Genomic DNA, 57,671 nt, shown 5'->3' with positions numbered 1-57,671 from the left:
GTGCTCAAAGGCGCTGGCGTACTTGAATTTGAAGATGGTCGCGAAGTGCATCTTAATGATGGCGACTATCTGAATATCCCAAAGAGGGTGAAACATAAGGTTAAGTGGACAGATCCCGACACTCCAACCTTGTGGCTTGCAGTCTTCTATCCCTGAGCATTTAGTCATAAAGCTCACAATCAATGAGTTATCCGATTTACATCTATCAGGTTGAATTGCGTCTGTACCCGCGCTGAGTTTTGTTGCAGGTTTGGGGAATCCTTTTTCATCACCAAATAGATTTGGGAGATGTATATGGCCAGACTCAATTCAACCCGCCTGTTTTTGCTGTTCGCCTTTTGCTTGCTCTCTTTTGAGCTGGCAAGCCAGACCAATCAAACACCCAATAGTGCTGAGCCAATGCAGGCGCAGGCAGAGTCACCCTTGGTTGCTGAAATCGACCAGATGTTGCAGAACAATGCGGATCTGGCTTCGAGTATGAACAGTGCCACGGGTGAAGACAGAGATGCCTTGCAAACTCAATTGTTTGTAAAAAACCAGGAACTGAGAAAGCTGTTGGCCAGAGCCATCAATAATGAGGCTATGGACAGCCAAAGGTTGTTGCAGCTGGTTCGGCAGCAGGAGGTCTACTCCAAACAGGCTTACAGCTTTATCAATAAAAGGCTGACTCAGCTTAATGACCAGATCAACAAGGCCAGTGACGACAGTAAGCTGTCTTTGATCAACCAATATGGAGAGTTACAGAGCTACCTCAACTCAGTACTGCAATCCAGCTGGGAAAACATCGAGTGGATGCGCAAGCTGGGGCAGGGGGAAACCGATGCTCAGGCAAGGCTGACCGAGCAGATCAGCCAGCGGCTCAGGTTGTTGTCAGCCTCCATCGACTATATCCAACAGCAGCTCAGCGTTATTGGCCGCCAACTGTCTGTGAGTCTGGAGTCAGATAAGTCCGGACTGCAGCTCAGCCAATTGGTGACCCAGCAAAAGCTGGATATTGTGGTTCAGAGCATGATCAACACTTATACCCTGGCCGATAAACTTGGGTTACCCACCGCCGAGTATAAGCGCCAGGTATTCAGTGCAACCGGCAATATCACCCGGGATATTTTGGATTGGGATGTGCTGCTGTCGATCATCAAACACTGGTCCTATTCGGTGTGGGACTGGACCCTGGATAATGCCCCTCAGGTGATATTTCAGCTGGTCATTCTGGCGCTGATCCTGTTTGCCGCTAAATTCGCAGCCAACCTCACTCAGTCTGTTGTCCGTAAAACTGTGGCCGCCAGGAACTTCAAACTGTCGCAGTTGATGCAGGACTTCTTTATCTCCATGGCAGGCAAGGTGGTTTGGGTGATAGGTATTCTGGTGGGCCTGTCTCAGATCGGCCTGGATCTGGCCCCGGTACTGACCGGTTTCGGTATTGCCGGGGTAATTATTGGCTTTGCGCTGCAGGATACGCTGTCGAACTTTGCCGCCGGTATGATGTTGCTGATCTATCGACCTTTTGATGTCGGCGACTTTGTTTATGCCGGTGGCGTTGATGGCAAGGTTAGTCATATGAGCCTGGTCAACACCACCATTCGCACCTTTGACAACCAGATAATCATAGTGCCCAACAGCAAGATTTGGGGCGATGTGATTAAGAATGTAACCCATGAACGTATCCGCAGAGTGGATATGGTGTTTGGGATTGGCTATCAGGATGATTTAACCAAGGCCGAAGCAGTGTTGGGGGACATTATCAGTAATCACCCGGCAGTACTGCGCAGCCCTGAGCCTATGATCAAAGTGCATGTACTGAATACCTCATCGGTGGACTTTATCGTCAGACCCTGGGTTAAAACAGACGATTACTGGGATGTTTACTGGGACGTGACCCGTGAGGTGAAGCTGAGGTTTGACCGTGAAGGTATTACCATCCCATTCCCACAGCAGGATGTTCATTTATATCGGCCACAGTCCAGCCAGGCCTGAGGTCTTAGATATTAAGCTTAGTGTCATATTCTGTTCAGCAAAATAGCTATGGTGTTGTTTTAAAGCAAGAATAGCTCACTGCAGTCAGGATATGCTCTTTAGCCACTGATATTCGGTGCTGTTAAATAGCGATCGAATGTGTGAGTTTAAGCTTTAATTTCAATGATTCATCAATATTCAGGGAGTGATGGTGCATGGCAGAGCAGATAGCCGGCATGTTGGGATTAGTGGGAGTCTTGTCGCTCCTGTGTCAGTGGCTGGGGTGGCGCATGCGTCTGCCCGCGATTTTACCTTTGCTGCTGTGTGGCCTGTTACTCGGTCCCGGACTGGGCATTATTCAACCTGAAGCCTTACTGGGTGATCTGCTGTTCCCCATGATCTCTCTTGGGGTCGCCATTATCCTGTTTGAAGGGGCATTGACACTTAATTTCAAGGAGATCCGGGATCACGGAAAGATGGTGATTAATCTGGTCTCCATTGGTGCCCTGGTCACATGGACCATTATCTCAGTAGCCTGCCACTATCTGATGGGCTTTGCCTGGGAGCTGGCGATTCTGTTCGGTGCGCTGGTGGTGGTTACCGGACCTACCGTGATTGTTCCCATGCTCCGTAGTGTTCGCCCCAGTGCCAAACTGGGCAGCATATTGAGATGGGAAGGCATAGTTATCGACCCCATTGGTGCTTTGCTGGCGGTACTGGTTTATGAATACGTGGTGGCCACCAATGACCCTGCAACCCATGTACTGCAGGCCTTTGGCCTGACCCTGCTGGTGGGGTTGGGGCTGGGCGCGGCGACAGGTTGGCTACTTGGCCTGATACTTAAGCGTCGCTGGATCCCCCATTATCTGCGCAATACTGCCGTGCTCACCATCATGTTGGGGGTATTTGTACTTTCCAATGCCATTGAGGAAGAGTCTGGCCTGCTGACGGTGACTGTGATGGGCATTTTGATGGCTAACATCAAAGACCTGGATATCAGTGACATTATCGAGTTCAAGGAAACCCTGACGGTTCTGATGATCTCTGCGCTGTTTATTCTTCTGGCGGCGCGTCTGGACTCAGAAGCCGTTATGGCACTGGGGTGGGGCAGTTTGGCCTTGCTTGCCGTGGTACTGTTTATCGCCCGTCCTGTCAGTATCTGGCTTTGTGGTATTGGAACCAGTCTGAGCAGTGCAGAGAAATGGTTCCTCAGCTGGATGGCTCCCCGGGGTATTGTGGCAGCTGCTGTGTCCTCGCTGTTTGCCATTAAACTGCAGGAGAAAGGCTTCGCGGGAGCAGAGCTGATTGTCCCTTTGGTATTTGTAGTGATTATCGGCACAGTGGTGATTCAAAGTCTTACTGCGTCAGCCTGGGCAAAGTGGCTGGGCGTGCGAATGGACGCACCACAGGGCGTATTGATATTCGGGGCATCTGTATTTAGTCGTAATCTTGCAAAAATTTTGATGGATAATGGCTATAAGGTGCTGCTTGCCGATACCAACTGGGACAATATTCGTCTGGCAAGGATGGATAATATCCCTGTTTACTTTGGTAATCCGGCATCTGAACATGCAGAAAACGCACTGGACCTTACCGGTATCGGGCGTGCGCTGGTGATATCTCCCTATCGAAAGCTCAATCCACTGGTGAACTTCTACTACCAGGATGTGTTCGGCGAGTCCAAGGTATTTGGGTTGAATAATTTTGAATCTAATAGTGCCAGATTGCAGATGTCCGAGTCATACCGCAAGCGTTTGTGCTTGTTTGCTGATGGTGTTTCCTATGCAAAAATTGCCAGTCAAATGTCCCGTGGCGGCATGGTTAAGAGCACACTGCTGACCGAGAACTATACCCTGGCCGATTTGATGACCCGGGTTGGTGAGGGTTTTATTCCTCTGGCATGGAGTAAAGATGGCCGACTGCACATAATGACGTCGGAAACTCAATTGGCTGACTCAGGCTATGAGTTGATCTATCTGTCGTCTCCAGTGCCAGAGAGCGATGCTTCCGGGGATGATGATAAAGATTGAGACAAAAGGCCGCTTGAAGCGGCCTTTTTATTACCATCTCAAAACCACCGCATATAGCCAGTTACTGACCCCGGCCATTAAACATCACCGACAGCGTGGCAAAGATAATATAGAGGTCCATCTTTACCCAGGCCTTCAGTGATGACATTGACAGGCAGTACGCGTGGTCATAGCCCACCTTGCTTCTAACATCATTAATGCAGGTATCGTAACCCTGTTTGACCTGCGCCAGTCCGGTGATGCCCGGCATCAGTCCATAGGTTCTGTCTGCAAAGAAGGGGATGGCATCTTCCAGTGACTGGTAAAACCCCGGGCGTTCAGGTCTGGGCCCTATCATGGACATATCGCCCATAAGGACATTGATAAACTGAGGGATCTCATCCAGCCGGGTTTTACGCAGGAAGCGGCCGACCCGGGTAATTCTTGGGTCCTGCTTTGACGCCCATACCGCACCTGTCACACTCTCGGCATTGCACACCATGGTGCGAAACTTAATCATATTGAACATGAGTGTTCTGTCGGGCAGTGAGCGACCTATTCGCATCTGTTTAAAGAATACCGGTCCCGGACTGTCCAGCTTGATCGCCAGTGCGATAATCGGAAAAAGGGGCAGGGTGATCAGCATGCCTATGCTCGCCATCAATATATCTGAGCCCCGCTTTAACATTGCCGTTAAGGGATGAATATGTGTCATGAGTTTTTCCCCGCTTTGTCAGATCCTGTTACCCGGGTCCAGCGACCCTTCTCCAATCCCAGCAGATAACGCATTCCGCCGGTCATAATGGCCATGTGGCCAGAAATTAAGTAGCACACCAGTTGTATCAGCTTGTTTTGCTGACTGGCTGGCCAGATAAATCCCACCGTGGCCAGTCCCCATACCAGAAGTTGCAGTCCGGCCAGCAGGGCAAACAGCCAGTAGTTGGCTGCCAGATACAATGAACCAGCCAGTGCAATCAGCATCAGAGGACCGCAGGCTACGCGCAGTGCTTTACCCGACCAAAACATCAGACTCAGGTTGCCCTGAACCGGATTCAGCAAGTGTTTCAGTCTGAACACCTGCTGCAGATTACCAGCGCCGATGCGAACCCGGCGTTTGAAGTTCTGGTCATCATTGGTGGCTTCCATCTCCACGGCATGTATCCGGTTTTCCTGCACGCCCAGATACCCCCTGGCGACTATGGACATAGGCAAAATAAAGTCATCGTTAATGGTGTCGCCGGGAAGCGGCTGAAACAGGGATTTACGAAACAGGTACAGGGCGCCGTGTGTTCCCTGGGGAGCGCCCAGTGCTGCCTCCATCACTTTGACCTTGTTCTGATACTGCCAGTACTTCTGCTCACCTTCATTGCCCGGCTGAAGCATCAGATAGTGACTGTTGACGACGCCAATACGGTCATTATTAAAATGGGCGGCAGCCAGCGTAAGCGTATCAATGGAGAGCAGGGCTGAGGTGTCACTCAGGGCGATAATCTGTCCCTCAGCCAGATGAATCAGTTCGTTAATCACGGCCACCTTGCCACGATTCTCTGTGAACTCGTGCAGATGACATTGCAGGTCGGCGCACAATACTTCGTTAAGAGTCTGTTGGGCAATGGCAGCACTTTGATCACTGCAGCCATCAAATCCAATGTGGACAGTTAACTTGTCTGCCGGGTAGTCCAGGCTGGCCAGATTGCGGATCTTGTCGGCTATCCAGGCTTCCTCGTTATAAGCCGGTACCACTATGCTGATATGGGGCAGTTGATCTGGTGCGCAGGGTTCGCCGGTATTATCTGCTTTCGCCAGTTTCTTCAGCAGCAATGGGTACACCAGATGGTGGTAGACCACCAGTGCGCCGCTGAGCAAAGTGACCAGAACAATGATGTTGTTCATTTTGAATCCTCCACCAGGGCAGCCTGTCCATGCAGTTCCAAATGGCAGAGATCGTCATAGGCCTTGGCCATAGTGCGCACATCAAAATGTCGGGTAATAAATTGGCGTGGGTTGGCCTCCAGTCGGGAATTCAACATATCAGCGATGGCGTTGGCGGCGTCTTTGGCATGGTGATTTTCAAGCAGGCGACCACTGATAGGGCAAAGGGTATCTTTGCAGCAGCCAACATCTGTGACTATGGCGGGTATGTTGCAGGCCTGAGCTTCAAGAGGTGCCAGTGGAAAGCCTTCGAACAAAGAGGGCAGACAGAAGAGATCCAGCGCCTGGTAAAACACCGGCATATCATCAGTATGTCCCAGAAAGTGCACCCTGTGACCCAGTCCTTCAACCAGAGTCCGGTACTGAAGTTGTGGCATGCAGCTGCCATCGCCTGCCAGTACCAGATGAATGTCTTCGTCCAGATAGCCAATGGCGCCAATCAGCATCTCATGATTTTTTACCGCTTCCATTCGACCACTGCAGCCAACCAGTCTGACATTTTGAGGCAGGGACAGCTTTTGTCGTGCTTCAGCCTTTGAACCGGGACAGAATCTGTTGGTGTCTATACCGTTGTGAATGGTTTTGACCTGCTCCAATCCAAGATTCAGCTGCAGGCTCTGCGCGACTGCCGAGCCATCAGCGACAACGATTGGGCGAGCCAGTTTTAACGCCAGCTTTTGTAGCATGCGGCGCTTACGTGCGGCCAGATGCCAGGCATCGTGTTCAGTATGGATAATGGCTTTAACCCCGGCCAGACGGGCGGCGAAGCCGGCATAGAGAAGTGGCCCAACATGATGGGTGTGAACAACATCCGGCTGCTCACGTTCGAAAAACTGCTTGAGCTTGATCAGGAGGCCAAGAGATAAACCTTCTTGCTTATTGAGGAAAATCAGTCTGTCTTCAACGGCCTTAAGTTTAGGCCAGTGGCGCAGGGCTGACTCCTTGTCTCCTTCCAGGCTGATGACCCAGGTATTGTCGTTAAACAGGGAGAATTGTTGGATATCCAACACCATATTCTCCAGTCCACCCGGGCGTAAATGCTGAACGACCTGAAAAACTTTGTGCATGTTCTGCTCCGACCTAATCATGTTCTGCTTAGGTCAGAGCAGATCTTGTGCCAATGCTGTAAGTTTATGATTAAACGTTGATTACCTGTTTTTCTTGCGCTTATTGGGGTGTCATATTTGCAATTTGCGATGCTGTTTTAGCTTCGCTTTTAATACTCAGTGCAATAATGCGATCGCGCCATTTATTTAAGGTTGATACAGGTACCCGGGACATCTCTTCCCAGTTGTCGGGCACCTGTTTTCTCAGTTGGCGCAACAGTTTCCCTGCCTGCCTGTCACTTTTTGCGCGCTGTTCAAGCCAGGTCAGCCACTGCAGATCATTGATACCGTCGGTCAGCTCAAACAGCCCCTGATCGACATCGTGCTGCAGTGGGCACGGACTGACACTGGGATATAGAAACTGGATATCTGATTCGCGACCATCGGTTGGATTAAAGGGATCTGCCGTTGGCATACGGGCGTGCCATAACATCAGGCCTTCGGCGCCGATTTGCCAGAGATAAAAACCGGCTGCGTGGCGCCTGGGGCTGAGGTTATACAACCAGACTTCATTGGATGAGGGAATGCTGGCCAGTTGGTCTTTGTCTATTCCAAAGCCGTCATTGAGCAGCAGCAGATCAAACTTGTTCAGCCATTTCCTGTCACCACTGTTGTTCAGGTGACCGGCCAGCCTGGACTGAGGCGAGAATGCTTTTACATATCTGAAGCTGGCTTCGAGGTCATTGATGCTGTCTGCATTTGAGGGCTCATCTGCGCTGACCCAAACCGGCTCAGGCAGTTGCTTTGACGAGAGTTGCCTGCTCAGGTTGGCGATGACTGTGGCTGCCTGATCCACGCCCATGGCGGCGATTAAGCGTTTGAGAGGGGTATAGGCCAGCACCGGGGCATCGAAGCCATTCCGGCGGAGTGTGGTAATGGCATCAACCATGGCCGCGATCCCCTGAGGATCTGAAGGTGTAGGCAAGGGGGGAGCAACGGATGTTAATCCCTGACCGCGCAGAAACTTAAGGTCACACTCCAGTGCTGCCTGGCTCAGCGCCTGGGTTTGTTTAAACCAGCCGTACTGCACCTGATGCTCAAGGTAGACGCCTATGGTTTGGGTAACACCAGGAAGAGGCGAGTCCATCACATCCACCTGCAGAGGAAGTTCAACTCTGCCCTTGTTGGAAACCACTTCAATGTTACCTGTGTAAGTCCCTCCCGGTGCTGACTGCGGGACCTTGACTCTGAGATGAATTTTTCTGCCTCCCGGATGCGTTTTTGAAGGGGGCAGTCCGGACTTCAGGTAAGTGTCACTGGCCCGCAGCAGGGTAGACTTGAGGGCACTGCGTTGCCAGCGCCAGTGTCCATATCTGAGCTGTACCGGCAGGGCACGGTTACCCGAGGTGGGAGTGGTGATTTGCAGATCAAGCAGTGACAGCTCGGGCGGGAGCCTGAAGCTGGCATTAAACCAGCTGCCGGGAGCCGCTTTTTGTGGTGGTTTTTCAAGCCATTCAATGCCATTCAGCTTATTGCTGGCACGGGGCTTTTTCACTTTAAAGCTCTCTGACAGGGGCCAGTTATTACGCCACCAAAACTCCCGTCCTTGTTCAACCTGAACCAGAACGGGCAGGTCACTGGCATCCTGAACCCGGGTTGTCATCAATATCTGCCTGTCTTTCGCAGGCTCTGCCAGGATGGCGCTGACATAACCCGCATGGGGCATATTGCCCGAGATACTGATATCTATGCCCTGACCCTGGCTGTACACCAGAAAGGTCACCTTGCTGTTGGGGCCATCGGCATATCTGATGTAGCCAGAATCTGCAGGATTAGCTTCGGGCCACTGGCGTCCAAGATAGACCTGTTCGACCCAATCATCGGCAGACAAATTGAGTGAGCTTACCAGAGTATCGTTGACAGTGATTTGCCTTTGATACACAGGGGGAAGGTATTCCCACTCGCCGGGATCTCTGAGCCAAAGTGTTATAGCCCAGGGGCCCGCTGCCAAAGGCAGTTTGATTCCTTCCAGCCCCTGAATACCATCAGTGGTCAGGCCCTCACTGGCCTGCATTTTGCCGCCTCGGTCAATGGCTCTCATATGCTTGCCCCTGAGCATGGTATTGAAGGGGGGCAGGGGTTGAAACCCGGGCCAGAGAGCACTGCCTTTGGGGCCGAGATCCCAGCCAACTGAGCCGTCGGGCAGAGGCGGGTGTTGAACCAATTTGGCACCTGTGAGCCTGACGGTGTCAGGATCAGCTGCAAATACAATAATCTGCTTGAGCTGATGGATTATCAGCGGGCGTTTTCCCGGCGTTTCGAGTCCGCCCAGCAGTTGATTGAGGGTAAACTTGCCCGGAGGAACCACCCGCTCGAGGTTAACTCTGTCGTGGTAAGGCGCTTTCTCTTTGTCGTCCAACCGTAAAACCACAATCGAAGGCTCAGAGGATTGATTGATGCCGGTGATCATCAGGTCAACGGCTCCGGTCAGCTTCTCTGCATCCTTTGGGGTAAAGGTCATGGCGACTTTCCCTGGGCTCACGGAAGGCGACCGCGAAAGGGGAATTTGCTGGGCCGCAAAACTGGTGGAACACAGGCAGGTCAATAACAGCAGAATAGTATTAAGTGGCAACGGATTCATTGGGCGTTTCTCCCACAGGATCAGCGACAAATGTATGTTTTCCCTGGCGAGGGACAACTTTGGGGATTCGGCAAAGCACGACGGCACCAGTTATGTCTTCAACTTCCTGCTTGAGTCGTATGCTGGTATCCGTGATCTCATTGAAAGTCCCTATGCTGGCCCCAATCAGTAATCCACCAAACAGGCCGCCAAAAATGAACAGCAGGATATGGGGGTTGGATGGGTGAGTAGGGACAAAAGGCTGGTCAATGATCCTGATACGCTTATCCTGCTCAAAGGTTCCCAATGAGCTGGTGAGTCGGGCCATTTCATATCTTTGCATCAGATCATCGTACATCTGGCGTTTTATCAGCAGATCCCGTTCCAGCTTGGCCAGTTCCTGCTGCCGATCACCAAAACCTTTGGTGTCCTGTTCCAACTCAGCAATCATATTCTCCAGGCTACTGACTTCCTCTTTTAACCCATTGACGTTGGAGCGCTCAGTCTGGAGGTGTTCCAGCTGAGAGATCAGCAGAGGTTGTTGGCGGCTGTCGGTACCGGACATGGCTGCCACGCTGGCGATATCCCAGAGTTGATCTGTATCCAGGCCCTGTTGATTTCGTTCCAGCAGGGCTTTGCGTTCCTGCTCAAGCTCAGACAGGTTGCGCATCACAGCCTGCACTTTGCTGTGACTATTGGTATAACGGGCCTGCAGCAATGTCAGCTCGCTTCTCAATGAAATAATCTGCTCTTCCAATCGGCCGATAACCGGGTTGGTGCGCGATAGCTGTTGATCCAGGCTGCCCAGGCTTTTTTCAGCACCGGCGAGTTCGGCCTGACGCTCAGCCAGGGCCTGTTTAAGCTTCGCCAGTCGGGTCAGCTTATCCAGCTGCAACTCTGGCAGATCGGTTGCGTACTTACCCCGGAAATCCGCCAGGCGTTGCTCCGCTTCCTCAAGCTCCTTTCTGCGAGACTCAAGATTACCGGAAAGAAACTGACTGGAGTCCTTCATTGAGGAGCGCTCTGGCGCCAGCAACTGTTCGATAAAATGCACACTGACACTTTCCAGGGTTTGCTGCATACGTGTTGGATTGCCTGAGACATACTGGATTCTGATTAGATCCTTTCCAGCCATGGCTACGCTCAATCCGTCTGAGAGTTGATTGATAACAGTATTGGCTTGCGCTTCGCTTGAGTTTTCGTCTACCAACCCCAGATCTTTGGATACCAGCGCGAGAATATGGCGACTGTGGAGCAGGGTTTTAATGCTGTCCATACGCTCTTTGAGCATGGCTGATACAGCCAGATCTTCGAGGAATGGATTCATCTTGGATGTTTCCTGCAAAAGCATACTGGTATGAGAGGTGTAAACTCTGGGGCTGACGACGCCTATGAGCAGCCCAATCACAGGAAAAACCAGCGCCGGGATAATTATGATGTACCTCTGCCTCCATGCGGCACACAGCAACACCATTACGCGATAAGCCAATCCTTTCATAATCGCTCCATCATCACTTTCAGTTGGGCGGCTCTGGCATCCCAGCTGTGATTGTTCAGATCCGGTTTTGGCCGCTGCTCAGGGTGACGCAGCAGTTGCAGTGTGCGGATCATCTCTCCCGTGTCCCTGACCAGATGCAGCTGTGCTGACATCGCCTGGGCGGCGGGAAAGCAGGTGCTGAGTACAGGCTTGCCTGCGGCGAGATACTCCAGCAATTTTAACGGGTTACATGCCCTTATCTGAGGGGTGTCCCTGAACGGCAGTAAGGATACCTGCCAGTGCTGACTGTATCTGGACAACTCAGCATGGGGCCTGGGGCCAAGCAGATGAACGTTGGGCAGGCTGCGGATAGCCCCTATGTCGCACTCCTGTTTGCCGATAAACACAAAGTGCCAATCCGGCATATGGGAAGCGACCCGATATAGAAGATCATAGTCCAACCAGCTGGAGAGGCTGCCATAAAAGCCTGCCACCGGTTTACCATCATGGGGAAGGTCATCGGCTCTGGGGGCTGGAGAGGTAAACAAAGACAGGTCGACACCGTGTGGCAGCAACTGGGTCTTGTAGGACGGAAACCGGGAAGCCAGCGTTGGACTGGCGGCAAGAATAAGGTCAGCTTGCTCAATCAATCTGGCTTCATGGCGAGCCACTGTTTGATGGTCTACTCCGGCCAGCGCCGAGAAGTCATCGCCGCAATAGTAGATAAGATGCTCAGGCTCAAGTGTGCCGCAGAAATCAACCGCAGTGGGCAAAGAGGTCCAGACGACAGGCTTGTCGATACCCAGGCGGTTAAACACAGGTTGCAACTGCAGCTTCAGCAGCCAACAGGCCAACTTTCTGGTGACAGGGTGTTCCGGTGCCGGGATAGTTATCGGCTTGAGGATCAGCGGACTTGAACCCTCTTCAGAAGCCATGGGTTTTGGCGAGGATTTAAAGAGGCTTAACAGCTTTATACAGGCTCTTTTGAGATCCCGCCAACATACTCTGGGCTGGCGCAAGCCGATGGAGTTAATCCAGATAACCCGGTAGTTGGGCATCAGTCGTTTTATCAGGTGTTGGGTACTGGAGGGCAGGCCCCCCCAGTCTTCACCGAATACAATAAGGTCCCGTTTCATGACTGCGACTCCGTATCCGGGGTGATACTCCGTACCACTTTGGCTGGGACGCCGGCAGCGATGACACCAGCGGGCAGGCTGTGGCATACCACGCTGCCTGCCGCGACTATGGTGCCTGCACCTATCTCAACGCCCGGCATAACACTGACGCCGGTGGCCAGCCATACATCTTTGTGAAGAATGATATCGCCGACCTGGTGTTCCAGCTCAGGCAGATGTCTGGCCCTGTCTTCTGCATCCAGCGGGTGGCCGGGGTAGCCGCAAATAAAGGCGCGACCTGCAATCCTGACATTGTCTTCCAGCACGACTTTGGAGCCGACCGCTATGGTGGTTTGCCAGCCAATATCGATATTGCTGCCGACAATAAGTTGCGGAGCCTGTGGGCTACACACCCGACCACTGAAAGTGGTGGCTCCGCTTACCCGGCAATCATCGCCAAGACTGATCTCCACCGGGCCGGATACAAAAGGCATTCCGCCATATAAATTGAGTCTCTTACCACATTGCTGCAGACGACCTTTAAATGCAGGGGTCCAGATAAATATCCGGGTGAAGGTGCTGAGCAAGCGTTGCACACCAGTGACCAGTGCATATAACGGACGATTAATCGCACCTATGTTGGGAAGTTCTGCTGCCGTTACTGTTTTCAGGCCGCGATACAGGCGTTTGACTGCAGGGTGCTCACTGGTTTTCAGCCAGTGTTTGGTTTGTGCAAGTGAAGCAAACATAGAACCTCCTTATTCGACAGTCACAGATTTGGCGAGATTTCTGGGCTTATCGATATCCAGTCCCTTCTCTTTGGCGACATGGTAGGCCAGCAACTGCAATGGCAGTGTGTAGAGCAGAGGGAAGAGCACAGGATCCACCTGGGGCATAGGGATCGCTGCGGTGATAAATTCGGATGAAGCTTCAATCGCCTGGCTATCTGCTATGAGAATAATCTTGCCGCCTCTTGAGGCTACCTCCCTGAGGTTGGAGAGGGTTTTGGGTTGCAGCTCGTCGGGTGGCGCGATGACAACAACTGGCATCTGTTCATCAACCAGAGCGATAGGGCCATGCTTAAGCTCGCCGGCTGCGTAAGCTTCGGCATGGATATAGCTGATCTCTTTAAGCTTAAGGGCGCCTTCCTGGGCCAGAGGCCAGGCCTGACCGCGACCGATAAACAGAGCGTGGTCGCTTGTTGCCATCATCTGAGCAAGGCGAATGATCGGCTCCTGGGTCAGAAGCTGACGGTGGAACAAAGATGGCAATTCATGCAGAGCTTTTATCAGGGACAGTTCCTGATCAAAATCCATGCTGCCATTGTGTCGGGCGCAATCTATGGACAGCAACAGGAGTACGGTTAATTGAGCCATAAATGCCTTGGTACTGGCGACGCCGATTTCGGGGCCCGCCAGTGTTGGCAATATGGTATCGCTTTCCAGTGCCATGGTGCTGGTTGGGACATTGTTCATGGATAAGCAGGGACAGCCTATTGCCTTGGCATATCTCAGTGCGGCCAGGGTGTCTGCCGTCTCACCGGATTGCGAGATAAACAGGTTGCTGGTGTGGCTGCTCATTGGACGGTTGCGATAGCGAAACTCCGACGCCAGATCTGTGTCTGTGGGAATACCGGCGATGGACTCTAACCAGTAGCGGGCAGTGCAGGCGGCATAGTATGAAGTACCGCAGGCCACAATATTAAGGGCTTCAATGGCTGCACTCTGCCCGGGTTGCAGGCCTGTGTTGAGCTGGCGGCCATTGATATCCAGATAGTGATTCAGGATGCGCTCAATAACATCTCCCTGCTCATAAATCTCTTTCAGCATAAAGTGCTCAAAACCCTGCTTGCCATCGGCAACATCCAATTTGGGTGCTGGTTGCCAGGGGATATTATCAATTTGAATTTGAGTGTTTTGCGCAGTTGTTTGATAGAGCCTGACCCCTTCGCTGGCAATGACTGCGAGCTGGCCATCCGTCAATGGGCAGATAAGTTCTGCAGAGTTTCCCAGCGCCACTACATCAGACGCCAACATAATACCGGCCTGGCCCTGAGCGATAATCAGTGAACTGTCTTTACGTGCCGCATACAGGCGGTCGGGCTGGGAAGAGAAGATGGCGGCTATGGCATAGCTGCCTTCAAGACGGGAAAGGCTTTGGTACAAGGCCTGCTGGGGAGCCATTCCCTGAGCAAGGTAGAAGCTTACCATCACGGGGATAACTTCACTGTCGGTATCACTTTCAAACGTCATACCCTCAGCACTCATCTCGGCGCGCAGTGACTGATAGTTCTCAATAATACCGTTGTGAACCACTGCGACATCAGCCGTCATGTGAGGGTGGGCGTTACGGGTAGAACAGTCCCCATGGGTTGCCCAGCGCGTGTGGGCAATGCCTATCCCGCCATCCAGAGGGGAATTGCCCAACAATTTAACCAGATTGTCGATTTTGCCTTCGCTGCGGCGCAGCTGCAGACCGGTTTCACCACCGACAACCAAACCGCTGGAATCATAACCTCTGTATGAGAGTGCGTTGAGGCCTTCAAGCAGGCTTGGGGTGACTGATTGCGTACTGATTGCTCCGAATATTCCACACATATGCTGCTCCAATGAAATTTTTCTGTTTCACTGTGAAGAGCAACGCTTGTGCCATTATTTAAAATCCAATAAATACAGCGCAATAGAGGTGTTTTTGGATTAAGTGCTGGCTTCAATTTTGCAAATTGGAGCAAATTCAAAGTGCAAATTGCGATGAATTATCCGGGCTTTGAAAGTGAGGCGAGTTGAAGCTTGGTGGCCTGGGCCAGTGCAACCACCAGACCTGCCAACAGATAGATAGGCCAGTTAAAGCCTTGAGTGAGAAAGGTGCCAGACACTATGGTTCCGGCAAAGCCAGCAAGCAGAGCCTGAGCTGAGCTGTAGAACACTGCCGGTAACTTGTCCCTGTTGGCTTCTATTTTGTCGAGCGTTTCCCGGGCGGTATGGATGGACAGGCCGATGAAGGCCAGAAATACCAGTAGCCCGAGAATGCCGGTTTCTGCCAGTACGCCAAACCAGGTGCTGTGCACCGCATGGTTAAGGCCATCCCAGTGATCTGAATAGAAATAGTAATTAGCGTAAAAGTTATTGATACCCACACCTGTAAGCGGATTTTCGAATGCCATTCGGTAAGCGGCTTGCCAGGCGTAAAGCCGTCCCATAGCTGACGCGTCAATTCCCTCTTCGGCAGCACCACCGGAGGCCCGGTCAGAAATTCCGGCAACGGCATAGAGTATTACCGCTCCTGCGGTGGCCAGTGAAAAGAACAGGGTTTTGGATTTCATCTTGCGGTAAACCAGCACCCCCACAATGGCCATCATCCCCAGCAGGCCGCCCCGGCTTTGAGTGGCAATAATGGCGTAAAAACTCAGTGGCATTCCTATAGCACCCAATATTCGGAACAGTTTGGGTAAGCCGGGGGTAATCATCATGCTCAGTGCAAATGACGCCGGAAACATAAGTACCAGCGCCAGATCGTTTGGATCGCCCAGCATAGAGCCAATGGCGCGGCCGATAGTGACCCGTGTGCCTTCAACCATGCCGATACCATTGATCTTATTTGAGATCGCGACCAAAGCTACCAATATGCCCGAAACCCCTATCAGCAGGTTACACAGGGAAAAATCTCTTGGGGTACGGGTCAGATAGGTGACTGCAAAGGTCATCAATATAATTTTCCAGTAGGTAGCCTTGAAAAAGGTGATAGCCAGCGAGCGGTTCTCGGCAAGAACAACCCCTATGATCACCAGACCAACAAAAACCGAGAGTACGGTTAAACAGGGTGACCAATAGAGTTTGATCGACTGGGATAGCACCAGATGCCAGAACAGGGTTAACAGTGACGCTATGGACAGCATCAGAGGCACTTTCATTGGGTAAAGAACCGGAAATACCTCATGGATTCGAAAGAAGGAAAAAATCACAAACAGGAGCACCATAAGAAACGGCTCTTTAATGACGTACAGCAAAGCAAAAGGGGCCAGACCTATGACGATAGCGAGTAAAGGATGGGGAACCAGATACCAGGCCAGTGAGACACTGACAATGACCATCAGTAGCGCTATCGGTGAAGGTACGTCCGGAAACAGGCTGTTAAATTGGTTTTTTACGTCCAGTATCAACCTCATACCGCAGCCCGCCATTTGGAGGGTAACCTGATAAGACCTGAGGTCAGTATGCCTGTGCCAATGACGGCATAGCCGACAAAGAAAGCCAGTACTCTTTGGGCCCAGGAGAGCTCAAACATTGCCAGTACCAACACTGTTGCGGCGGTCCCCAACAGCAAGAATATCAGCGCGGGAGAATAGGGGATGGCTGCCATACGCTGGCCGGCGATGTACAGCAGCAGGAGTCTGCCCATCTGGGCGGAAGTCAGACCCAGGGCCACGCCCCATATGCCTAAAGTTCCGGCCAATAACAGCATCAAACCAACACCGACGATTGCCATACCGAGGTTGATATAAAGTTGAACCTCGCTTGACTGTTTGCTCATACAGCCAAGGTTCAGCAGTTCTCCTGCCTCCTTCAACAGGGCGGCCAGCAGCAGAAGCCCGGCTATGGACGCGGCCATTTGATACTCATTGGGTAACAGCAGATGAATAAACCCGGGTACTGCCAGTGACAGCGTGATCGCGACCAGGCTCAGGCAAGCGATACCCAGTGTGGTCATGCGTGCGGCTTTGTCCGGCCCTTGATTAAACAGGACATCGTAACGACGGGGAAACCACCAAAGGGTGAAGGGTTGCTGCAGCAGTACCAGGCCAAGGGCGAACTTGGCACCCACGGCATAAAGGGCCAGGGTCTCGGAGTCTGTATAGGTTTGCAGAATCCAGCGATCCAGACCATTAAGGGCAAATCCCATCAGACCGGTTGCGACCAGGGGCAGGGCATACACAAACATGGGTTTGACCAATCGACGCGACAAAGCAACACCTGAACTCAAATACTGATAGTGGCTAAGCAACAGCAATTGCACGACTGCCGAGATAAAGCCTGCTTCAAGTACTCCTGTGACTCCACGCCCCATATTGACCAGAACAATGATCAGGGCAGCATTAAGCAGAGCTCTACCTGTGGTAGCGAGGAAGAACAGACCCGGTCTATTTTTCATGCGCATCCAGGTCAGTGGGAGGTTAATGCAGGATTCAAACGCAAGCAGGCTTAACACCAAAGAGAGCTCGTAGAAACTGAATAGGTGCGGAAACCAATTGCTGATTGCCAGTGCGGCTCCCAACAGCAGAGGAAGGGAAACGCTGGAGGCGACAAGAGACAAGCCGAAAAACTCAGATGCCACCTGGTGTTTTTGGTTATCAGAGGCGGCTTCTCCGATAAAGCGGCACATGGCTTCCTGAAGCCCCAGGCCGGCAACGACGCTGGCAAAAACCGCTATGCTCAGAATAAGTTCCAGTCGACCAAACTCAGCCTGGGGCAGCAGGTTGGTTAACCAGGGAAGCATAATAAGCGACATGCCTTTCATCACTCCCAAACCCAGGCCATACATCAGCATGGCCTGCATTGGTGAGGAGAGCCTTAGCTTGTGCATTACTGCCATACTCCACGGGTAGCGGTGGAAGCATTGGAAGCGCTGGTCAGCAGGATATAGCTTATCGCCTGAAGTTGGGGCTTATAGACGGCTTCTGCATGATAGTTGCGGCTGATAAAGCCAGCACAATGTCCAAGCTCAGTGACTAACTGAGGAGTGTCGCAGAGCATTCTGAGTTTATTGGCAAGATCCTGACTGTCACCAGGCGTGTATTTGACACAGTTGGCACCGTCTACCAACACCTTATCCCAGTAACTGCCATCAGCTGGTAACACAATACACTGGCCTGCAGCTATTGCTTCGAGAATTGATAGTCCAAAGGGCTCATGTTGGCTGGTGGAGACAAAGATATGACTGGCAGCCCTTATCTCATCGAGGTTTTTGGGCTCTTTATACCAGTGGATTCTGTCGTTATTCTGGCCAATCTCGGAGTGGTCCAGTGCGATATTTTTGGGCTGTATGTAACAGATATTGGCTTTGAGCCCGGGGACTTTGTTCAGAGCCGCAGTCAGCAGATCCAGGCCTTTCCACTTCAGCAGTGAGGCTGCCCAGAACACTGATGGCGTTGATTCTGTTTCCTGAGTCGCCGGGGTTGGCCAGCTGTCGATAGCCAGGCCATTGAGCATGGTGACATACCTGGGCTCGACCATAGCTTCATGGAGTGCTCCCGCCCGGTCCAGGGCCTGTCTGATACTGGATTTACAGCCGGGCAGGTAGTGAACGGCTTCAGCCTGCATCAAACACTTGCCTATGGTTTTTGAGGTTGCGACAGGTCCGTGGATCAGTTGCAGAATGGGCGTTCCGGTCATGTAGCGAACCAGATAAGCGGCCAGATCTATACCCGGGCCGGATGCACCTATCATCAAGCCAGGTTTTTTCAGCATGGGCCAACGTACCAGCACCTGAATGGCGATCAGCAAAAACTTAAGAAAATAGAGCAGTCCCATATCCTTGTTCATTATCCAGGCTGGCAGCCACAATGGGTGAGTATCTGGCTTCAGCGTTTGCCAACTGTCCGGATCCTGGGTAAACACGGTAAAGCTGCAGTCCTCTCCAAGCAGTGAGAGCATGGTTCTTGTTGCAGTTTTCGACCCACCTCTGAAAGGGATGGGATCAATAATAAGAATGTTTCTTGAATTGGATGAAGACATGACTATACCTCTCTTACCTGGCTGGTCAGGCTGAGCTTTTTACCTAAAATCCTAAGGACACTGCGACAGGCTGCCTGACACATAGCCGCCAGTTTGGCCAGGATAAATGGGTTTTGGTAATGACCTGACTGATAGATCATTGATTGATATAAACGGTGGAACTCATGGTAAAAATGCTCAGTGCCGAAGCGGCTGTAAGCTCTCAGGGCACCTGTTTGGGCCATGGTTTTACGCTTGGCCGGGTCCCGGATAAGCTTATCTACGGCATCAGTGAAAGAGTTGACGTCTCCTTCGCACAGCACGCCAGTTTCATCAGCGTCAATCAGTTCAGGGATACCGCCAACACGGGCTGCAACCACGGGAACCTTAAGGGACAAAGCTTCCAGAATCGTCAGGCCGAAGGCTTCCTCTTCCGGGCAGGTCACATAGATATCGACACCGCTTTTCAGACAGCTTCCTATCTGGGTTTGTTCGCCGACAAAGTGCACTTGCTTCTCGAGGTTCAACTCGGCGGTCAGGGATTTCAGTTTCATCAGCTCAGGACCTGACCCTATCAGCATCAAATGCACCGGATGCCCTTTGGCTTTGAGATTTGCTGTGACTCTGATGAGCTTGTCCATTCGTTTGCGGGGAATAAGACTGCCCACGCTGGCCAGCAGAATATCTGAACTGCTTAGCCCAAGTTCAGTCCTGAGCTGTTTTGAAGGCTGGTTTTTTATTGCAGAGTAATCAATGGCGTTATAGATGACCCTGGCGCAGGATGCCGGGTAGCCATCACGTTCAACTGAGTGGGTGGCCATTTTGCTGACCCCCACTATGGTGGGGCACAGATACAGACCAAGTGAAATTTTGTCCCTGACAGGATAGGGAGAATGCAGATGACAGAGCATGGGCACATCCATGGTTTTAGCTGCCATCAATGCCCATTGAATAGGTGCTGCGCTGTTGCAATGTACCAGACTGACGCCATAGTGACGGATCAGGTCACGGCACTTGAGATACAGCTTCCACCATCCGCTAAAGCTCCATTTCGGGGCTTTCCAGCCAAGCAGCAGTGAGAACTCCTCTACATGAGTATCGACCCCCATAGCCTGGGCCTGGGAAGCGAGTACCGGGTTGTTTGTCCAGAGAATGGGCTGGTAGATATCTTTATCCAGTAGTTTCAGCAGCGTTATCAGACAGTTCTCGCTGCCTCTGAACCAGGGATCACCATAGTGGATATATAAGATTGGGAGTTTTTCATTGGCTGAATGTTTCATACTGGCCTCGCTTGACATCCTGTTTAGTGTCAAGACTTCAAACTTTAGGCCAGTTTTTTAAGTGATTGATATATTGATGGTTAAGTTGGTTTTTGTGAGCGAAGGCGAACGTTTGGCCGCAGTTTGCAATGCACATTGATTCGACTCAGGCAGTTTTGCGATAGTCTTCGAGTATTGAAGGCAGCACAGCATCGACAGAGAATCCTCTTTCAACGGTTTCAATGGCAGCTTGAGAAATCTCCTGCCGGTTTTCCTCTGTGAGACTGTGCCAGGTATTAATGGCCGCGGACAGAAGTTTATGGTTGGCTTCTTCAACCAGATAACCATTGCTGCCGTTGCTTATCAGCTGCTCCATGGCGCCAACCCGGGTCGCTGCCACGGGGATCCCACGTCCAAGCGCCTCAAGTGCTGCCAGAGGCATTCCTTCGTATCTGGATGGCATGACCAACAGGCCGATATCGCACCAATGCTCCTTCATATTACAGAAGCCGTAAAAGGTCACATTGCCGGGAGCAGATTGTTCCAGTCTGGCTCTTTCGGGGCCATCACCATAAATATGAAAGCTCAAATGAGGAAGGGCTTTGGCATAGTCCAGCATGCGGTCCGGGCCTTTCTCGGCACTGAGTCGCCCAACGAAGGCTATTTGCTTGCCCCGCGAAGGTACCAGAGTACGGGTATTGATAAAGTTACGTACCAGCTCAACCCTGACAAAGGGGATCCGTGCTGCAATGTCCTGGCTGACAGCCAAACGCTTATCTGCCAGAAAAGCCGTATACCTGTCGAGCCAGTCATAGAACCTTAATTTCCCACTGCCAATCTCTCCGGCGTGAAAAGTACTGATGACACGTTTTTTGAGCAGTGATGCAGCAATTCTTCCAATTATTCCGGCCTTGTATCCATGGGTGTGCAGCACTGTTGGGTTAGTAAATTTGATGTAGTTGAGGGTTGCTGACAATGTTCCATCAAAATAATTCACAGGTATATTTTGATGTTCAAGGAGATCTTGTAACGGGTGAGGCTGGTCATATCTGCACAGAAAGCAGACGCTCACGCTCTGGCCGCTTCCGGAGAGTCCTGTTGCCAGTTCCAGAACATGGGTTTCGATACCGCCATGACTGCGACTATCCAGCAGCAGCATTACCTGATCTTTGCTGTTAACCTGCTGCTTCATCCCAGCTTTGCTTCTTTCTGTATATGGTCGATGGACTGACTTCAAGCAAGTTGGCGGCTTTCTGAATATTGCCTTCGCAGTGAGCGATTGCCTGCTCGATAACGTTTTTTTCAACCTCTGCCAATGGACGGATTAAAGGCTCTTCCAAAGCTTGTCCCGGGTTAATGGTTTGAATTGGGGTGATGTCGGCGCAGCGCTGAGCCGGACGGTCAACAGAGCCATTCAGAGGGGCGGGGAGGTGTTCCGGCAACACGGTATCGCCGTTGTTAAGCACCACTATGTTACGGATAACATTTTGCAGTTCCCTTACATTTCCCGGCCAGGGATAGCGGCGCAAAATGCTTTCCACTTCTTCTGAAAATTGCTGAAAGGTCTTGCCATCTTCGTGGGCGTATTTGACCAGCAGTTCCCTGGCTATTGCCACTATGTCGCTGCCTCTTTCTCTCAGTGGTGGGAGATGCACAGGGACTACATGGAGACGATAATAAAGATCTTCGCGAAAGCGCCCCTGTTGAACTTCGGTCAGTGGGTCCCGGTTGGTTGCGCACAGAATACGGACGTCAACCTGCTGTTCCTGGCTGCTGCCCACCCGGTGAAATCTGCCTGTTTGCAAAAAGCGAAGCAGCTTTTTCTGAAGCTCAGTGTCCATTTCACAGACCTCGTCCAGAAACAGAGTGCCGCCATCAGCCAGTTGAGCGGCACCTTTACGCTCGGACGAGGCACCGGTAAAAGCCCCTTTGATATGACCAAAGATCTCACTTTCCATTAAGTCTTTGGGGATGGCCGCACAGTTGATAGCGATAAAGGGGTTGTCACGCCTTGGGCTTTGACTATGGATCGCTTCCGCACATACCTCTTTGCCTGTGCCGCTCTCACCTGTGATAAAGATGGATGCCTGACTGGCTGCGGCGCAGTCAATAATGCGATAGACAGTTTGCATCACCATGCTTTTACCAATAAAACCATGGAACTGATCCCTGTTGCACGACGCTTTGAGGGTATTGAGCTGGGTTTTCAGCGAGGCCCGGTCCAGGTGGTTGTTGACCGTAGTACGCAATCGGTCGGCAGACACAGGTTTTTCCAAAAAGTCGTCTGCGCCCATACGCATCATATCGACGGCGACATCGACGGAACCATGGCCTGTCGTGATAATAACAACCGCATCTTCGTGGTGTTGTTTGATTTGTCCGAGCACTTCCTGGCCGTCAATATCCGGCAGTTTCAGGTCGAGTAATACCAGATCGGGTTTGTAAGACTCTACCCAGGATACCGCTTCGGCTCCGGTCGCTGCCAGACAGATATTACCCTTGAGATATTTGAGAAAGTACCTGTACTGATTAGCTATCGGCGCGGCATCCTCCACCACCAAAATATTCAAATCTCGCTCCATGGTTTTCCCTGACCAAACAAATATGTGTTAAGTCTAGACAGTAAAGCTGGCTTTTACCTCTTGCATTACCCCACCGAGGCTGCGTCCGGGCCGTTGAGCTTAATTCGCAATTGAGTCAGCCACTGTTCCAGGGCGTTGAATGAGTGGATGCTAATTTCAAGCGCTGAGCTGGCAAGTTCACTGGCCTGGTCAAGGTCATTCTCCTGACAGGCCCGCTCAACCCTGCGCATGGCCTGGCACAGTGAGGCGCAGCCATGGGCGGCTGCACTGCTGCCAAGTGTGTGACCCTCAAACTCGAGGATTTGAAAGTCTCCCTCAAGCAGGGCAGTTTCGAATACTCTCAGTCGTTGGTGAGAGTCCTGAATATAGAGGGTAAGCAGTTCAGGCAGAACTTCTGCGCCAATGTCGTCGGCAAGCTGTCTGAGCGCTTCTGTATCTATCCAGTCATCAGTGTTGCCAACGCCTGCAGCGTCGTCTGAACTGTCCTGATCCTGGAGCAGAGCTTTAATGTGTTTAGCCAGGGTTTCTCTGTTAGTGGGTTTGGCTATGTAGTCGTTCATGCCAGCGTCCAGGAATTTCTCCTTGTCACCGGCAAGAGCATGGGCGGTGAGGGCGATCACCGGCAGATCTCCGTAGGGTGAGGGCATTTTTCTTAACTTTTGGGTGGTTGTCATGCCATCCATGCCGGGCATTGAGATATCCATTAACACCACATCAGGCCTTCGGGGGAGTTGCTCACTGTCTCCCTGTTCTTTGTGGGCATGAAGGAGTTCAAGGGCGGTAAATCCGTCGTTAACGATCACAAAATCAAAACCCGCCTTGAGGAGTTGATGCTTCACAACCATACAGTTTGCCAGGTTATCTTCCACGACCATCACCATGGTCTTCTGAGCTGACTCTGGCATATCAGAGGTTTTAGGCGCTGATAGCCCTGAGTCGGCTTGTGCATCTATTGGTTTTGGGTGTTCAATCAGAGCTCCTGGCTCTGTTGCAGGCTGGCATTCGGTCAGCGGGATAATGATAGTAAAACAACTGCCGACTCCCTGTTCACTTTGTACCTCGATTTCACCTCCCATCAACTTCACCAGTCTTGCACTGATGGCAAGGCCAAGGCCGGTACCTTCTTTGCTGCGTGAGTAGCTTTGATCCGCCATGGTGAACTCATCGAAGAGGTGAGGTAGTAACTCAGGTGCGATGCCAATGCCTGTGTCACGAATGCGACAAACCAACATCAGACGATCATTTTCTCCACACTGGCTGGTGGCACTGAGAGTGACAGCGCCTTCCTGAGTGAATTTAATGGCATTGTTGGTGATATTCATCAGGATCTGAGCCAGTCGGTCCGGATCGCCCGACACCCACTCAGGCAGATCTTCAGCAAGCCTGATGTCCAGTTGGATATCTTTGCGATTGGCGAAGGGGGTCAGAAGTTCCGCGGTCTGCTGCAGATTTTGAGGCAGGTTAAATGCGTGATTATCCAGCAGCAGATTACCTGACTCCATACGGGAGAAGTCGAGCACGTCATTAATGATCGACAGCAGCATATTGCCGGATGTTTTGGCGGTGTTGACCACCTCTTTCTGGTCGTCGCTCAACCCGGTATCTTCAAGCATGGTCAGCAGGCCCAGCACACCATTGATAGGAGTGCGGATTTCATGGCTCATAGATGCCAGGAAGCGGCTCTTACTGACGCTGGCACGCTCGGCATCGACTTTCGCTTGCTCCAGAATGGCCTCATACTGCTTTTGCTTGGAGATATCTATCAGGTGGAATACATAGTGAGTCGCTTTGTAGTTAGGTCCCTGTACCGCTGATACAGTCGCCAGTGCCGGAAAGCTGGCATCACCGCGCTTTATCTGCACTTCGCCTTTCCAGCGTCCTTTTTCCCACAGCTTTATCCAGATGCTGCGCAATGTGGCTTTGTCGTTGCTGCGACAGGCAAGGTGTCGGACATGCTGTCCAAGAATGGTTTCCTCGTCCAGTCGGGTCATATCCAAAAACGCCTGGTTACAACGAATCACCTTGTAGTTCAGATCTGAGATAAACATGGCATCACTGCTGGAAAACGCATGAGCGGCGAGCTTGAGTTCGGTTTCGGCTTTATGTTGTTCGCTCACATCTCTGACGTGGGCAATAAACATGTAGCCTTCATGGGTGTGAACCGCCGAAATACAAAACTCCATGGGAAAGATCTCACCATTTCGTCTCTTGGCGGACAGGGTCAGTCGTTGGTCGAGCACCACACTTTTACCCGACTCCAGAAAACGGGCAAAGCCTGCTTTATGGGGCTCTTTATATTGGTCCGGTATGATGAAGTCAGTCATGGGACGATTAAGGACTTCCTCTTTGCTGTAGCCAAAAATCCTTTCTGCAACCTGATTAAACTCGACGATATGCTCCTGTTCGTTAATGGAGATAATGCCGTCCAGTGAGGCATCCAATATCGCTTTTTGCTTAATTCTCTCTTCCTGTAATTTGTTGTTGGTATCTTTTTGCTTTACAAGGTTTTCCTGAAGCTTTTCCTGATCCAGTTCGAGGGTTTTGGACATACGGTTCAGGGCTTGCTCCACTTCGCTGAGCTCATCATGCCGGGTGATGGTTAACTGTTGTCCCGGGCCTGTCTGGGAGATTTTCTCCAATCCATCTCTGAGTTCTTTAAGCCGGGTCTGAATACTGCGGCTGTAAAGCGTGACCGCAAATATCACAAATACCAACTGGCCTGCTGCGAGCGCAGTGATAAACAGTGTGGAAAGCGGGCCATCACTGGCAGGGAGCACGGTGGCCAGGGTAATGAAAGCGATTTCCAGTAATATGGCGGCGAGTATGATTTTAAGCTTGAGACTCATGCAAAACCTCCGGCGGTCAGGATGCTTTTTCAATCAGGATAAGGGTGGCATCGTCATCTGCTTTTGAACCTGCGTGGCGGTCAAAGCTGTTCATGCATTGGGTTATGGCGTCATCAATGTCCAGCGACAAAGTATCTGAGAGGGCTGTTCGCATCACGGTTTCAAGGTTCTTTCGGCGTTGAGCCGTGCCACCGGATTCAAATATGCCGTCTGTGTAAATTGCCAGTCTTTCCCCTTTGGATAAGGTCACAGTTGCTTCTCCAAAGCTGGCATCAGGCAAGAGACCCGGAAGGGGGCCCTGACAGTCCAGAGGCTCCAGCTCTGATGGCGTAATTCGTAAGGGTGAGGGGTGACCTGCACAACTTATAGTGATGCTTCTGTCCGTGAGTTGACACACGCAGCATGTCATCAGGGTTTGGCTCAGAATCTTATCCCGGGCAGCCGCTGCTGAGATTTGATGCTGGAGCTTGGCGGATGAGGTATTGCCCAACTGGCTCTGACTTAGAATGCCTCTGAGATAGCCTGCATAGGCATATGAAAAGAATTTGGATTCAATGCTGTGACCCAGAATATCCACCAGCATCAACACCATGCCGGAGGGATGATATTCAGTCAGGACAAAATCACCACCGCCACTGCCTGCGGAGCGAGAACCATAGGCAATACGCCAGCCCGAAATTCGACCAGGCATACTGGGTTGGAGAGCCGCTGATATGGTTTGGTTAAGGTGTTCACTCATACAGGCGCATATTTGTTCTGACCGATTCAGCACCCGTTGTATGGTGATAAGCAGCTGTGACTTGGTGACAGGTTTTGGAAGCAGATCGTCAATACCCAGGCTGCAGGTATCATCTGATTTGTCGCTGTGGGTGATAAAAATAAAGGGAATCAGCTTATGATTGCTTTGCTTGTTCAGTCTGTCTCTTAACGTCAGGCCGTTCATGCCTGGCATATTGACATCGGAAAGGATCAAATCCACATGATGTTGTTCAAGCAACTGCAGGGCGTGAGTACCATCATTGGCAATCAGCACCCGATAGTCATCTTTAAGGTAGGCCTGCAGCAACCTTTGCTGGCTGGGATCATCCTCTACCAATAATACGGATTTAGCCGGTTGAGTGTTCTGCTTGTGGCGCCACAGCAGCTCTGTGTGGTTTGGGCTGCCGGGACGATAACTTTGCTCATCGACATAATGAGATATAAGAGACAGCCCCCTTCCTCCAGTAGCGTCCATATCTTCAGGTTGCAGATGAGGGACATGCTGGCTGTGCCAACTTCCCCCGTTGTCTGAGATCAGGATTTTCCAACCTTGCCGGGAACGGGAGAGCTTTACGCCAAGTTCTGTTGCTACAGGCTGACTGTGACGGGCGATATTGGTGGCCAGCTCGGAGAAACACAACAGCATGTGTTGGATCTCGGTGGGGTCTGGGAGCTCCTGCTTAAGCACTTTTTGCATCAGCAGCCTGACATCCCTTATTTCTTCAAGGTTGCAGGGGCGCTGTTCGTTGATTAGACAGGTTTCCATAATCAGATCCCCAACGAAATGAACTTATTGTTGAACAGCCAGCGTTTGATTTTTTGCTGCCATTTGGGTGAATAGGGCTCCAATCTGTCGGCTTCTCTGAGCATCTCGGTACGCAGACAGGGATTGTTTAGGTCATTGATGATACAGCCACCTATATTCGCCTCTGCCTGCTGCAGAATTTCACAGGCTTCTGTCACCATGGCTTTGGTCGTAACCCCTGCCATGATCACCATCAGGGTCTGATCACAGGCACTGGCAATCACATCAGCAGGGATGTTGTTGGCGTTGTTTCTGAGCAGGGGAGAGGTGTCAAAGATGATAAGGCTGTACTCCTCCTGCCATTTTGTGATCAGTTTTTGCAAAAATTCAGGACGTCTGAGCGCCATAACTGACTCTTTACAGCGGGGAGCGACAATGCCATTAAATGCCAGGCTTTCTCCTGTCAGGGTGACCAGGGTTGGAGTAAAGAACTCCTCATGCTCGAGCAGTCCATGATCTTCCAGCCCGGGACGGAACAGGTTGAAATCCACTACCAGAACAGTATTGCCTGCGAGCAGATGCCGCTGAGCAATGGCGGTTGCCAGAGATGTTGTGCCTTCTCCCGGGTTGGCTGAGGTTATTGCTATTGAGCGCACATGCAACCGATTCAACTGGCTGTAAATATGCTCAATTTCGGTATTCGTCGGAGGCAATAACATCAGAGCGTCCCCAATAGTGCGATACCAAGGATCAGCTGCATGGCATCCTGGAAAGTATTGGAAAAAGATTGGCTCTTTTCTGGTACAAAGACGGTATCTCCGGCCCTGATCACAGGCACGGCTCTGTAGTCCCCGGTTTTAGCAAATTCCAGCAGGTTGAAACTGCTGGCCTGACTTTCACAGCAGGTGAGGTTCACCACGGTAATACGTTCTATATATGCGTTGTCGCGGGTACCGCCTGCTTCAGCAAGCAGGTCCAGCAGGGTCATATCATCATCGAATCTGTAACGGCCGGGCTTATTGACGGCACCCAGTACTCTGATGGTTTCTGAGGCAGGTTCTTCCAACCATTGTCTGTTTTTCTCGGGAACATAGATGGTATCGCCCGGCAGCACCTGGGGCAGTATCTGCTCATCGCCGGTTTCGAAGTAGCGGGCAAGGTTCAGATGACTGACCATGGCATGTCCCTGACTTCTGTGGCTGACACGGATATTTCTCAGGTCAGCATCTTTGGTGGGGCCATCGGCGGCGGCCAGAATATCGAGAAAATGCAGCTCTTCAGTAAAACGGTAACGTCCGGGGGCACCGACCTGACCGAACACATAGATTGAGCTGTCGCTGCTTTGGCGAACCCACTGGGATTTATTGTCTCTGGGGTCATCGGGCAACTTGTGAACTCTGACCGTGCTGCCAGCCTGCACAAAGGGCAGGGCTGAGTCCGGCATACCTTGTTTAATAAAGGTATCCAGATTGAAGTCAGTCTTGCGGGTACCGCCGCGACCATCCGGTGTCACTATCTCAATCTTTGCGGTATCTGCCTTGGGGTTGGGGCCACCTACATGGGCCAGCAGATCCATCAGGTTCATCTCAGGCGACCATTCAATACGTCCGGGCGCGACCACTTCACCCATCACCCGAACGGCTCTGTCCGGCGCAACCTTGAGCCAGGACTTTTCATTCATATCGGTTTTTTCCGGAACAAAGATAGCGTCGCCGGGCTGGATTGTGGGCAGCTCCTGGGAAATAGTGCCTTCGGTATATCCTGCAAGGTCAAACTTTTGCACTTTACCGTCAGCTTTAATGACCCGGATCTGACGGGATTCGGCAAAACGTGTGGGGCCACCGGCATTGGAGAGAATATCCATAAAGCTGGCATTGGGTTTACTTTCGAAAGCTCCCGGCTTTTGTACTTCACCCATCACATAAACGGTGTTGGCACCGGATTTAATCTCCTCTTCCTGCTTTGGCACAAAAATGGTGGTGCCGGGAACCATAGGGGGAAGGAGTTTTTCATTGCCGCTGTCCAGATAGCCTTTCAGGTTAAAGAGTGCAGGTTCGCTGCCTGCGATCACCCGGATTTGCTCAACACTGGCATAGCGGGTCACGCCACCGGCGCGCATCAGCAGGTCGACCAGGGTTACGCCATCTTTGTAGGAGAAGCTGCCGGGGCGATTAACCTCACCAAACACTTTTACCGCGTCTGAATCATCTGCTGCGTCACCACCGTCGGCCAGATTTGCCGGATCGAATGTCTGTTCAACGTTTCCTATGATGGGTGACGCGGGGACAAAGATAACATCCAGTGACTTCAGTGCCGGCAGCATCTCCATATCCCCTGAATCCAGAAATGCTTTGTAGTTAAAGGTGCTGCTTTCCCCCTCACGCTTGAGCTGAAGTTTGTCCAGCTGTGCGCCGGGCCTCAGCCCATTGGCCGCGTGGAGCGCCATTTGCACAGTGGCATTGGCGGGCAGGGTAAACTCGCCGGGTTGTTGTACATAACCCTGAATGCTGATTAACAGCTGGCGCTTGTTGATGTACACCTGCAGGTTGGACAGATCCCTGAATATACTGGCCAGTTGAGCACTGACTTTTTCCTGCAGTTGCTCTTCCGTCAGTCCTTCCACTTCGACTGCGCCCACTTCGGGCAGAATAATTCGGCCCTGACGATCAATCTGGAAGCTTTTATTCAGTTCGGACTCACCTGGCAGAAACACATTTATCTCATCGCCAATCTGGGTCAGGTAGTCCTCTTCTGCCAGCGCTACTGGTGACAGGAACATTAGCAGTGTAATCAGCAGGCTCACGCAGCCAAAGGAGTATGCAGAAGGCTTCATTGTGCTTCTCCTTTGCCTGTGGCGCCTTTACCTGTGGCGGGGGCCAGCTTGGTTTCAATTACAGCTATGGTGACTCTGCGATTGGTCAGGCGGATTTCGGGATGTGTGCCTTTCAGCAAAGGGTCTGTTTCACCGACTGAGTCCAGGTGTATCTGGCTTTCATCCAGGCCGAATATCATCAGATAGCGTTTAACCTGTTCGGCTCTGGCGTTGGCCAGCTGGAAGTTGTAATCCAGGCTGCCCTGATCATCAGCATGACCTGTGATAAGCAGCGAGTATTGAGGCATCAGCTTGAGTCTGGCTGCGGCGGCGGCCAGATGGCCGATAAACTTTGGATTGAGTTGGAATGAGTTGACGGCGAACTGATTGTCCTGATTCAGCAGGCGACTCAACTCGTGAGTCACATTGCCTGAGTCGATCAATCCTTCAAGGTCTTTCTCGGGCAGGACACATTTGCCGTAACGGGTGGCATCCTTAAGGCGCTTGTCCAGGCGGTGCAGTAACTGACGCTGGGCAATAATATCTGTAGCCGCATCATAAAGCAGTCCGCCCTGAAGTTGGCGGACTATGCGTCTCTGATTCAGCTCTGCCTGAACGACTGTGGCGGGAAAACAAAGCTCAGCACCCTGAAGAATCAGAATGTTAAGCTTTCTGTCAGTGAGTTCCCATTCCATACGAAGACCCTGTTCGGGTCCCATATCCCCGTTGCTTTCAACAGGGTAAAGATCTGCGGGGAAGAGTTCAGCCATTCCTCCACCTGCGTATTCCGGCCAGGTTGTACAACCTGACAGACAAAGCAATAGCGTTAGCCCGCAGATAGTCGTTCTCATAAACTTTCCCTGTATGTCGAAGTATGTTTCGTATGCACAGGTATCGCGCTGCTGATCCTCAGCAACTCCATCAGCTCAAGGGGCTGACCCGATACATTGTGAATACTGATAGCGCGATTAATTTCTTTCAGTCTTTTATAAAGATAGACGATTGCGCCAATACCAGAGGAATCCATGAAGTGGACCTTATCCAGATCCATTACCACCTCATTGTTCTGTTCCAGCTTCAGGATATGCTCGACGACATCTTTAATATCGCGGCAGCCCAGTGCATCCATATCACCATCGATTGAAACAGTGACCAGTTGGTTATTGGTGGTTTCCAGTTTGATATCCATTTTGCTACCTCGCATTCGGGTGTTTTTGCATCTGCCATGGATAAAGCGTCTTCTGTGCCACATTTGGAATTTTCAATAAAAACAGTGTGGTAAATAATCTTGGGCTGTTTTTATTGCTTGTGTTTTGCAATTTGCATTGCAGGATCTCTGCACTTCTCCAATCTGTAATTCCTTGAACTAGACTTTGTTTATTGCAAACGTAGGCTCCAAACCGGGTTTAAACGATGGCGGATAAGACAGGATTGGAACAGGTAAGCTCTGTGGTGGCGATTGGCGGTGGTCATGGGCTGGGCAGGGTACTCAGTGCGCTGTCTTTTTTGGGTGACAGGCTGTCCGGCATAGTAACCACCACAGATAATGGCGGCTCGACAGGACGTTTGCGACAGTCGGCAGACTGCATTGCCTGGGGTGATTTGCGTAACTGTTTGTCCCAGCTTTGCCCTCATCCCACATTAAACTCAGTGCTGTTTGAATACAGGTTCAGTGACCGCGATGAATTGGCGGGGCATTCGCTGGGTAATTTGATGTTGTATGCCATGGATCAAATGTCGGTGCGCCCGTTGGAGACCATAAAGCTGGTGTCCGGCATGTTGGGCGTTGAGGCAAATCTGTTTCCCATGTCTGAGGAACCAACCAATATGGTAGCTCTTGGACCGGATGGCCGGGCGGTATGGGGGGAATTGGCTGTGGATGAAATGGCTGCAGCCCCCGGTTTGCTGGCGCTGTCTCCTCAGGTTAAGGCAACTGCAGAGGCATTGGAGAAACTTCAATGTGCAGAGCTTATTGTGCTGGGGCCGGGAAGTTTTTACACCAGTATCATTCCGCCACTGTTGATCCCTGAAATTGCACAAGCGATTCAACATTCAAAAGCTCAATTGGTATTTATTGATAACCTACGGCCGGAAGGCACGGCCGCCGATTGTTTGGCGCTGACATCGCGCAGGACGATGATCACTGACATCCTGACTGGTCGAAGTCCTGATATCACTTTAGTACATGCAGACACCACAGAAATGGTGGAGCAGGGGACGGATAAGGTGTTTCGCACAGGGTTAATCGGTGCTGTGGATGATGGACTTCATGACAGAGCGTTATTGAAGCAGGCTCTGGAGCGGATTGTGATTGAAAGGTAAAAAAGAAAAGCCCCTGATAAAAGGGGCTTTTTGTTAAAGTCTTAGTGACGTTTTGCTTTATGCGGCCTGATGTTGATTACCGGATACCGGCACATTGGCGCGCAGTGCTTCAGGGTCAAAGTCATCGACGTTGATAGACTTCATTCGACCGATTTCAGCCCTTTGCAGCAGGGCGATTTCATCTTCACTCAGTACGCCCAGTGCACGTCCCTCTTCAGCGACTTTATCCAGCCACATGAAAGGCAGTTTCTTACCGCTTGCCTTACAGACTTTGTCGTACAGTGGCTCACTGGCCAGAATGTCCAGCAGGGTCTGTTCCTGAATACCAACTATGTTGTTCTCACAGTTGGTCCAGAACTGGCCCTTGCCCATACGGTCACGGCTTTCACAAGGGGTTTGCATGATTTTGGCCACCTTGTGGTCCAGCACATCACTTGGACGCTTAAGTGGGCGACCCAGTGGCAGAATAACTGCACGCAGTACAATACCCAGGCCCATAGGGAAGTTGTCCAGCAACTCATCCAAAGAAACCTGCAGGTTGTACAGTGAATCTTCAACAGCCCATTGCAGCAGCGGCAGATCCTGATGCTGACGACCCTCATCGTTAAAGCGCTTCAGAGTAGCTGATGCAAGGTAAAGTTGGCTGAGCAGATCACCCAGACGGGCAGAGATACGCTCTTTACGCTTGAGGTTACCACCCAGAGTAGCCATAGCCAGATCACTCAGCAAAGCCAGGTTGGCACTGAAGCGGTTCATATGCTGATAGTAACGCTTGGTCTTGTCACTGTATGGAGCATTGGAGAAACGGGAACCGGTCAGACCCAGCCAGAAGCTGCGTACCAGGTTAGAGGTAGTGAAACCTATATGACCAAACAGAGCTTTGTCGAAGTCGGTCAGTCCCTGATGTGGATTCGGATCGAAGGCGGATTCCATTTCGGCCAGTACATATGGATGACAACGGATAGCACCCTGACCATAGATGATCATTGAGCGGGTCAGGATGTTGGCACCTTCTACTGTGATGGCGATAGGTGCAGCCTGATAGCCACGACCCAGATAGTTGTTGGGGCCAAGACAAACACCTTTACCACCGTGGATATCCATAGCGTCGATAACACACTTCTGCATTCTGTCGGTCAGGTGATACTTGACGATAGCTGAGATAACAGAGGGCTTTTCACCCAAATCGATACCTGTGGTGGTCAGAGAGGTCACGGCATCCATCAGGTAAGCGTTACCACCAATGCGTGCCATTGGCTCCTCAATGCCTTCCAGCTTACCGATAGGCAGTTTGAACTGGCGACGGATACGGGCATAGGCACCAGTTGCCAATGCTGCAGTCTTAATGCCACCGGCAGAGTTGGATGGCAGTGTGATACCGCGGCCAACGGACAAACATTCAACCAGCATACGCCAGCCCTGACCGGCCATTTCCGGGCCACCTATGATAAAGCTCAGAGGGACAAAGACTTCGTTGCCTCGGGTGGGACCGTTCTGGAACATACAGTTCAGCGGGAAGTGACGGCGACCGGTTTCAACTCCGGCGATGTCTGTCGGGATAAGGGCACAGGTGATACCCAGGTCTTCAGTGTCACCCAGCAGATGATCAGGATCCTGCAGTTTAAAGGCCAGACCCAGTACGGTAGCAACCGGAGCCAGGGTGATGTAGCGCTTGTTCCAGGTTAGCTTCATACCCAGTACTTCTTCACCTTCCCACTGACCTTTACAGACGACGCCAAAGTCAGGGATTGCACCGGCATCTGAGCCAGCTTCAGGGCTGGTCAGTGCAAAGCAGGGGATTTCCAGCCCCTGTGCCAGACGGGGCAGGTAGTGGTTCTGTTGCTCTTCAGTACCATAGTGTTGCAGCAGTTCGCCCGGGCCAAGAGAATTGGGAACACCTACTGTAGATGCCAGCTCACTGGAAACGCCAGCCAGCTTTTGCAGCACCCGTGACTGAGCGTAGGCAGAGAACTCCAGGCCACCAAACTTCTTCTTGATGATCATGGCGAAGAAGCCATTGTCTTTCAGGTACTGCCACACTTCCTGAGGCAGATCCGCCATTTCATGGGAAACCTGATGCTGATTCAGCATCTTGCACACTTCCTCAACCGGTCCATCGATAAAGGCCTGCTCCTCGGCGCTCAGACGAGGCGCAGAGTAGTTGTGCAGTTTTTTCCAGTTGGGATTACCAGAGAAAAGATCCGCTTCCCACCAAGTGGTGCCGGCTTCAATGGCTTCTTTTTCAGTGGAAGACATTTCAGGCATGATGCCGCGGTACATCTTCAGCAGCGGGCGGGTAATCACGCTCTGGCGGAACTGAGACAGGTTCAGTGGCAGGGCGATGGCGGCGAAAATCAGCCAGGCGAAGAAGCCGGTAATATCCAGCGCTGTGCCAACGATCATTACGACGGCGGCTGCTATGGTGGCTGTGAGCAGAGATACCCTGAGGTATGCACTGGCACCGAGTACCACAAGCAGAGCCAGAATCCAAAGTAGGCTAGTCACGGTAATTCTCCTTAATCTCGATGACCTGGTGTCGGTTTTTGGCACCTGGACACTGGTGTGAATGTTATGGGTCTGTACTAATTATAGCTGCTGGTCAGACCTGTGTTTCAGGTAAGTTAAACTTTCACCCATTCGATCTCAAGGTTTTTTCAAACAATTGTTTAAAAAATTTATCCTTCTTTATTACCTTTCAAGTGATTACAATTTTGCGAGGTTAAGCAGTAAAGGCAGGTATTATTCATGTGTGAGTTGTTGGCGATGAGCGCCAATGTGCCGACGGATATTGTGTTCAGTTTTACCGGTCTGGCAGAGCGGGGAGGACGAACCGGTCCTCACGTTGATGGTTGGGGCATTACTTTTTATGAAGGCAAAGGCAGCCGAACCTTCAAAGACTCAGGCCCCAGTTGCGAGTCTGAAATCGCTTCCCTGATAAAATCCTATCCTATCAAGAGTGAGGTGGTGGTCAGCCATATTCGTCAGGCCAATCGTGGGGAGGTGAATCTGGTCAATACTCATCCTTTTACCCGCGAGTTGTGGGGACGTTACTGGACCTATGCCCATAATGGTCAGCTAAGTGATTACGAAGGCAAGTTCGTTTCAACCCGCTTTCAGAGCGTGGGCAATACTGACAGCGAAATGGCCTTTTGCTGGATAATGCAAAAGATAGTGGATCGATTTGGTGATACGTCGCCTGAGCAGATGAGTGATGTGTTTGCCTATGTGGCCACCCTGGCAGATGAAGCGCGTCAGTTTGGGGTGTTCAATATGTTGCTCACAGATGGTGAATACCTGATGAGCTACTGCACCAACAACTTGTGTTACATCACCCGCCGCGCGCCGTTTGGCAAAGCCAAACTGATCGACACGGATGTAGTGATAGATTTCGATAAGGAAACTACACCCAACGATATCGTGACAGTGATCGCCACGCGACCACTGACCAATAATGAAGAGTGGAATATCCTATCTGCCGGAGACTGGCGTCTGTTCCGACTCGGTGAGGTTTGTGCCGGCAGTTGATGTTGGCTTTGCTGCTGGGTCGTCGGCGTAGTGATAATTGAGCAGTTGGATATCCAGCTGCTTATCCCCCTTTTCAAAGTGGGTGAGGCGTACCGGTAGATAACTCAGGTCTGGCGCCATCCAGAAGAAGGTCTGACGTTTCTTTTTGGGATCTCTGACCACCTCAATTTTTACTGTGTCGTATACACCACTCTCCAACTTGAGCCTTTCTTTCCCCAGAATTTTAAATTCATAGTCATCTATCTCGTTGCTTTTGACCATGCTGTAATCCAGAGGCTCTTTTCCTGCTGAGATATCCAGACGGAACTGGAGTTGAACCATCAGAGGATCGAACAGGGTATCGCTGTATTCGAACTTGCCTTTCTCGTCTTTATAGCGGGTATACACATTACCCTGCTCCCGGGCGAAGGCAGTTTGTTCTCTGAAGTTGGGTCCAGTGCCTTCTCTTTCGTGCATATAGCGAATGGGCAGCAACTTTTGTGGCTCAGTGGTATCACGGGTAAATTCGCTGCGAAGATGGCGCACATCTGACAGCACCAGCAGACTCAGGGCACTGTCGAAGTAGTAGTTGTAAATCCCCGTATCTGTCGGGGCCTCCAGGCGATAACGTCCTTTGCCAAGTTCAATATCACCATAAAACACTTTATACTCAGCGGTATGCGGGGTGAGCGGGGTTTGGCCCCATGCCTGTGGTGCGGCAAGGGAAGTGGCCAGTAACACTAAACTCGAAAAGTACCTGGGCAAAGGCGACTCCTCCTGTTCTACGTCTAAAAAGGTAATGCCATCAGCAGTGTCATCAGATCAGGCTGCCAGCCATACTTTGACAAATCGATTTTGCCTTGGTTCACAACGACACCCTCAGTTCGTAAACGGGACATCTGTTCACGATAGGGTTCACTGTCTTTGGGCAGAGAAACCTTTCCCTGACTGTTGACCACCCTGTGCCAGGGTAACGTGAGTTGTTGAGGGGCTTCTTTTAATGCCCGGGACACATATCTGGCTCTTCCCGGCAATCCGGCGAGATCTGCCACCTTGCCGTAACTGCACACCTGACCCTGAGGTATCATGCCTACAACTTGCCAGATCCTGGCCTTGGGTGACAAGTTTTGCTGATTTTCCATTGATTTCCTTGTTTCGATTAAGCCGATCGCCTTGTGATACTTGGATGTAAATCGGTTTTAAGTAATAATGCCCGCGATTTTTTGTTAACCAGAGTGTATTAGTGCATGGCAGTATTGGATATTTTACGTATTCCTGACGAACGTCTTAAACGCAAGGCTCAACCTGTAAAGGAGATTGGAGCCGTTCAGGGATTTATCGATGATATGCTGGATACCATGTATAGCACCAGCGATGGCATAGGTCTGGCCGCCACTCAGGTTGGCAGTACCCATGCTGTTATTGTGATTGATCTGTCGGAAAACCGCGATCAGCCCATGGTGATTATCAATCCTGAAATCGTTGAGCAGGAAGGTGAGTATGAAGGTGAAGAGGGCTGTCTGTCCGTTCCCGGTTACTATGCCAAAGTGAAAAGATTCCAGCGTGTGAAAGTGGTATCTCTGGACCGTGAAGGCAAAGAGCAGATCTTCGACACCGATGAGTTCCTGGCGATTGTGCTGCAGCACGAAATCGATCACCTGAACGGTAAAATCTTTATTGAGCACCTGTCCTCGCTGAAGCAGCAGATGGCAATGAAGAAAGTACGCAAGTTTAAATAATGTTGTGAATTAAGGCGTTATAAACAAAAGCCGGGATAGCGATTCCCGGTTTTTTTGTGTCTGTAACTCAGCCTTTTGATTGCTCTTTGGGCGTTCAGGCTCCGAAAATATTGTCACTGGCCATAAATCGAATATACTGTTTATATACACAGTATATGTACTAATGGTCATTCTATGTCTGCATACTCTCTTAACCAACTGCTGGAGCGTCAGGATCTCTGGCTGGGCCAACAATGGCAACAGGCTGATAAGGCGTCTGGTTATTCAACAGGTTTTGCTGAGCTGGATGCTATGCTGGCCGATGGTGGCTGGCCGGATCATGGTGTCTGCCAGTTGTTTGTTTCTCACCCCGGACAGGGAGAAATGGGTCTGTTGTTGCCATTGCTGAGACAGCTGACAGCTGCTGATCTTGGGGATGACAGACATATATTGCTGGTGGGCGGAGAGTTTCAGCCCAGTAGCCAGTACCTGGTGCAGCAGGGCGTGGATATTGAGCGCCTGTTGTGGGTCAATACTCAGGATAAGAGTGAACAGCTGTGGGCGCTGGAGCAGGGAATTAGCAGTGATGCCTGCCATCTGGTGATCGGTTGGGCCGACAGCCTGTCTATCAGTCAGGCCCGTCGCCTGCAGCTGGCCTGTGAAAAGCATGGCGTACTGACAATACTCCTGATGCCTTTATCTCAACAGGAGGAGCCGCATCCTGTCACCCTTAAATTGTCGTTAACTCAGCAAGCCGTGCAAACAGCAAAGTCATCAGGGCAGCAGCTTAAGGTGCTTAAGCGTCGTGGTGGCTGGCCGGCAACGCCTCTGTGGCTGGATCTGTTTTCCCCCCAGTTACAGCTTGCACTGCAAGGTCTTGGCTTGAGTGGTGGTTATGCTGAGAGTGTGTCCCATCTTGCGTTATCAAAACAGGTTTCCATTGAGTCTCATCATGCTTGTTTGTCTCCGGCAAGGAAGGACCGGGCGAGTACCACACAGCTTAAGGCCCACACTCAGCCTCAAACCAATTCCAGCTCCTATTCAGCTCAGCTGCTTCAAGGCCCCTGGCAGAGTGCAGATACAGAGCCTGCAAATGCCAATATTCTTGGATTGCACCAGAGCTGATCTCTATGTTGTGGTTGGCTGTCTATTTTCCCGGGTATCTGTTGCAGTACCTGAAATCCCGCCTGGATCTCACTGAAGATCTGCGTCCATACGCTTTGCATAACGACAAGGGCGATATTCTGCTGTGCGATGCGCGCGCAGCCCTTGTTGGTGTTGAGGTGGGGCAGAGCGTCGCGACGGCCTGCTCTCTGTGCAGTGAGTTGCAACTTCTTCTCTTCAATCCGGGATCAGCCAACTCTCAGGATGCCGATTCTTCGACTCAGGCCGTGGAGTGGTTGTGTCAGTGGAGCTATGACTTCAGCGCCCGGGTTGTGCCTTTGGTGTGCAGTCTTGGGGAAGAAGCCTCTGTCTCCGGGAGCTTGGTTTCATCCAAATCCTCAACAAAAGCTAAATCCCGGGCTGTATCCAGTCAGCTCGGGACAAATATAGTGCCGGATACTCTGCTGCTGGAAGTCGGCTCTATGGGCAATCTGTTCGGTGGCCTGGATGGTCTGATAACGGCCTACAAACAGCGCGCTGGTGAGCTGGGGCTTGAGTGCGTATTGGCGCTGGGCCATACACGCCTGAGCGCGGCATTACAAACCCGCCTGAGCTCTTCATTTGACTCCGGTTCATCCGGGATTAGTCCATCTCTGGCGATTTCGTCTGAGATTGCTTCATCTACGACTGTTTCATCTGGGGCTGGTGGGGAGAGTAGAGAGCAAAAACGCAGTCTGAGTGATGAACTTTCTTGCCTGGATAAATTAGCGCTGAGCCATTATCCGCTTGAGGGCGATGCACTCTCGCGTCTTGCCGGTATGGGGATCACCACCCTGGGGCAACTCAGGGCCTTGCCAACTGCAGAGCTGGGAAAGCGGTTCGGAACAGGCTTATTACTCAGCCTCAGGCGGCTGGATGCCAGCATGCCGGATCCCTGTGATTACTATGAGTTACCCCAGCAATATCGTCGTGAGCTGAACCTGCTGCATGAAGTTGAGCAGTTTCAGGGCTTACTGTTTCCCCTGGGGCGTCTGTTTGCTGAGCTGGAAACCTATTTACGTCAAAGACAGCAGGCAGTACTTAATCTGTCTTTGTATTTGAAATACCGTGATCGGGATACGCCGCCTTTGGTGTTAACCCTGAATTATCCCTTTGCCGAGCACAGAGCCGATGGCTTGATGGCGCTGTGTCGTCTGCAGCTTGAGCGTCAAACCCTGTTTCAGCCGGTAACGGATATCGTGCTGGAGGCGCTCCGCTTTGTGGAGCCCGCCAATATCAGTGCCAGTCAATCCAGAGCCTTGGGGCGGGATGGCAAACAGGGGGACATTCGTCGCCTGCAGGCAAGCTTACAGGCACGGCTGGGGGATGCCTGCGTACTTAAACTGACGGTGGCCGATGCCCATCTGCCGGAACGCGCCAATCTGGCTTTACCTGCAACTCAACCGCCAGTGCAGCAGGCGAACCCTTTATCTTTGCATGCCTGCCGTCCTTGTTGGTTATTGCCTGAGCCTTGCGAGCTTGAAGCCAGTGAAGTGGTCTTACTGAAAGGGCCGGAGCGTATCGACTCGCCCTGGTGGGAGGATAAGGCTGTCAGTCGGGACTACTATCTGGCCCGTCATCAAGGCGGTTACTGCTGGGTTTATCGCACGGCTGAGGGCTTGTTTCTGCAGGGGTGGTTTTGATGTACGCCGAGTTATACGCCCGCTCAAACTACAGCTTTCTAAAGGGGGCATCTCATCCCCATGAGTTGGTTGAGCAGGCCCATAAGCTTGGATATCAGGCGATAGCCCTCACCGATGAGTGCTCCTTTGCAGGTGTGGTCAAGGCACATATGGCGGCGAAGGCATGTGGCATCAAGTTGATTGTAGGTGCTGAGTTTATTCTGCCGGAAGGTTGCTTTGTGCTGCTGGCAACCAATCGTAAAGCCTATGGTGAGATCAGCGCGCTTATCAGCAAAAGCCGACGCAGAGCCGAGAAGGGCAGTTATCAACTGAGTCTGGATGATCTGCTTGAAGGCTTAACTCAGCCTTTACTGCTGTTTAAACCCTCCTGGCCGGAAGTCACGCTGCTTGCCGGTAGTGACTGGTCGAAGAGTCAGGCTGAGTATCAGGCGGAGATAGAGGCAACGCTTGAGCGCATAAAGGAATATTGGCTGGGCCGAAGTTACTGGTTGATGAGTCGCAACCTGATCCCGGGAGAGTCTGCTGTACTGGGTCTTTGGCAGCAGTTAGCCGGTAAATACCAACTACCCTGCGTGGCGGCCGGCGATATTTTGATGCACAGCAAACAGCGGCAGATGCTGGCCGATGTGCTGGCTTGTATCCGTCACGGCTGTAGCTTGCAGCAGGCGGGTAGCCGTGTGATGACCAACAGTGAAAGATTGCTTAAGCCGCTTGAGTCGTTGGAGAAGCGGTATCCGGCCGATTGGTTGGCCAATACGCTGGCCATCAGTAAGCGGTGTGATTTCAGCCTGGATGAGCTCAGATATGAATACCCGGCGGAAATTATCCCGGAAGGCTTAAGTGCCTCAGAGTACCTGCGTCGTGAGGTTGAAGCCGGTGCCAGAAGACGTTTTGGTAACACCATACCGGAAAAGGTACGGCTTCAGTATGAGCGTGAGTTGGAGATTATCAGCGAGCTTTCCTATGAGTATTTCTTTCTGACTATTTACGACATAGTCCAGTTCGCCAAATTTCAGGGAATACTCCATCAGGGCAGGGGCAGCGCTGCTAACTCAGTGGTCTGTTTCTGTCTCGGGATCACTGAGGTGGATCCCACCAAGGTCAATATGCTGTTTGAGCGCTTCATCTCCAAAGAGCGGGATGAGCCACCGGATATTGATGTGGATTTTGAGCACGAGCGCCGGGAAGAGGTGATCCAGTATATCTATGGCAAATATGGCCGGGAGCGGGCAGCATTGGCCGCGACTGTGATCAGCTACCGTTTTAAAAGTGCCATGGGAGATGTGGGCAAGGTGCTGGGACTTAGCCAGGGGAGAATTACCCAGCTGATTAACGGTATCGACAGGCGTGACCCCGAGTTTTCCTACGTAGCTCAGCTGTCACGTCAGTCCATGCTACCCACCGAAGGGTTGGGGCGCTTTTTGCTGCCTTTGGTCAGTGAGCTGATTGGTTTCCCCCGTCATCTGTCTCAGCATGTTGGTGGCTTTATTATCTCCTCCGGGCCTTTGTCTGAGCTGGTGCCGGTAGAAAATGCCGCCATGGTGGACCGCACTGTTATTCAGTGGGACAAGGACGATCTGGAAAGTCTGGGGCTGCTTAAGGTCGATGTGCTGGCATTGGGTATGCTGACCGCCATTCGCAAGTGTTTTCACTTGCTGGATAAACATGGCCCTGCACCGGGACAGGCCCTGATAGCAGGTAACAGACGAATAGACAATATGAGCCTGTCCGATGTGGTGTGGGAACAGCCTGAAGTTTATGAAATGCTCAGTCGCGCCGACAGTATTGGGGTCTTTCAGGTAGAGTCCCGCGCCCAGATGTCCATGCTGCCCAGGCTCAGACCCAAATGCTATTACGATCTGGTTATTCAGATAGCCATCGTTCGTCCCGGACCTATTCAGGGGGATATGGTGCATCCTTTTCTGTTGCGCCGGGATGGTAAAGAAGAAGAGAGTTATCCCAGTGAAGAAGTTCGACATGTGCTGGAGCGGACTCTGGGCGTGCCTATTTTTCAGGAGCAGGTGATCCAGCTTGCCATGGTCGCAGCAGGCTTTACCGGTGGTGAGGCGGATCAGTTAAGACGGGCCATGGCAGCCTGGAAGCGCACCGGACAACTGCAGCAATTCGAATCCAAATTGCTGAATGGTATGGCCGAGCGTGGCTATAAAACTGAGTTTGCCCAGCAGGTGTTTAACCAGATTAAGGGCTTTGGTGAATATGGCTTTCCTGAGTCCCATTCAGCCAGTTTTGCACTGCTGGCGTATGTGTCGGCCTACCTTAAACATCATTATCCGGCGGCTTTTTGCTGTGCCTTATTGAACAGTCATCCTATGGGCTTCTATTCGCCCTCCCAGTTGGTGCAGGATGCCCGTCGTCATGGAGTCAAAGTGCTGCCTGTCTGCATCAACCACAGTCAGTGGGATCATACGCTTGAGGCTCTTGATGGTGTTTGGGCAATACGGCTGGGCTTTAGACAGGTAAAAGGCGTCAGTGGTAAGGGGATAAGCGCTTTGCTGGATACCCGGCCTGAGTCAGGCTTCAGTGGATTAACCGCTATTAGATCTTTGCTGCCAGCCAATGAGCTGGAAGCCCTGGCCGATGCCGACGCATTCGCTTGCCTGGGGGGGAATCGCCATCAGGTGCGCTGGGCGCTGTCTTCCGGCTGGCTTGGACTGCAGCAATCTTTGCCCTTGTTTGAAAAAGAGCTTGAAGATGTGAGCTTGGATGGCAGCAAGCATGAGGCTGAGATAGCTATGCCTGTACCCGGTGAAATTCAATCCATGGTAGCGGACTTCGGCCGTTTGGGCTTATCCCTTGGGCGTCATCCCATTGCCATACTCAGAGAGCAGGGATTGCTGATAGGTTGTCGCAGTGCGGTGGAGTTGCATGAGTGTCGTCATGGGCAGATTGTCACTGTGGCCGGTGTGGTAACCGGACGGCAAAGGCCGGGCACTGCCTCCGGGGTTACCTTTATTACCCTGGAAGATGAAACTGGCAATACCAATGTGGTGGTATGGTTGGCGACGGCCAGAGCTCAGCGACAGGCGTATTTGCTTGCGAATATTTTGAAGGTGAGTGGAACCGTTGAAATAGAGTCAGGCGTAGTGCATTTGGTGGCCGGGAAACTGCAGGATATCTCAGATGCAGTGACCACATTGGATGTTAAATCCAGAGACTTTAGGTGAGTCAATGCAGTTGTATTTAAAGCAAGGTCTTTGTTATACCTATGTGGCAAAAATAAGTCGTGTCTAAGGGGAATACGGGTTACGTGGGGCTAAATTAAACACAGCTTGTAAGTCCGAGTTCTAGCTCTAGCTATTTGGGATTAGTTTGTACGTAGCAAGCTTATCATTTTCTATATTTTTTGCCCTCCATAAACGAGTAGGTCTTTAGTTCCGTTAGTGACAGTTTAAAACCCACTTTTGAATAATTGCATCTTTGGCAACATGCTGAAACCATACTCAGAGCGTGGCACTAATGTGCTACATCGGTGAGGGAAGAGCACCTTCGGCCGTGCGGTAGCCATGACAAAACACGGCAGCTTATATTTGCTTAGACTCACTAACCTGGTCAATTCAACCTGTCCAGAGGACTCACGGTGCGAATGTCATAACCCGCCTGTAATAGATGTGTCGCACAAATTCAGCGGGACTGAATTTGAACAGCTCCGCTGGCCCAAAGGGGGAAATACAGGGAAGTATTTTATAAAACTGTGGCGAAAGGTATGGCAGGTTACACGTTTAGAAATTCCGGCTTCTGCGACTGCAGGTTTGAGGGCTTTACGGACAAGACTTTCGTGCAAATGATGACGACAAAGTACATTGGTTATGGGATGTCTGCATAATACGTGGCTAGGAAACAGGAACATCCAACAAGGTTGGCGAAACGCGTTTGGATACTTGCGGGAAAGTGCAGGCGCTAAGGACGGACCTACTGCAATGTCATTATCCTGAGTTTGAATATCAAGGGCTTTGTCTATTTGCTCAATTAGCCAAGGTTTACAGGATATTGGGAAGGTGCGAACAAGTCCTCGCGGCACTCTGGCTTATTGAGCAGAAGCGAGTTAGAGGTATTCAGATATAGGAAGGCTGGTTGCCTTTCAAAGCTAAATACCAAAGAAATCGTGATTATTCGAAAGCTCCGAAGGGCGAGGCTGACAGCCCTATCTGCTTTGTTGCAGCTCTCGATAAGGACCGGGCCATTAACTTCAATCTGCGCCGCGCATCTAGGGTCTGTCAGCACTCGCAGAGCACGCACGGGACTTATTTGCACCTTCCTTAAGTGTTTGCCGATCCTTATTTGCTTTGCCATCTCGAACAGTAATCGACAATCGTTCTAAATCTATGTCTTGTAGACGGATTCTTAAGCACTCAGAAATTCGCAGGCCAGAACCATACAGGAGTTGGACAATTTTATAAGCATCTCCGGTTAACTTACTGATGACTTGATGAAGGTCATTGCGGGTTAATACCGTGGGAAGTCGTCGTTGTTTGGTTGCCAATGAAAAGACCATATCTCCCAAATTCATCTGCAAATAAGTTTGGTAAAGGTAGGCAATGGCATTGAGCACAACTTTTTGCGTGTTGACTACAACGTGTCGTTCGACCGCTAGATAGGTGAGAAAGGCAATAATTTTAGCCTTTCCCATTTCAGTGGGGTGTCGTTTGTTATGGAATAAAAACGCGCATCCAATGAAGATACGCTTTTTCTGTACGAAGGCTATACCCCCGTAAACGCATGCTATCGCGAACATCTTGTAAAAATACATTGGCCATAATCCTCCTAACTCATAGAGGGTTACTGTTTTTTTAACAGCGCTATCGCAGGTGTATGGAAGCATTTATCCTGTTTCGGTTGTGACAGCTTTACGGTTAATACATGAGGCTGTGGTTAACCCTATGATTAAAATGGAAATGATGATTGACGTTATTCTGTAAAGTTATCGCGACACTGTCATTATAGATATTTGAATTTAGTCAAATTTAACACTTCTCGATTTGCCCAGATAAAACTGATAAACGAGACGTCTCGTTATTAAAATGTTACGAGTCTCATCGAATCAAAACTGTAAATAATCATCTGATACACGAATATTACTGAAAGAAAAACCAGAATGACCAACGAAGAGCCTGCTAACTCCAATCCTCTCGAAGAGGAGGCATGTTTTGATGAGGAGTTTTTTGAACCATTTCCCGGGATAGATGTGGTACCTCTAGACGAAAACCAATTGGATATCGATAGTGGCGAAGGTCTTGGAAATATTTTAATAGTTGAAGATGATCAATTTATTGCTAAAGAATACGGCTTCATGTTGACAGCCCATGGTTTTCGAGTCTCCTATGCATATGACGCAGATCAGGCGGTTAAAGCAATATACTTGTTTGGAAATAGCTTTGATTTCATAGTACTTGATATACGAATGTATTACGGCAATTACATGACAGCTTATGATACTGCGGAAGGTCGAAGAACTGGAGCAATTTTGTCCCAAGAGATGCGAGAGTATGCATCAGCATCGATAATTGTTGGCCTGTCAAACTCTCACGATGCTTTTGACAAAGCGTGGTTCGAAGCAAATTACAGACATCTTTTCTGTAATAAGAGTGAGTTCAGTCCAATCTTGTTTGCGAAATACCTGCACACGATTGCTGCCGAAGAAAATGACTCAATAAAGAAGAACGATGATGACTACAGAGCCATCGACGAATGGAAAGATCAACTACTAAACTCGCTAACACAAAATAACAACCTAATCATTCAATATGTAAAGGAGCAAACAATGGGAGACAAATACGAAGCAGGTCAAGTGGGAGCGCAAGGAAAACATGCTCATGCTCATGATATGGTGTTTAATCAAGTATGGTCGCAGAATAAGGACAGCTGGGATTTGAAGCAATTGTCTACGCAACTCTCTGAGTTAAGAGAGGCGCTTGCTAAAGAAGCAAGCAAACAGCAGGACTATATAGAAATTGGTAATGTAGCTAGTGCCGAGTTGGAAGTGTCGAACGGCAATGGCGCAAAGGCACTTGAATATTTGAAAAAAACGGGTTCATGGACGCTAAGCGTGGCGGAAAAAATCGGCGTTGGCGTTGCAACTGCTGCGATTAAAACTTCGCTTGGTATATGAGTTAATTACTCATAACAATGCTGTAAAGGAGGCAAATGTACGACTTTTTAATTGACTTCTTTAAGGAGTTGCTCCGCGCGTGGCGTGAAGGAACACCGTTAATTAGACGGTTTCTTGTTGCAGGAACTATCAGCGCCACAATTGGTATCTCGGCTGCAATTATCAACAATGTTACTAGGTACTACGGGTACATTTTTGAACCGATCGCAGTCATTTTTGGCGTCGCTGGTGCTATTTTCGGTTTCGGTGTTTTCATTTATCGAAAATCACTCGAAGATTCAGAGTGAGAGCAAAGAATTGAAGAGGTAGAACAGCGAGTCAAAGAGAACCCCAAAGAAACACAAGCCGCATGGGAGCTAGCAAGGGTAAAGCTAGAGTCGTACCTGAACAGAAATCTAAAGCAAGTAAGGTCAATATTTTGGTTAACCGTATTGGTTATGCTGGTTGGGTTTGCGTTAATTGGTTTTGGCGTTTACAGCACAATCGAATCACCAGACAAACTCGCCCCTGCAATCATATCTTCTGTATCCGGAGTTCTAGTGAACTTCATTGGTGTAACATTTCTCGTTCTTTATAAATCTACTATGGTTCAAGCAACAGATTACGTTTCCATACTGGAGAGGATCAACGCTGTCGGAATGAGTGTACAAATATTGGATACACTCAATGATGACGACGACAAGCTAAAACAAAACACAACAGCAGGATTATCGAAACAATTGCTAGCGTTGTATACGGAGTCGGGTAAAAGCATAACAAGTAGCTCCAGTGGACGTCGGCGCTGACGTCCACTGGAGCTTTGGCGTTATGTACTTAGTTGTAAAAAATGGAGTTTGCGTGCTAAGAAAAATACAGCGTATTAGTCTGGTCGCTTTTATATTCTTGCTATCAATGTTCGTATTCGCGACATATAGAATGGAAACATGCGGCTATGATTGTGGACTATTTACTGTTTCATCTGGCACTGCGACTGTTGTTTATTATTTGGCATCACTGTGGTTGGGGTTGCTTTCTCTAGTCGTGCTATTAGCATCTACTCTCTACTCTCTACTCTCTACTCTCTACTCTCTACTCTCTACTCTCTACTCTCTATTCAAATCTCGCTTCAAGGGATAAGGACAGTTGGAACAAGGTAGTTTTACAATCGTACATAACAAACAAATTAAGGCGTGTGCACTTCGCGCACACTGGGACACAAACACGCGGGCGGCTTCGCCATTTTCGCCCCTTATTTGACTACATGGATTCCCCGGTGTGTCAAACAACCGCTTTTAGAGATTGGTTTTGGACTGCCGCTCTATATACGGCCTTTAACTGACTCTCGCCATGGCCCTGATGACATTACGCGGTTGCAGCACCTCATTCGTTAGAAGGCATCTTTCGTGCCGCCGTATTAACAGGTTGTCTGCAAATGGCCTTAACCGTTTATCATCATTAGCGTGTGCATTGACCCGGTTGGTAACAGTATTGATTCGCTGAGACTAAATAGCTTAAGCAGCGAAGTCCTGGTATTCAGTTTGATGATGCAGCAATGCCCATATGATGCGGGCATTCTTCGCTGCCAAGGCAACAATGGTTCGATTCATTGCCTCGCCTGGCTAACAGTTCACGGCACCACTGGCTGAGCCTGTCTTGTTTGTCACCGAGATTGGCGACAACGGTTCTAGCGCCATGCACCAATAGTGTTCGAAAGTATTTGTCACCACGCTTGCTAATACGACCTAACCTTGGCTTTCCACCTGTTGAGTATTGTTTGGGAATAAGTCCCAGCCAGGCTGCGAAGTCTCTGCCGTTATCAAATTGCTCACCTTTGCCAATACTGGCTAAAACAGCTGTAGCCGTTTGAGGGCCGATACCCCGGACTTTCATAATTCGTTGTGCGTTAGGACTGACTTCAACAACCATGTCGAAGCATTGCTCAGTATCCTCAATGCGCTGATTAAGTACTTGTAGATGGTCATAACTGTCCGCCAGTGCTGCTCTGGCAATGGCGGGCAATGAGTTATGCCCATCTTCGAGGCAAAGTGGGATTTCTCGTTGAACAGCAGCGCGACCAGTGGGCATGATAATACCGAATCCCGCCAATAGTGCTCGGAGTCGGTTGATAAGCGCAGTACGCTCTCTGACCCAATGCTCACGCATTCTGTGTATGGCCAGTAAAGTCTGGCGCTCTGGTGATTTGATAGGGACGAAACGGGTCGAAGGTCTTTGCACCGCTTCACAGATAGCGACTGCGTCGTTTGAGTAATTTTTGCCTTTGGTGCGATAAGGTGCGACATACTTAGCCGCCATAATACGTGCATCATGACCCAGCTTGTTAAATTCGCGCGCCCAGTAATGTGCGCCACCACAAGCTTCAAGACCAATACGACTGACGGGAAGTTTAGCAATCGTACTCAGCAGCTTACAGCGTGAAACAGATTTATGGAGAATAATTTTTCCATTACTATCAATTGCATGAATACTAAAGTGGTGTTTGGCTAGATCAACGCCGCAATAACAAAGTGGATTGGACATGGTTCTCTCCTGAGTCTGAAGGACACATCAGTGTCGCAGATCTGGCAAGTAGGGGAATCAAATGTAGGTTACCTCGATTGATAAATTAACTTCCCCACTAAAAAAGGAGATTGTAGATGAAGAAAAACATAGCATTTCCAATAACCCTATGTTTGATTCTGTCTGGGTGTGGGCTAACGCCCTTGCAGAAACAGCAAGTTGCACAATTCGCTACGGCAACAGAGTCGGTTGCCACAACGACACAAGATCGTTTCAAAGCAGCGCGAGATAAAGTAATGGAGCTTGAGAGACGAAGATTGATCATGCGTAATGAAGAGCCTCCAAAATCGTTTGATATAGATGGTGGGCTAAGCGCGGAAGGCATAGCTTCTCAGATAGCAACATTAAAGGCGCTACAATCTTACGGTGATGTTCTAAATAAGCTGGCCTCAAATGATCAAGGAGAAGCGATCACAAAAGCGGCGACAGATTTTTTAACTCAATTTGAAGCAGCAAAACAAGTTCAAGATGCCATGTACAAGCTAGATGATAATAAGAAAACGGCGGTTCTGGGTGTAGTAGGGATTGTTGGTACTTGGTTCGTGGAAAGTGAGAAAAAGAAGAAAATAAGGCCAATAATCGAAGCATACTCAGAGGATATTGGAAAGCTTGCAGCGTTACTAAAAAACGATCTCACTTTGGTTGAGGATTCGCTTTGCATTGAAGAATCAAAGCGTAAAAGCAGAATTAGTGCTACCGGTGTTATGGATATCTATTGCACTAGTGCTGACGCTGTGGGTGAACTCGCATCTGATTTACTCAAAGAACCGAATCATTCCTATAATGAACGTGAATTCGCGTACGATTCTTACATCCTCGCCCAGACCGCGAAAGTTGAGATTTCCATTCTTTCAGCCCAAGGTGATAAATTGGTAGAAAAATTGACGAAAGCGAATGATCAACTCCTTGGCGTCATCAAAGAGGATAAATTTACAGCAGATGAAATTAAGGCTTTTGCTAAACAGGTTGAAGAACTTAACAATCACATAGCAGTCTTAGCTGGGAAATAGGAGTAAAAAATGGCCAATAAATCTCTTTCTTCAGAAATATCCGAGAATATTACTCAGCTAAAAAAGCTGAAAGAAAAAAGTCCCAGTCGAAAATTAACTAATCGATTGCAGGATATGTATGATGCACTTTATCAAGCGCAAGGTAAGGAATGGGAGGAGCAAGTAGAAAAATACAAAGAAGCCAAAAAAGCACTGGATAATGCCAAGAAGGAAGCTCAAAAAGCTTTAAATGATCTTTCAAAAACCGCAGATGCGATTGAGAAATCCGCTTCTGCTTTTAAGGCTGTGTTATCTGCTCTTGCATTCGCTTTGTAGCAATGCTCAGCTAACAAAACCATCTAACGAACGCGCCAAAGGCGCGCCGCTGATGGTTGGCGTTATGTGAACTGGTGAATCATTGATCTTAATTTTAAATATCGTAGCTATAGCATTTACCTTATGGTTGTTTAATCAGCCAGAGATCCACTTTGTTGTAAAAGGTTTAGTTGTTTTCCTTTGGATGAAATTTGCTACATATACCATGCTAAGCAAGTACACCTTCGATTTAAAACCCTGTCCAAAGTGTAATTATATTCCTGATAAAGTTGGTTATTGGATTGGTGGTTTTGTTAAGTTTCAAGGCAAGTGCCCGAAATGTGGATACGAAAAAGAAAGGAAAAATGATGGGAGTGAATGGTTTGAATAGTTCACATAACAAACTGTTTAATAGTGGAAAAAACACAGTTGGCTTTTGCTCCTTCGTCGCTTATTTTAGCCAACTATATTTTGCCTATTAACAGGGCTACATGGATTCCCCGGTGTGTCAAACAACCACTTTTAGAGATTGGTATTGGACTGCCACTCTACACGCGGCCTTTAACTTACTCTCGCCATAGCCTTGAAGACATTGCGCGGTTTCTCGTGGTCTAATGAACCCGGATACGGATTGCAATGGAGCGCTTTAACAAGCCGGCGCTGAAGACAACATTGGCTCCCGCTTTGCTGAACCGACAGGCATCAAAGCATGATCAATTCCGGAACGATCGCTGCTGTGCTTGGGTGAATGTCAGGTTTAGGGTAGAGTGGCACACCAGATTGATCATGACCTTTCTCTCACCAGAGCTTTCAACCTTTTATGAAGTTAATTCTGCTTACCCATGAACGTGAGTTTGACCGGATCACCAATACGGGGGCTCTGGTACAAAGACGTTTTCCCAACTTGTGTCAGCGTGTTTTGTGGCAACGAAAGGAGCCCAATCAAGCCATGCTGGAGTTAATAGAGTTTGGAAAGGTAGGACTGGTGTATCCCTCACCGGAGAGTACTGGTTTAAAGGTGACCAGTGACACTGCGCTAAGTCATGAGTTACCTGAGTACATGATTTTGTTGGATGCTACCTGGCAAGAGGCGGCTAAAATGTATCGCCAAAGTCCCTATCTACAGAATTTGCCCACGTATCATCTTGAGCAAGCGCCACAAACACTCTACGTCAGACGCCGTAATCAAAAGCAAGGTGGGCTTTGTACGCTGGAGTGTGCCGCGGTTTTGTATGAGCTGGCGGGAGATGCGGAAAATGCAACTCAACTTCTGGGAGATCTTAAGGCCCATAACCTTAAACAGTTTGATACTTGTGGGTGAATTTCCAACAATAAGTTGAAGTTGCTCTGATATACCTGATAGCCTCGCTAATCTGAGCTGCTCCATGATACAGAGGACAAAAGTGATTAGCAGGAAGCTGAACAAAACCGCGATGCTATGCAGTTTGTACTTATTCGGACTGACAGCGTGCAGCTCCAATCCGGACCACAAGTCCGTTCAGATACCCGCTCCAGCTGTTTCCAGCCAATTTCACACTGAGTCAGTCACTCCGCCCACCATTTCTCAATTGGTTAGCCTGTCCGAGCAGCAAAGGCAAGAGATCCACGCTTTTGTCAGTAGACCTGATATCGCAGTGTTAAGACCTTTTCGTCAGGTTGAAGCTTATGTGCTTCAGCATGTTGATGGCTTTGGCTATAAAGGGGTTAACCTGCCAGCGACGGAAGCACTCGCACAGCGACAGGGTAATTGTATGACTCTTGCTCTGATGACTTACGCAGTGGCCCAGGAATTAGATGTCCACAGTCGATTTCAGATGGTTTATACCGAGCCAGTGTTAACCGATGTCCGGAATGGTCTGGCGTTTATTTCCGATCACGTCAGAGTGTTTTTGTATGACGCTCCAGTTGGTACTGAGGGCGTGGGTGGTTTTATGACTGCCTACGACAGGGTTGCAGTCGATTACTTTCCAGATCCATTCAATCGAAATGGTGGCCTGATAGATAACCATGAGTTTTTGGCTAAGTTCTATCGAAATCTTGCTGCAGATGCTTTGGCGCTCGATGAGTACAACAAAGCCTTTTACCTTATCCAGGAAGGATTTTCACTGGATGCAGACTCTGACAGCTTGATCAATCTTATGGCTGTACTGCACAGGCGTGTCAATGAACCTGAGCTGGCGACTCAATGGTATGACTATGGCATTGAACTGGGAAAGGCCGACCTGACCTTGTTGGCCAACTATCAGCTATTGGCGAGTAATCTTCAGGACAGGAGTAAAGCCGATAAACTGGCTGATATGATTGCGTCTTTACCCGATAAAGAACCCTATGACCTTTACCTTATGGGCAGAGATGCTTTGCGAAAGCAAAAGTATCATCAGGCTTTGGATTACCTTACCCGGTTTTTGAATACATCTGCCTACTATTACCCGGCATGGGCTGAGTTGGCGCAGGCTCAACATGCAGTTGGTCAGACAGCACAGGCCAAGCGCTCTATGGCCGAGGCCATTCACAGAGCGAGTAATAAAGAGCAGGGCAGTTATCAGGCAAAATTACTCTGGCTTAAGCAAAAAGCGGATCTGAGCAAAGAGTGATTAATGAACAAAAAAAACGCGCCTCATGGGCGCGTTTTTTATTGCTCAATTGACTTCAATTAGAAGTTGGCAGAGCGTGGTGCACGAGGGAAGGCGATAACATCACGGATGTTGCTCACGCCAGTCACGTAAGATACCAGACGCTCGAAGCCCAGACCGAAACCTGAGTGAGGCACAGTACCGTAACGACGCAGGTCGCGGTACCACCAGTAGTCTTCTTTGGACAGGTCCATCTCTTCCAGACGGGCATCCAGTACGTCCAGACGCTCTTCACGCTGGGAGCCACCGATGATTTCACCAATGCCCGGTGCCAGAACGTCCATTGCCGCTACAGTCTTACCGTCTTCGTTGAGGCGCATGTAGAAGGCTTTGATATCTTTTGGATAGTTCTTCACAACCACAGGGGCTTTGAAGTGCTCTTCTGCCAGGTAGCGCTCGTGCTCAGACTGCAGATCGATACCCCACTCAACAGGGAACTCGAAGGTTTTGCCACAGGTCTTCAGGATTTCAACGGCATCGGTGTAGTCCACCTGAGCGAAATCGCTGCTGACGAAGTTTTCCAGACGCTCAATAACTGTCTTGTCTACGCGCTGGGCGAAGAACTCCAGGTCATCACGACGCTCTTCCAGAACGGCTCTGAATGCAAACTTCAGCATCTCTTCAGCCAGCTTGGCCACATCGTCCAGCTCAGCAAAAGCCACTTCAGGTTCAACCATCCAGAACTCAGCCAGGTGACGGCTGGTGTTGGAGTTTTCGGCACGGAAAGTCGGGCCAAAGGTATAAACCTTGGACAGGGCACAGGCATAGGTTTCAGCGTTCAGCTGACCGGATACAGTCAGGAAAGCTTCTTTGCCGAAGAAGTCCTTGTCATAGTCCACAGTACCTTTGTCGGTACGAGGCAGGTTTTCCATGTCCAGAGTAGATACACGGAACATTTCACCGGCGCCTTCACAGTCAGAGGCAGTGATCAGTGGGGTAGAAACCCAGATAAAGCCCTGCTCGTGGTAGAAACGGTGAATCGCCTGAGACAGACAGTTACGTACACGGGCCACGGCACCAATGATGTTGGTACGCGGACGCAGGTGAGCCAGCTCACGCAGGTGCTCAATAGAGTGACGCTTGGCCGCCATTGGGTAAGTGTCCGGATCGTCAACCCAACCGGTAACCTTAACGCCGGTTACCTGCAGTTCAAATGCCTGACCTGCGCCTGGGGACTCAACAACATCACCCGTCATCTCAACAGAGCAACCGGCAGTCAGCTTGAGCACTTCGTTCTGATAATTTTCCAGATTATTGGGTACAACACCTTGAATGGCATCAAAACAGGAACCGTCATAAACGGCCAGGAAGGAAATACCCGCCTTGGAATCACGGCGGGTACGTACCCAGCCGCGCACAGTGACTTGCGAACCAACCGCGAAATCACCTTTGAATACAGAAGCGACAGATGCAATGCTCATTGTTGCTCAGTTCTCCAACGAAATGTCTTAGCAAAAAAATTTGGAGGTTTATATTACCTCGCTGGCGGCTATTCTCAAGCTGAAATAGCCCTTGTTCAAGCCTAAATGGCGACATAATTGGTGAAAATACAAAATTTCGCAAAAATTACAGAAAAAATTGGGATTTACTCAAACTTTTCAACGCTTGCAGGGACAGGAGGGTGGCAGGATTCCACCAGGCTTCCGAACGGGAAGCTGTGAAGTTGCTCATTGATGAGGCTAAAGTGCGTCTCCCTAGACATTTTTGTTCCAAAGCGCCAGGGTCGAACAGGTATAAAACAGCACGAGTATCAGATTAAGCCAGCCACCCATGAGTACCACATAGGCTGTACCGCTCAATAATGGCTTGAGCAGATATTGAAGCAAAAAGCTTAAAAGCGGAAAGGCGAGGATAATCCATCTCGGATAAAGCGTTTTACGCAGCCATACCTGATAGATAAACAGTACTGAAAGCAGGGCGAAAATCGGATAGACCATGGCTCTCAGTAGATGATTAGCCTCATAGGCCAGTGAGACAGAATCCAGCAGTTCCAATTGATGTTGTTCGGCGAGATTGGCACTGATAGCGATTGCAGAGTAATTGGCGTGAACCACGCCATAGGCGATACCAATAAAGGCAAAGCAGAGAAAAATCAGGTTTTTCACGATTGGGTTAGCTGGAGCGAAGGCAAAACGCACTTGAAAGGCGGCCAAAAAATATCCCCATGCTGCCAACATCGCCGTGGCTGTGCTGAGTAATATTCTATCGGTAGACACCTTTGCCATATTTTCCAGCAGGCTGGCCTGCCCGGGAACATAGTAAAACAGCATATCACCGGTAAATAAAACAACTGCTGCAATAATGCCTGCAACTCCTGCCCATCTGGCTTGCGTATTTGTCATCCCGTTTTCCCGTCAGTGATTGCCGCCTACACAGTGCTGTGGTTGCTCATTTATGACCTTGTCATTACTTCTGACCGGAGTGAGCAGCACCGAGTTGATTGCAAAGTTGATCTATCATGGCTGCTGTTGCCCCCCAGATGAACTTGTCTCGCCAGGGAATAAAACAGATCTCCATGGATTTGCCCCGGCGTTTAAAGGTTTTAAGGTGTCGATTGACCGGATCCAGTAAAAAAGACCAGGGCACGCTGAAACAATCCGCCACTTCACCGGGATCCAAGGTCGGGGTAAATGGGCCTGTGACCAGTCCAACCACTGGGGTGATGGCAAAACCGGTAATGGTGTTATGCACCGGCAGCTGCCCAAGAATGTTGACCTGTGAAGAGGGCAGTGCAATCTCTTCGCAGGCTTCTCTGAGCGCTGTCGCTGTCATCGAGGCATCGGTCTCATCCTGTTTACCACCGGGAAAGCTGATTTGGCCCGGATGAGCATTAAGGTGACCGGCTCTTTGGGTGAGGATAAGTTCAAGTTCGCCATCGGCTTTGTCAGGCCGTTGCCATAAAGGGATCAGCACTGCTGCCTGACGTTCATTACCTCTTGCAGGAACCCCGGCAAGGCTGTCTGGCTGCTGAATCAAAAAGCGGGTTTTGAACTCCTCTGCGGTCACAGCTTACTCCCTTAATTTGTGCTAACCCTGTCCCGATTACCTTTGCGGATATACTCGCTGGATATCTGAGCCGGATTATTGAACTAACTGAATCCGTTAGCGGTTTCAGTTACTGGCTCTTTAGTATGGGCAGGATCCGGCTCACTTTGTCAAAGGTTTCCTGATACTCACAGTCTCCATTGGAGTCCGCTACGATACCGCCACCTGCCCAGCAATAGAGCTTTCCTTTCTCAGCCACGAGAGTACGTATGGTAATGCTGGTGTCCATTTTGCCATCCTGGCTGATATAACCCATGGACCCACAGTAAAGATTACGGCGGGACGGCTCCAGTTCCTCGATGATTTCCATGGCGCGAATCTTTGGCGCACCGGTAATGGAGCCGCCGGGAAAGGCCGCTCTTAACAGGTCGGTGGCTTCATTGCCCTGATTCAAAGTGGCGGTAACAGTACTGACCAGATGGTGCACCGCAGGGAAGCTCTCTACATCAAACAGTTTGGGAACGGACACGCTGCCGGGTGCCGCAACCTTGCCGATATCGTTACGCAGCAGGTCCACAATCATCAGATTTTCTGCTCTGTCTTTGGGAGAGTTGGCCAGCTGCTTTGCGGCAGCTTGATCCTCGGCCGGGTCTGCATATCTCGGCAAGGTTCCTTTGATGGGCTTGGTTTCTATCTTGCCACTCTCAAGCTTGATAAAGCGTTCAGGCGAAATAGACAGTACAGCTTGCTGCGGCAGTCGCATAAAAGCTGAGAAGGGGGCGCTGTTGGAATGTCTGAGTTTCAGGTAAGCCTGCCACTCATCACCGGTATAACTGCATTCGAACCTTTGAGTCAGATTGATTTGATAGCAATCCCCGCTGTGCAGGTACTCCTGAACCGCATCGAATTTGTCCAGATAGGCCTGTTTGCTTATCTGGCTGCGCCAGTCACCCTCAAGTGCAAAGGGTGCTTCTGCTGGTGCGCTTTGCGCAAGTAAGGTCTTAAGTTGTTTTTGCCGGGCTTCCAGTGCCTGTTGTCCTCTGGCATGGACCAGAAACCAGGCCTGTTTTTGGTAGTCACGGATAAGCGCCCAGTCGTAGAATCCCAGATTCAGATCAGGCAGGTCGATATCCCTGTGCGCAGTAGCAGGCAATTTTTCAATACTGCGCCCCAGATCATAGCCAAAAGCGCCCATGGCACCGCCGGAAAAAGGCAACTCACAGGCCCCTGACTCCCCGTACAGCTGCTTAAGTGTGTCATTAATCAGTTGGAATGGATCTTCATTATTGCTTTCAACAACTTGCCCTTTGACAAATTCCAGTTTATTAATGCCATTGCTGTGAGTCAGTGTGGCAACCGGATCGGCGCAGATAATGTCATACCGCGCGTCCATATGGGTCGCACCGGCACTGTCCAGCAACACGGACCAGGGCCTGGCAGCAAGCCGGGAAAACAGGGATTCGGTGTCGATTGTCCAATCAAGCTGGCAAAACGCCGGCGTTGCTGATGCAGCTGGATCCATTGATTAAGCCTATCGTATTTAGTGATCTGGTTCTAAAACGTGCGAAAGAGTATCATAACTGGTGCACTCAGGCTTCAGGGTTTACAGGATTTATCAACAGTCTGACAAGAATTTAGCCAGCAGCTTCCGCAGCTTGGTGCAATAATCAGACTGTTAATCAATCAACCTTGAGCAGGCAATATCTTTGTCGGCTTGAGTTGCGAAATGGATGAATAACGATAATGCCAACACGGCAAATGGAGCGCCCTACAATGTCTGATCCCGTAATCAAGCAGGCTGACTTTATCGAAAGCATTGCTGATGCCCTGCAGTATATCTCCTACTACCACCCCAAAGACTTTGTCGATGC

46 protein-coding genes and 1 pseudogene (2 of these 47 only partly in view) are annotated in these 57,671 nt (G+C 50.3%); 18 read left to right on the top strand and 29 right to left on the bottom strand.

Annotated features, from left to right (window positions below; genetic code table 11):
• The 3 genes from ACFOE0_RS16705 to ACFOE0_RS16695 form a co-directional block, all read left to right on the top strand.
• Nucleotides 1-156 carry the final stretch of a cupin domain-containing protein gene (locus tag ACFOE0_RS16705; RefSeq protein ID WP_248936303.1) on the top strand. 165 nt of this gene lie to the left of the window's left edge, so only the last 156 of its 321 coding nucleotides appear in the window; the start codon falls outside the window, past its left edge; it ends in the stop codon at nt 154-156.
• Between the two features lie 138 nt (nt 157-294).
• A complete protein-coding gene (locus ACFOE0_RS16700) occupies nt 295-1,974 on the top strand; it encodes a mechanosensitive ion channel family protein (protein WP_248936302.1) in 1,680 nt (559 codons plus the stop codon).
• Nucleotides 1,975-2,168: 194 nt separating this feature from the next.
• A complete protein-coding gene (locus ACFOE0_RS16695) occupies nt 2,169-3,983 on the top strand; it encodes a cation:proton antiporter (protein WP_248936301.1) in 1,815 nt (604 codons plus the stop codon).
• Between the two features lie 61 nt (nt 3,984-4,044).
• On the opposite strand, the gene ACFOE0_RS16690 is transcribed toward ACFOE0_RS16695, so the two are convergent.
• From ACFOE0_RS16690 to ACFOE0_RS16595, 20 genes are all read right to left on the bottom strand, one after another.
• A complete protein-coding gene (locus tag ACFOE0_RS16690) occupies nt 4,045-4,677 on the bottom strand; it encodes a sugar transferase (RefSeq protein WP_248936300.1) in 633 nt (210 codons plus the stop codon).
• Nucleotides 4,674-5,855: a glycosyltransferase family 2 protein gene (locus ACFOE0_RS16685; RefSeq protein ID WP_248936299.1), complete on the bottom strand. Its 1,182-nt coding sequence runs from the start codon at nt 5,853-5,855 to the stop codon at nt 4,674-4,676. Before ACFOE0_RS16685 ends, ACFOE0_RS16690 begins: the two co-directional genes overlap by 4 nt.
• Nucleotides 5,852-6,961: a glycosyltransferase gene (locus ACFOE0_RS16680; RefSeq protein WP_248936298.1), complete on the bottom strand. Its 1,110-nt coding sequence runs from the start codon at nt 6,959-6,961 to the stop codon at nt 5,852-5,854. The genes ACFOE0_RS16685 and ACFOE0_RS16680 overlap by 4 nt, the downstream gene beginning before the upstream one ends.
• 100 nt (nt 6,962-7,061) lie before the next feature.
• The gene (locus ACFOE0_RS16675; protein WP_248936297.1) at nt 7,062-9,461 is read right to left on the bottom strand and encodes a hypothetical protein; all 2,400 of its coding nucleotides are present in this window, start codon (nt 9,459-9,461) and stop codon (nt 7,062-7,064) included.
• Nucleotides 9,462-9,561: 100 nt separating this feature from the next.
• On the bottom strand, nt 9,562-11,058 hold the full coding sequence (locus tag ACFOE0_RS16670; RefSeq protein ID WP_248936296.1) for a GumC family protein: 1,497 nt from the start codon (nt 11,056-11,058) through the stop codon (nt 9,562-9,564).
• Nucleotides 11,055-12,173: a glycosyltransferase gene (locus ACFOE0_RS16665; RefSeq protein WP_248936295.1), complete on the bottom strand. Its 1,119-nt coding sequence runs from the start codon at nt 12,171-12,173 to the stop codon at nt 11,055-11,057. The genes ACFOE0_RS16670 and ACFOE0_RS16665 overlap by 4 nt, the downstream gene beginning before the upstream one ends.
• Nucleotides 12,170-12,901, bottom strand: coding sequence for an acyltransferase (locus ACFOE0_RS16660; protein WP_248936294.1), 732 nt, complete (start codon nt 12,899-12,901; stop codon nt 12,170-12,172). The genes ACFOE0_RS16665 and ACFOE0_RS16660 overlap by 4 nt, the downstream gene beginning before the upstream one ends.
• Before the next feature lie 9 nt (nt 12,902-12,910).
• Nucleotides 12,911-14,749 carry a glutamine--fructose-6-phosphate transaminase (isomerizing) gene (glmS, locus tag ACFOE0_RS16655; protein ID WP_248936293.1) on the bottom strand — a complete coding sequence of 613 codons (1,839 nt, stop codon included), beginning with the start codon at nt 14,747-14,749 and terminating at the stop codon, nt 12,911-12,913.
• Nucleotides 14,750-14,907: 158 nt separating this feature from the next.
• Complete coding sequence (locus ACFOE0_RS16650; RefSeq protein ID WP_248936292.1) at nt 14,908-16,317, bottom strand: O-antigen ligase family protein; 1,410 nt, start codon at nt 16,315-16,317, stop codon at nt 14,908-14,910.
• Complete coding sequence (locus tag ACFOE0_RS16645; protein WP_248936291.1) at nt 16,314-17,732, bottom strand: lipopolysaccharide biosynthesis protein; 1,419 nt, start codon at nt 17,730-17,732, stop codon at nt 16,314-16,316. Before ACFOE0_RS16645 ends, ACFOE0_RS16650 begins: the two co-directional genes overlap by 4 nt.
• Nucleotides 17,732-18,802, bottom strand: coding sequence for a glycosyltransferase family 4 protein (locus tag ACFOE0_RS16640; protein WP_248936290.1), 1,071 nt, complete (start codon nt 18,800-18,802; stop codon nt 17,732-17,734). Before ACFOE0_RS16640 ends, ACFOE0_RS16645 begins: the two co-directional genes overlap by 1 nt.
• An 83-nt stretch (nt 18,803-18,885) precedes the next feature.
• On the bottom strand, nt 18,886-20,142 hold the full coding sequence (locus ACFOE0_RS16635) for a glycosyltransferase (protein ID WP_248936289.1): 1,257 nt from the start codon (nt 20,140-20,142) through the stop codon (nt 18,886-18,888).
• 145 nt (nt 20,143-20,287) lie between these two features.
• The gene (locus ACFOE0_RS16630) at nt 20,288-21,313 is read right to left on the bottom strand and encodes a glycosyltransferase family 4 protein (protein WP_248936288.1); all 1,026 of its coding nucleotides are present in this window, start codon (nt 21,311-21,313) and stop codon (nt 20,288-20,290) included.
• Entirely contained in the window at nt 21,297-22,703 is a 1,407-nt protein-coding gene (locus ACFOE0_RS16625) for a sigma-54-dependent transcriptional regulator (protein WP_248936287.1), read from the bottom strand. The genes ACFOE0_RS16630 and ACFOE0_RS16625 overlap by 17 nt, the downstream gene beginning before the upstream one ends.
• 65 nt (nt 22,704-22,768) lie before the next feature.
• A complete protein-coding gene (locus ACFOE0_RS16620; RefSeq protein ID WP_248936286.1) occupies nt 22,769-25,549 on the bottom strand; it encodes a PAS domain S-box protein in 2,781 nt (926 codons plus the stop codon).
• 16 nt (nt 25,550-25,565) lie between these two features.
• Nucleotides 25,566-27,074, bottom strand: a complete 1,509-nt coding sequence (locus ACFOE0_RS16615) for a SpoIIE family protein phosphatase (RefSeq protein ID WP_248936285.1) — start codon at nt 27,072-27,074, stop codon at nt 25,566-25,568.
• 2 nt (nt 27,075-27,076) lie between these two features.
• Nucleotides 27,077-27,772: a hypothetical protein gene (locus tag ACFOE0_RS16610; protein WP_248936284.1), complete on the bottom strand. Its 696-nt coding sequence runs from the start codon at nt 27,770-27,772 to the stop codon at nt 27,077-27,079.
• Nucleotides 27,772-29,886: an SLBB domain-containing protein gene (locus ACFOE0_RS16605; RefSeq protein ID WP_248936283.1), complete on the bottom strand. Its 2,115-nt coding sequence runs from the start codon at nt 29,884-29,886 to the stop codon at nt 27,772-27,774. Before ACFOE0_RS16605 ends, ACFOE0_RS16610 begins: the two co-directional genes overlap by 1 nt.
• Nucleotides 29,883-30,635 carry an OmpA family protein gene (locus ACFOE0_RS16600; RefSeq protein ID WP_248936282.1) on the bottom strand — a complete coding sequence of 251 codons (753 nt, stop codon included), beginning with the start codon at nt 30,633-30,635 and terminating at the stop codon, nt 29,883-29,885. The genes ACFOE0_RS16605 and ACFOE0_RS16600 overlap by 4 nt, the downstream gene beginning before the upstream one ends.
• A 77-nt stretch (nt 30,636-30,712) precedes the next feature.
• Nucleotides 30,713-31,054 (bottom strand): STAS domain-containing protein, encoded by a 342-nt coding sequence (locus tag ACFOE0_RS16595; protein ID WP_248936281.1) that lies wholly within the window; start codon nt 31,052-31,054, stop codon nt 30,713-30,715.
• Between the two features lie 224 nt (nt 31,055-31,278).
• Here ACFOE0_RS16595 and yvcK point away from each other — a divergent pair, with 224 nt between their 5' ends.
• A complete protein-coding gene (gene yvcK, locus ACFOE0_RS16590) occupies nt 31,279-32,187 on the top strand; it encodes a uridine diphosphate-N-acetylglucosamine-binding protein YvcK (protein WP_248936280.1) in 909 nt (302 codons plus the stop codon).
• Between the two features lie 57 nt (nt 32,188-32,244).
• Here yvcK and fadE read toward each other — a convergent pair whose 3' ends face one another.
• Complete coding sequence (gene fadE / locus ACFOE0_RS16585) at nt 32,245-34,692, bottom strand: acyl-CoA dehydrogenase FadE (RefSeq protein ID WP_248936279.1); 2,448 nt, start codon at nt 34,690-34,692, stop codon at nt 32,245-32,247.
• A gap of 240 nt (nt 34,693-34,932) precedes the next feature.
• Here fadE and ACFOE0_RS16580 point away from each other — a divergent pair, with 240 nt between their 5' ends.
• Nucleotides 34,933-35,712, top strand: a complete 780-nt coding sequence (locus tag ACFOE0_RS16580) for a class II glutamine amidotransferase (RefSeq protein ID WP_248936278.1) — start codon at nt 34,933-34,935, stop codon at nt 35,710-35,712.
• On the opposite strand, the gene ACFOE0_RS16575 is transcribed toward ACFOE0_RS16580, so the two are convergent.
• Both ACFOE0_RS16575 and ACFOE0_RS16570 read right to left on the bottom strand, forming a co-directional pair.
• On the bottom strand, nt 35,656-36,456 hold the full coding sequence (locus ACFOE0_RS16575; protein WP_380712374.1) for a DUF3108 domain-containing protein: 801 nt from the start codon (nt 36,454-36,456) through the stop codon (nt 35,656-35,658). The genes ACFOE0_RS16580 and ACFOE0_RS16575 overlap by 57 nt on opposite strands.
• 23 nt (nt 36,457-36,479) lie before the next feature.
• A complete protein-coding gene (locus tag ACFOE0_RS16570) occupies nt 36,480-36,833 on the bottom strand; it encodes an MGMT family protein (RefSeq protein WP_248936277.1) in 354 nt (117 codons plus the stop codon).
• A 105-nt stretch (nt 36,834-36,938) separates the two neighbouring features.
• Between ACFOE0_RS16570 and def the strand changes: the two genes are divergently transcribed.
• The 4 genes from def (at nt 36,939) to ACFOE0_RS16550 (ending at nt 43,380) form a co-directional block, all read left to right on the top strand.
• Nucleotides 36,939-37,430: a peptide deformylase gene (def, locus tag ACFOE0_RS16565; protein ID WP_248936276.1), complete on the top strand. Its 492-nt coding sequence runs from the start codon at nt 36,939-36,941 to the stop codon at nt 37,428-37,430.
• 174 nt (nt 37,431-37,604) lie between these two features.
• Entirely contained in the window at nt 37,605-38,534 is a 930-nt protein-coding gene (gene imuA / locus ACFOE0_RS16560) for a translesion DNA synthesis-associated protein ImuA (RefSeq protein ID WP_248936275.1), read from the top strand.
• Nucleotides 38,535-38,539: 5 nt separating this feature from the next.
• A complete protein-coding gene (locus tag ACFOE0_RS16555) occupies nt 38,540-40,195 on the top strand; it encodes a Y-family DNA polymerase (RefSeq protein ID WP_248936274.1) in 1,656 nt (551 codons plus the stop codon).
• On the top strand, nt 40,195-43,380 hold the full coding sequence (locus tag ACFOE0_RS16550) for an error-prone DNA polymerase (RefSeq protein WP_248936273.1): 3,186 nt from the start codon (nt 40,195-40,197) through the stop codon (nt 43,378-43,380). The genes ACFOE0_RS16555 and ACFOE0_RS16550 overlap by 1 nt, the downstream gene beginning before the upstream one ends.
• A gap of 1,040 nt (nt 43,381-44,420) precedes the next feature.
• Here the strand turns inward: ACFOE0_RS16550 and ACFOE0_RS23235 are convergent.
• A complete protein-coding gene (locus tag ACFOE0_RS23235) occupies nt 44,421-45,035 on the bottom strand; it encodes a phage integrase N-terminal SAM-like domain-containing protein (protein WP_248936272.1) in 615 nt (204 codons plus the stop codon).
• 273 nt (nt 45,036-45,308) lie between these two features.
• Here ACFOE0_RS23235 and ACFOE0_RS16535 point away from each other — a divergent pair, with 273 nt between their 5' ends.
• Genes ACFOE0_RS16535 through ACFOE0_RS16525 form a run of 3 tightly spaced genes read left to right on the top strand, consistent with a single transcriptional unit; the run spans nt 45,309 to nt 47,107 of the window.
• The gene (locus ACFOE0_RS16535; RefSeq protein WP_248936271.1) at nt 45,309-46,322 is read left to right on the top strand and encodes a hypothetical protein; all 1,014 of its coding nucleotides are present in this window, start codon (nt 45,309-45,311) and stop codon (nt 46,320-46,322) included.
• 35 nt (nt 46,323-46,357) lie between these two features.
• Nucleotides 46,358-46,609, top strand: coding sequence for a hypothetical protein (locus ACFOE0_RS16530; protein ID WP_248936270.1), 252 nt, complete (start codon nt 46,358-46,360; stop codon nt 46,607-46,609).
• A 9-nt stretch (nt 46,610-46,618) separates the two neighbouring features.
• Nucleotides 46,619-47,107 carry a TRADD-N-associated membrane domain-containing protein gene (locus ACFOE0_RS16525; protein ID WP_380712419.1) on the top strand — a complete coding sequence of 163 codons (489 nt, stop codon included), beginning with the start codon at nt 46,619-46,621 and terminating at the stop codon, nt 47,105-47,107.
• A gap of 705 nt (nt 47,108-47,812) precedes the next feature.
• Here ACFOE0_RS16525 and ACFOE0_RS16520 read toward each other — a convergent pair.
• Nucleotides 47,813-48,839 (bottom strand): annotated as a pseudogene (locus ACFOE0_RS16520) (IS110 family transposase).
• 116 nt (nt 48,840-48,955) lie between these two features.
• On the opposite strand from ACFOE0_RS16520, the gene ACFOE0_RS16515 reads away from it, so the two are divergent.
• The 5 genes from ACFOE0_RS16515 (at nt 48,956) to ACFOE0_RS16495 (ending at nt 52,776) form a co-directional block, all read left to right on the top strand.
• On the top strand, nt 48,956-49,888 hold the full coding sequence (locus tag ACFOE0_RS16515; protein WP_248936269.1) for a hypothetical protein: 933 nt from the start codon (nt 48,956-48,958) through the stop codon (nt 49,886-49,888).
• Between the two features lie 9 nt (nt 49,889-49,897).
• Entirely contained in the window at nt 49,898-50,203 is a 306-nt protein-coding gene (locus tag ACFOE0_RS16510) for a hypothetical protein (RefSeq protein ID WP_248936268.1), read from the top strand.
• 82 nt (nt 50,204-50,285) lie between these two features.
• Nucleotides 50,286-50,573 (top strand): hypothetical protein, encoded by a 288-nt coding sequence (locus tag ACFOE0_RS16505; protein WP_248936267.1) that lies wholly within the window; start codon nt 50,286-50,288, stop codon nt 50,571-50,573.
• Nucleotides 50,574-51,002: 429 nt separating this feature from the next.
• Complete coding sequence (locus ACFOE0_RS16500) at nt 51,003-51,503, top strand: DTW domain-containing protein (RefSeq protein WP_248936266.1); 501 nt, start codon at nt 51,003-51,005, stop codon at nt 51,501-51,503.
• Nucleotides 51,504-51,816: 313 nt separating this feature from the next.
• Entirely contained in the window at nt 51,817-52,776 is a 960-nt protein-coding gene (locus tag ACFOE0_RS16495) for a tetratricopeptide repeat protein (protein WP_248936265.1), read from the top strand.
• 59 nt (nt 52,777-52,835) lie between these two features.
• Here the strand turns inward: ACFOE0_RS16495 and asnS are convergent, their stop codons facing one another.
• From asnS to pabB, 4 genes are all read right to left on the bottom strand, one after another.
• A complete protein-coding gene (gene asnS, locus ACFOE0_RS16490) occupies nt 52,836-54,236 on the bottom strand; it encodes an asparagine--tRNA ligase (protein WP_115136889.1) in 1,401 nt (466 codons plus the stop codon).
• A 273-nt stretch (nt 54,237-54,509) separates the two neighbouring features.
• On the bottom strand, nt 54,510-55,157 hold the full coding sequence (locus ACFOE0_RS16485; protein WP_248936264.1) for a DUF6796 family protein: 648 nt from the start codon (nt 55,155-55,157) through the stop codon (nt 54,510-54,512).
• A 64-nt stretch (nt 55,158-55,221) separates the two neighbouring features.
• Complete coding sequence (locus ACFOE0_RS16480) at nt 55,222-55,821, bottom strand: CoA pyrophosphatase (protein ID WP_346347859.1); 600 nt, start codon at nt 55,819-55,821, stop codon at nt 55,222-55,224.
• Between the two features lie 109 nt (nt 55,822-55,930).
• Entirely contained in the window at nt 55,931-57,322 is a 1,392-nt protein-coding gene (gene pabB / locus ACFOE0_RS16475; RefSeq protein WP_248936263.1) for an aminodeoxychorismate synthase component I, read from the bottom strand.
• 236 nt (nt 57,323-57,558) lie between these two features.
• Here pabB and ACFOE0_RS16470 point away from each other — a divergent pair, with 236 nt between their 5' ends.
• Nucleotides 57,559-57,671, top strand: the start of a protein-coding gene (locus tag ACFOE0_RS16470) for a fumarate hydratase (protein ID WP_380712417.1). 1,426 nt of this gene lie beyond the right edge of the window; only the first 113 of its 1,539 coding nucleotides appear in the window; it begins with the start codon at nt 57,559-57,561; the stop codon falls past the right edge of the window.

Source organism: Shewanella submarina (assembly GCF_042646185.1).
In the GTDB taxonomy this organism is placed as follows: Bacteria; Pseudomonadota; Gammaproteobacteria; order Enterobacterales; family Shewanellaceae; genus Shewanella; species Shewanella corallii.
The sequence above is the reverse complement of the archived record's forward strand: the minus strand, read 5'-3'. Positions and strand labels throughout refer to the sequence as shown.

What these genes read in the sequence shown, in the direction of transcription:
- def (WP_248936276.1), top strand. Translation starts at nt 36,939, where the DNA reads ATGGCAGTATTGGATATTTTACGTATTCCTGACGAACGTCTTAAACGC.
- ACFOE0_RS16510 (WP_248936268.1), top strand. Translation starts at nt 49,898, where the DNA reads ATGGCCAATAAATCTCTTTCTTCAGAAATATCCGAGAATATTACTCAG.
- yvcK (WP_248936280.1), top strand. Translation starts at nt 31,279, where the DNA reads ATGGCGGATAAGACAGGATTGGAACAGGTAAGCTCTGTGGTGGCGATT.
- ACFOE0_RS16580 (WP_248936278.1), top strand. Translation starts at nt 34,933, where the DNA reads ATGTGTGAGTTGTTGGCGATGAGCGCCAATGTGCCGACGGATATTGTG.
- ACFOE0_RS16550 (WP_248936273.1), top strand. Translation starts at nt 40,195, where the DNA reads ATGTACGCCGAGTTATACGCCCGCTCAAACTACAGCTTTCTAAAGGGG.
- ACFOE0_RS16695 (WP_248936301.1), top strand. Translation starts at nt 2,169, where the DNA reads ATGGCAGAGCAGATAGCCGGCATGTTGGGATTAGTGGGAGTCTTGTCG.
- ACFOE0_RS16515 (WP_248936269.1), top strand. Translation starts at nt 48,956, where the DNA reads ATGAAGAAAAACATAGCATTTCCAATAACCCTATGTTTGATTCTGTCT.
- ACFOE0_RS16620 (WP_248936286.1), bottom strand. Translation starts at nt 25,549, where the DNA reads ATGAGTCTCAAGCTTAAAATCATACTCGCCGCCATATTACTGGAAATC.
- ACFOE0_RS16530 (WP_248936270.1), top strand. Translation starts at nt 46,358, where the DNA reads ATGTACGACTTTTTAATTGACTTCTTTAAGGAGTTGCTCCGCGCGTGG.
- ACFOE0_RS16650 (WP_248936292.1), bottom strand. Translation starts at nt 16,317, where the DNA reads ATGAGGTTGATACTGGACGTAAAAAACCAATTTAACAGCCTGTTTCCG.
- ACFOE0_RS16635 (WP_248936289.1), bottom strand. Translation starts at nt 20,142, where the DNA reads ATGAAACATTCAGCCAATGAAAAACTCCCAATCTTATATATCCACTAT.
- pabB (WP_248936263.1), bottom strand. Translation starts at nt 57,322, where the DNA reads ATGGATCCAGCTGCATCAGCAACGCCGGCGTTTTGCCAGCTTGATTGG.
- ACFOE0_RS23235 (WP_248936272.1), bottom strand. Translation starts at nt 45,035, where the DNA reads ATGCTTCCATACACCTGCGATAGCGCTGTTAAAAAAACAGTAACCCTC.
- asnS (WP_115136889.1), bottom strand. Translation starts at nt 54,236, where the DNA reads ATGAGCATTGCATCTGTCGCTTCTGTATTCAAAGGTGATTTCGCGGTT.
- ACFOE0_RS16605 (WP_248936283.1), bottom strand. Translation starts at nt 29,886, where the DNA reads ATGAAGCCTTCTGCATACTCCTTTGGCTGCGTGAGCCTGCTGATTACA.
- ACFOE0_RS16610 (WP_248936284.1), bottom strand. Translation starts at nt 27,772, where the DNA reads ATGTTATTGCCTCCGACGAATACCGAAATTGAGCATATTTACAGCCAG.
- ACFOE0_RS16625 (WP_248936287.1), bottom strand. Translation starts at nt 22,703, where the DNA reads ATGGAGCGAGATTTGAATATTTTGGTGGTGGAGGATGCCGCGCCGATA.
- ACFOE0_RS16485 (WP_248936264.1), bottom strand. Translation starts at nt 55,157, where the DNA reads ATGACAAATACGCAAGCCAGATGGGCAGGAGTTGCAGGCATTATTGCA.
- ACFOE0_RS16660 (WP_248936294.1), bottom strand. Translation starts at nt 12,901, where the DNA reads ATGTTTGCTTCACTTGCACAAACCAAACACTGGCTGAAAACCAGTGAG.
- ACFOE0_RS16500 (WP_248936266.1), top strand. Translation starts at nt 51,003, where the DNA reads ATGAAGTTAATTCTGCTTACCCATGAACGTGAGTTTGACCGGATCACC.
- ACFOE0_RS16665 (WP_248936295.1), bottom strand. Translation starts at nt 12,173, where the DNA reads ATGAAACGGGACCTTATTGTATTCGGTGAAGACTGGGGGGGCCTGCCC.
- ACFOE0_RS16630 (WP_248936288.1), bottom strand. Translation starts at nt 21,313, where the DNA reads ATGAAGCAGCAGGTTAACAGCAAAGATCAGGTAATGCTGCTGCTGGAT.
- ACFOE0_RS16600 (WP_248936282.1), bottom strand. Translation starts at nt 30,635, where the DNA reads ATGGCTGAACTCTTCCCCGCAGATCTTTACCCTGTTGAAAGCAACGGG.
- ACFOE0_RS16640 (WP_248936290.1), bottom strand. Translation starts at nt 18,802, where the DNA reads ATGCTCTCACTGCTTGGAGAGGACTGCAGCTTTACCGTGTTTACCCAG.
- ACFOE0_RS16675 (WP_248936297.1), bottom strand. Translation starts at nt 9,461, where the DNA reads ATGACCTTTACCCCAAAGGATGCAGAGAAGCTGACCGGAGCCGTTGAC.
- ACFOE0_RS16670 (WP_248936296.1), bottom strand. Translation starts at nt 11,058, where the DNA reads ATGAAAGGATTGGCTTATCGCGTAATGGTGTTGCTGTGTGCCGCATGG.
- ACFOE0_RS16535 (WP_248936271.1), top strand. Translation starts at nt 45,309, where the DNA reads ATGACCAACGAAGAGCCTGCTAACTCCAATCCTCTCGAAGAGGAGGCA.
- ACFOE0_RS16615 (WP_248936285.1), bottom strand. Translation starts at nt 27,074, where the DNA reads ATGGAAACCTGTCTAATCAACGAACAGCGCCCCTGCAACCTTGAAGAA.
- glmS (WP_248936293.1), bottom strand. Translation starts at nt 14,749, where the DNA reads ATGTGTGGAATATTCGGAGCAATCAGTACGCAATCAGTCACCCCAAGC.
- ACFOE0_RS16645 (WP_248936291.1), bottom strand. Translation starts at nt 17,732, where the DNA reads ATGCACAAGCTAAGGCTCTCCTCACCAATGCAGGCCATGCTGATGTAT.
- ACFOE0_RS16685 (WP_248936299.1), bottom strand. Translation starts at nt 5,855, where the DNA reads ATGAACAACATCATTGTTCTGGTCACTTTGCTCAGCGGCGCACTGGTG.
- ACFOE0_RS16700 (WP_248936302.1), top strand. Translation starts at nt 295, where the DNA reads ATGGCCAGACTCAATTCAACCCGCCTGTTTTTGCTGTTCGCCTTTTGC.
- ACFOE0_RS16680 (WP_248936298.1), bottom strand. Translation starts at nt 6,961, where the DNA reads ATGCACAAAGTTTTTCAGGTCGTTCAGCATTTACGCCCGGGTGGACTG.
- ACFOE0_RS16690 (WP_248936300.1), bottom strand. Translation starts at nt 4,677, where the DNA reads ATGACACATATTCATCCCTTAACGGCAATGTTAAAGCGGGGCTCAGAT.
- ACFOE0_RS16570 (WP_248936277.1), bottom strand. Translation starts at nt 36,833, where the DNA reads ATGGAAAATCAGCAAAACTTGTCACCCAAGGCCAGGATCTGGCAAGTT.
- ACFOE0_RS16595 (WP_248936281.1), bottom strand. Translation starts at nt 31,054, where the DNA reads ATGGATATCAAACTGGAAACCACCAATAACCAACTGGTCACTGTTTCA.
- ACFOE0_RS16555 (WP_248936274.1), top strand. Translation starts at nt 38,540, where the DNA reads ATGTTGTGGTTGGCTGTCTATTTTCCCGGGTATCTGTTGCAGTACCTG.
- imuA (WP_248936275.1), top strand. Translation starts at nt 37,605, where the DNA reads ATGTCTGCATACTCTCTTAACCAACTGCTGGAGCGTCAGGATCTCTGG.